A 57,671-nucleotide genomic window follows, 5' to 3' on the forward strand; every position below is an offset into this window, starting at 1 on the left:
ACCCCCCAGCCCCCTAAAGGGGGAGCCGTCCGCGCCGAATGGGCTCCCCCTTTAGGGGGCTGGGGGGCGAAACGGTAGCCATTCGAGTTAGTAGAATGCACCTAAATTTCTCCCCCAAACAACCCGTTGCGACCCCTTGCTGTCCGGACAGGGGGGGCGGCCGTTGCCTAACTCAGGAGGGCAGGTCGATAACTGTATGGGCTCCGGGAGAGTATATCATTATAGTTTATAAATACTATAGACTAAACTGATATAACGTTATGAATACAACGGATAGAACGCCTGAAGAGGTGCAGACAGACCCACTCACCAAACACCCTCAACCTCCCTTTCCCGATCAGAAACAGGACGTACCCGGTGTAGAAGCCGACATGCAGCCCAAAGCCGATCATGGTGAGACATCATACAAGGGGTCGGGAAAACTAACCGGCCGCAAAGCCCTGATTACGGGTGGTGACTCCGGCATCGGTCGGGCCGTGGCTATTGCGTTTGCCCGCGAAGGGGCTGATGTCCTGATCTCATACCTGAACGAAGAGGAAGATGCCCGCGAAACAGCCCGCTACGTGGAAGACGCCGGCCGGAAAGCGGTGCTGGTACCGGGCGATATCAGTGACGAAGCCCACTGCCAGGAACTGGTCAGCCGGGCGGTTGCGGAGTTAGGTGGTCTGGACATCCTGGTCAACAACGCGGCCTATCAGATGGCCCACGAATCGTTGCAGGACATCACCGCCGAAGAGCTGGACCATACGTTCCGTACCAACATATTTTCGATGTTCCACCTCTGCAAAGCGGTCGAAGAGCATCTGAAGCCGGGCAGCACAGTTGTCAACACCACGTCGGTCAATGCCTATAAGCCGAGCCCGATACTGCTGGCCTATGCAGCTACGAAGGCGGCTATCCAGAACTTCACGGCCAACCTCGGTCAGGTATGGGCGGAGAAAGGCATACGGGTCAACTGCGTAGCACCGGGCCCGATCTGGACTCCCCTGATTCCGGCAACGATGCCCCCCGAAAAGGTAAAAACGTTCGGACAGGATGTACCACTCAAGCGCGCCGGTCAGCCCGCTGAACTGGCTCCGATCTATGTTTTGCTGGCTTCCGAAGACTCTAGCTACATGACCGGGAGTACCGTACAGGTAACCGGTGGGTCGCCTACCATCTAACAGCGCCATTCGTTGAGAATAGTCATACACCTGCCGACTGCGGCCAATCGCCACGGTCTCTCGGGCCTATGAAATAAAGCGGGCCGGTCTTGTGCCTGCCTGGCCATCACAAATAGAAAGGAAGAATTTATGTTAGCTATGAATTATCGTGGCCCCCGGCGGGTCCGTATTGACCAGAAACCGTTTCCGGAAATAAAGCATCCCGAAGACGCCATCGTTCGGGTTACGCGCTCCTGCATTTGCGGGTCCGACCTGCACCTGTACAACGGAAACGTGCCCGATACGCGCGTGGGAATGACGTTTGGCCACGAGTTCGTGGGCGTTATTGAAGAAATTGGGCCAGATGTTCACAACGTAAAAGTGGGCGACAATGTGCTGGTACCGTTCAATATTGCCTGCGGGAAATGTGCTTTCTGCAAGCAGGGGCTGTACGGCAACTGCCACGAGTCCAACACGCAGGCCACGGCGGTGGGAGGTATTTTCGGTTATTCGCATACGGCCGGTGGCTACGATGGCGGACAGGCCGAGTACGTTCGGGTTCCCTACGCCAACGTGGGTCCCACGGTGATTCCGCCCGATATGGACCCCGACGATGCGGTGTTGCTGACCGATGTGCTGCCCACGGGCTATCAGGCCGCCGAGATGGGTGGTATTCAGCCCGGCGATACGGTGGTAATTTTCGGGGCGGGTCCGGTTGGTATTATGGCGGCCAAATCCGCCTGGCTGTTCGGGGCGGGCCGGGTCATCGTCTTCGACCATGTCGAGTACCGACTGGAATTTGTGCGTAACTACGCTCAGTGCGAGGTATATAATTTTCGGGAGGTCGACGATGTGGTTGTGTTTGTCAAGAAGCTGACCGACTGGCTGGGCGCCGACGTCTGTATCGACGCCGTAGGAGCCGAGGCTGCCGGTAATGCCATGCAAACCATAACGGGCCGGAAAACGCTGCTGCAGGCTGGTTCGGCCACCGCGCTGCACTGGGCCATCAACTCGGTAAAGAAAGGCGGTATCGTTTCGATCGTTGGGGTATACGGGCCTACGGATAACCTGGTGCCGATCGGTAACGTGGTCAATAAAGGCCTTACGATCCGGGCTAATCAGACCTCGGTGAAGCGCTTACTACCCCGGCTGATCGATCATATCCAGCAGGGACGGATCAACCCAAAAGCGATTATTACCCATCGCGTACCGCTGGAGGAGGTTGCCGAAGCATACCATATTTTCTCGGCCAAGCTCGACAACTGCATCAAACCGGTTCTTATTCCACCCTCAGCCCGATCATAATCCAGAACGACCATGGAGAACTTAGCAGCCAAATACACACACATACCCGGATGGGGAATCGACGCGGACCCGAAGAACGATCCGACCTACCCCATGAAGCACCGCACCGACGAGGAGCAGAAGGGCTATACCTGGGAGCGGCCCGCGCAGCAACCGGAAGATATCGAAATACTGCGCTCGATCGAGCGCCCCAACGTAAGCGCTGTTTTCGGAACCTCGGTTCCGCCCCAGGGACTTAGTGGTCAGATACGGCGGTTCGCGTTCCGATACAGTGAGTCGAGCTACGGTCACTGGCTGCCCTTGCTGGTGGCTGACCGCGTCAACGTGGTAGAAGGTATTCTGGATGACTTCAAACGGGGCCACGTACCGAATATCTTCGCCGAAAAAGGCATGAAAGCCGACTGGAAGTACAATCAGAAAGCCCTGGTGCAGACGGTCGTGGTGGGTGCTTTGATTACTACGGCGGTTGTCGTGCTGTTCAGAAATCGTAAAAACGCGCTATCGTAATTGACAGCCCAGTAGCTGGGCCGTCAGCGATCGAAGCGTAGAAGGTATTTCCAGGAATAGAGGGCCAGCCTGTATAAAGATGGAATCCGGTCGATTCGTTTTTATGGAGACTGGCCCTGCTGGTTAGACGAAAGCCGTTAAACAACCTCGCTGTCGAGGTAAACCAGCAGGCCGCTCAACGTTGACAACTATTATCTGTCGAGCCAGCCGGCGGTTGCTGCCTGGCTCGACAAACTTTAATCAGGGTATGGCACTGACCGCTCACGCCAGTTCATGGGGAAACAGGCAGTCGTTATCTGCAACACTGTCGTCCATCATGTTTGGGGTGAATCCGAAAATGACTATACCACCACAATGTATGAATCAGTCAATAAATTCAGCCGTGTCGGTACGTGTTGGTCCGCGTACCAAAGATGCGCGGCATCTGTACCCGCTAACAACAAAACGTCGCTTACTGGGCGTTAGCTTTCCCGCCGATGGTGAGGCCGACGTGCTGGTATGGGCACCCCTGGCTACGCAGGTATCCATTTGTATTGAGCAACAACCGGATCCCGTTCCTTTGAACAAAGAAGCGTATGGCTACTGGCATCTGCGTACTGATCAGATCCGGCCGGGCGATCGATACACCTTTCGGCTGCGGAATACCGACCCCCAAAAAGAGCCCGATCTGGATGGATCGGCGCTGGAAATGCCGGACCAGAGCGAGCAGGACCTCGACCGGCCTGACCCGGCCTCACTAGCCCAGCCCGACGGGGTGCATGGGCCTTCGCAGGCGGTAGATACCGGCTCCTTTTACTGGGAAGACCAGAGCTGGGTGAACCCTCCGCTGTCGAGTTATATACTTTACGAAATCCATACCGGCTCCTTTACCCCCGAGGGTACCTTTGCCGCGCTGGAGGAGAAGCTCGATTACCTGAAGTCGCTTGGCATAAACGCCATCGAGATCATGCCGGTGGCCCAGTTTTCGGGGGAGCGCAACTGGGGCTATGACGGCGTGTACAGCTACGCCGTACATAACGCCTACGGGGGCGCCCGGGCGCTGCAGCACCTGGTCGATGCCTGCCATTACCGGGGCATGGCGGTGGTACTGGATGTGGTCTACAACCACTTTGGTCCCGAAGGTAACTACCTGACCGATTTTGGACCTTATCTGACCAGCCTGTATCACACGCCCTGGGGCAAGGCCGTCAATTTCGATGACACCTGGTGCGACGGCGTCCGCCGGTACGTGATCGAAAATGCGCTGATGTGGTTCCGGGATTTTCACATCGATGCCCTGCGGCTGGATGCCGTTCACGCCATCAAGGACTTTAGCCCTACGCATATCCTGAGTGAGCTTCGGCAACAGGTCGATGCGCTGTCGGCCCGGACCGGGCGCACCCATTACCTGATCGTGGAGAGTGACCTCAACGACCCGCGGGTGATCAGTCCGCTAACTGAGCAGGGTTATGGGATGGATGCCCAATGGGTCGATGAGTTTCACCACTCCCTGCGAGTGAGCGTGGGCGAAGAGCGAACGGGGTATTATGCCGATTTTGACCGGATCTATCACCTGGCCAAGTCCTACGTAGACGCCTATGCGTACGACGGGCAGTTTTCCAGTGTTCGGCAGAAGCGCTTCGGCCGTAAGCTCGGGCAGCACCCTGGCTATCAGTTTATTGTTTTTTCCCAAAACCACGACCAGGTGGGCAACCGGAAAGGGGGGGAGCGATCGAGTCAGCTGTTTAGCTTCGACAGGCTTAAACTGATGGCCGGGGCCGTTTTGGTCAGTCCGTTTATCCCGATGCTGTTTATGGGCGAAGAGTGGGGCGAAACCAATCCGTTCTTCTACTTTGTCCATCACTCGGATCCTGAGCTGATCGAGTCCGTCCGGGCGGGCCGACGGGAGGAGTTCGCTTCGTTCTACACCGGAAACGACATGCCGGACCCGCAGAGCGGAAAAACCTTCCGGCAAACCAAACTGCAATGGCACCTGCTGGAACACGAACCCCACCAAACGTTACTGCGGTACTACCAGCACCTGATTGCGTTGCGTCAACAGCTTCCGGCCCTGCATACTCTGAGTCGGAGACAGGTGGCTGTCATTCCTGACGAAGACAACTATACCCTGGTGCTGCACCGCTGGCATGGCGATCAGCAGGTACTTTGCCTGATGAATTTTGCCGACAAGCCGCGAATGATCCGGATGCCGGGCGAGGGCGAATGGCAAAAACTGTTCGACTCGGCCGATCAATCATGGCAGGGTCCCGATGCGCAGAAAATCAGCAAGGCACCTGCCACTGTCTTCAGCGATAGTGGGATAGAGGTGCCGGGCGAGTCGATGGTACTCTACGGTCAGGGACATGAAGCTTATCATCTGGCCAACCCTGCCCCCATGTCGGCCCGGCTGGTTAGCATCCCTGGAGGTACTGCCGAAATCATTATGAAAAAATAAGCGATTCACCTCGCCGACTGGGAGCGGATTGTGTTTGGATTAGCTCCTGGCGAGTTCATGCTCGAAGTGCTGATCCGGTTGTTGATCATCTATCCGGTTTTGCCGCTAGTTGGTCATGCAACTGGATGTTATGGCGTTCCTGACCGGCCTTCGTTATCACAACAGCTCCTCTTATTTTGTGTGCTCCGCTAGTCGGCCGTTCTGCCGCAATCGTTAGGTCAGGCCATTACGGAGAGCATCCGTAGAATCGGGGTGCCCAGGGTCTGATCGCCGGATACGGATAGATAGGGCCGTGCGTCATCGGCCAACAAGCCCTTGGTGAACAACCGCCAGGCTATAGCTCCGTCCAGCTTCACGGCTGCCGCGGGTTGCAGACTGCCAGCCCCCTGAACGAGTGCCCACTGCGTATCCTGGCGAAGCAAATACCAGGTATCCCCGCCGGGTCCGGTAACCGTAACGGTAACGAGGGTGCCCGGCTGGGCGCTGACGTGGCGGAAGGTATGGGGCAAGGCCCGCATGAACGTGTCCAGCAGCGGATGATGGAGTTCGGCCGACATCAGTACATCTGTCTGATCGAGGGCCAGCCTGATCTGCTGCTGATGGTGCCACAGCTCGGTATATTCCCGGGCTATGTGAAACCAGTTCAGGGAAGTTTCTTCGCCTGCCCAGGCTACCGGGAAAGGGGCGGCTTCGAAAGGGGGCTGCTGTTTGAACAGCTCATACACAACCGGGCCCGTCTGGGCCAGCCAGTCAATCAGGATGGCAGGACTCAGCCGCCGGGTCGCTACGACCCAGTCCTGGTTCAATTGATTCAGGTACTTGACCAGGCTCTCGTACGAGTCGATCACCGGTAGTTCAGGCGACTGATAGTGATCCCGATACAGGGTGATCCGGCGCCAGTTGCCATCGACAATGTGTGACACAATGTCTTTTACCGTCCAGCCTTTGCATACGGTGGGTCGCTGCCAGTCGTCGGGAGCCAGCCTTCGGAGCAGATCGAGCAAATGATCGTTGAGGATGGGAAATAAGTCAACGGTCTCGATGGGAGGAAGGGGTTGCATATTGCGGGAAGTGGCAGAAAATAAAGGAATCGAACGAATCGGTCAGCGACCAGATCAGTGCCGGGCTGCAGCATGTTTCTCCAGCAGACGAAGGGTATGCTCGAGTGATTGGGTGTCGCCCCAACTGTCGTGCCCCGGTACAACGATTCGGGCTGATCCAAATCGATTCATGACGTTGCGGACGGACGAGGCCCAGGCGTTCAGGTTCGCGTCGGCTACATTCCCCATACCGAAGGCGGCCACACTTTTAACAAAGCAGCCCCCGTGCAGAATCTGCTGGTTGGGTAGCCAGACCACAATATTATCGCTGGTGTGCCCCTCGCCCGGAAAATAGCAGTGGATGGGTTCCTGCCCGATATTCAGGGTCGTGTCATTAGACAAAACCGCTTCGGGGGCTTCGTAACCCAGCTTGACGGATTTTTGGGCTGTGAGCGGAGTACTGACTACCCGAATTCCGGCTTTGCGGAGTGCACTGATGCCGCCCACCCGATCCTCATGCGCGTGAGTGACTATACATAGCCGGATTGGCTGGTGCAGACTATCGGCCACCCACCGCAGCAGATCCTCGGTATTATCCGTATTTCCATCGCTATCCCAGCCCGTATCGACCAGCACGACACCATCGTTCGTTTTGATGATCAGTCCGTTTGAGGGGACAACGCTGTTCTGGTAGACATTGTAGGTAACATGAACGTATACCCGCTCATTCAGGGGCGTAACGGTCAGTCTGGGCTTCGGAACCGCTTGGGCCTGCACGAGGGCGTAGCCGATAAAACAGCAGAGAAAAGAGAGTAAGGTGCGCATCATGGGGTTGTATTCCGTGTAGTCCCTAAAAATACGATAAAACCGCTTCGGGCCGTAGCACTAGCCTGGCATAAACTACCAGACCAGGTTCGGAAAAGGGAAGAAAATGTATTTGTTTTTATCATTAATGGGTTGATAGTCAATTGTATAGAGCGGAGTCTAGGCGAACCAATAAACTCCTCTGTACGTTTTGTTTATAGACACTCAACGACCCTTTTATGCCTGATTTCAATCCTAGTCTGATCCTGTATACTGCCGACGCGCTCAACGCGCAGGGCGAGTCAGTTGTGGCTCGCTATCCCGACGCCGAAACGCTCGAAGTCAAGCAGCACAACCGGTTGCCGGAGTTGGGCATGAACCACTTCAAGGTAAAGTCCGACGTGCTGGTGCTGGGAAAGCTAAAGTCGCAGGAGATTAAGTGGAGTGGCCGGAGTTCCGATTATATCGCGCCCAGTTTAGCGAACGGCTGCTTCGGTGGCTGCGCTTACTGCTATGTGGACCGCCACAAGAAAGTCAATCCCATCACGCTCTTTACGAACGTTGATGAAATCATGGCGTCGGTCGATACCCACGTCCAGGCGCTGGCGTGGCCCAAACCGATCAACCAGACCGACAGCACTTTCTGGACGTACGATATTGGTTGTAATTCGGATATCTCGGTCGACTACAGCCTGTCCGACGGCATTCGGCAGGTGTTTGCGTTTTATCGCGATCACCCGCGGGCCAAAGCAACGTTCGCCACCAAGTTTGTCAATACTGACCTGCTCGATTTCGATCCGCAGCGAAAAGTGAGGATTCGGTTCAGCCTGATGCCGGGTCACGTGAGTAAACTGGTCGATGTGCGGACCGATAGCATCGAGAAACGCATAGCATCGATCAACGATTTTTATGAGGCCGGCTACGAAGTGCACGTTAATTTTTCGCCCGTCATCGTGTATAGCGGTCCCGATGGTGATCGAAAGGCCTGGCGCAACGATTACCGCGATCTGTTCCGCCAGCTCGATGCCGCCCTGCGCCCTGAAGTGAAGGCGCAGCTAAAATGCGAAGTGATTTTTCTGACTCACAATCAGTGGCAGCACCAGGCCAATCTGGCCATCAATCCGAAAGCGGAAGAACTGCTGTGGGTGCCCGAATTGCAGGAGAGCAAGGTAAGCCAGTACGGCGGCTGGAACATCCGGTATGACCACCAGCTGAAGAGTAAAATGGTGGCGGTGTTCGAGCGGCTCATTGCCGACGAGATTCCGTGGTGTACCATCCGGTACATATTTTAGCGGGTCAGGGACCATCGCTGACAGGATCCATTCGGTTAAATGTCCTTCAGTTCTGGTCCCTGACCCGTTGCTAAACGTGCGTTAATCGACGCTGTTGGCGTTCTTCTTCGTTGTCTCAACCTGGTCAGCATCAACCTTCTCGGTCGTCTTTTTGGTCGAGCGCTGGTTGGCACCGTCTTTTCCGGCTTTGCCTTTCTCCAGCTGATTGATGTGGCTGTTGCCACCGCCCGACTGGAGCTAGTAATACCTGACGAACAGCTTCCTACTAAGGCTCGTTTGGTCAGATGCGCGGGTGGTTACCTAACTGCTGTGCCCACCTTTGTTACCCGACGATTTACCGGCGCTGCTGTGACTGCTCTTCGAGTGTTTGGCACTTTTGTGGGCCGTTGAACTGCGGCCGTTGCCTTTCTCGCCGTGTTGGGTACCGTTGTCCTGGTTACCCGTGACCCGCTGGTCGTTATACGACTCCTCTACTTTTTCCAGGGTTTTGTCTGCCATGATTTCTATCGTTGAGTGATAGCAGACTAACCTGTCAACGGGCGTTTTGTTTGACATAGGCGTCCATCGAAAAACGCCCTGAGCCGATCACCAGAAACAGTAATAACAGCATCAGAACGACCAGCGAGAGCCAGAGTTCGGAGTTCAGGGCCGAGAAACCGCGGGATATATTGACGAAGAAAACGGCCCCCACCAGGATTGGCAGTTGGAGGATGACCATGAGCCGGGTCAAGCAACCCACCGCAATCAGAAATCCGCCCATGAGATGCGCGAAGGCCACGTAATGAACGATCATGACCGACCACAGATCGAAATGCAGCCCACCTACGAGCTGGCTCAGATAGGTCGTATCGCTGATAAAACTGATGCCTTTCAGCACCAGGATAAAGCCCAGCATGATCCGCAGGGCATCGGTCCAGGCGGGGTGATGCGTATCGCCCCAGTGTTCGACTCGGTGTAAAAGATTCATTGCGGTAAGCGGTTTAGTGAATATGTACCGAACTTACAGCAATGGATGAGTAAAAACAAGTTGATTGTCAGTTATTTACTGCGTAGCCAATGGGCCCATATGCACCGGTGGCAGCTGCTCGTACTCGGCCATCTCGAACAGCCGAGACCGGATCAGAAACCGAACCCCCAACGGAATTTCGAGCGAGAAACTGGCGCCCCGGCCCGGCGTCACATCAATGGTCAGGTGCGTGTGTTTCCAGTACTCGAACTGATCTTCCGACATCCAGAAGTCGCAGCCGTCGATCTGACCCAGCAGCACATCCGACTCACCAATGATGAAATCACCCTTCGCGAAACACATCGGTGATGAGCCGTCGCAACAGCCTCCGCTCTGGTGAAACATCAGGGGGCCATGCTCAGCCTTGAGCTGGCTCAGTATATCGGCAGCAGCCGGGGTAAGATCAACACGACTCATAACTTATAGCTGGGAGAAACGAAGAGATTAGATGAACGAAAGAGGGGGAAGTCCGGACTTCCCGGCGACACCCACGTGCGCCAGCTGTCCCGGTCTTCCCCCTATAGCTGTCTTCCTTATTCTCAGAAGAAACCTAGTTTATTCTTGCTGTACGAGATCAGCAGGTTTTTGACCTGGCGATAATGATTCAGCATCATCAGGTGGTTTTCGCGGCCAAAGCCCGACTTCTTGTAGCCACCAAACGGCGCGTGAGCCGGGTAGTCGTGGTAGCAGTTGACCCACACCCGACCGGCCTGAATCTGACGCGGAATGGTATAGAGTTCATGCGCATCGCGCGACCAGAACCCGGCACCCAGCCCGTATAAGGTGTCGTTGGCGATGGAAACGGCTTCTTCCGGCGTTTTGAAGGTCGTCACCGACAGCACCGGTCCGAAAATTTCTTCCTGGAAGATGCGCATCTTGTTGTGGCCCTTAAAAATGGTCGGCTGGATGTAGTAGCCACCTTCCACGCTGTCGGCCGGTCCGCCACCGGTCAGCACTTCGGCGCCTTCCTGTTTACCAATATCGATGTATGACAGAATTTTCTCGTACTGGTCGTTACTGGCCTGCGCCCCCATCATCGTGTCCGGATCGAGCGGGTGGCCCAGCTTGATGGCTTTGGTCCGGGCTATAACCCGCTCCATAAACCGGTCATAAATATCCTCGTGAACCAGCAGGCGCGACGGGCAGGTGCAGATTTCGCCCTGGTTGAGTGCAAACATAACGGCGCCCTCCACGCACTTGTCGAAGAACTCATCGTCGGCATCGGCCACCGATTTCATGAAGATATTGGGCGACTTACCCCCCAGCTCCATCGTTACCGGGACGAGGTTTTCGGATGCGTACTGCATGATGAGCCGGCCGGTGGTGGTTTCGCCGGTGAAGGCTACCTTATTGACCCGCTTGTGCTGGGCCAGCGGTTTACCCGCTTCCGGACCGAAGCCATGCACGATGTTAACCACGCCGGCCGGAACGATACCCTCGAGCAGTTCGAACAGAACGGCAATGGACGTAGGGGTCTGCTCGGCGGGTTTGATTACGACGCAGCAGCCGGCTGCCAGGGCCGGGGCCAGTTTCCAGGTGGCCATCAGCAAGGGGAAGTTCCACGGAATGATCTGGCCCACCACGCCGACGGGCTCTTTGATAATCAGCGAGAGGGTATCGGCGTTGAGCTCGGTGGCAGATCCTTCTTCGGCGCGGATAACCCCGGCAAAATACCGGAAGTGATCTACACAAAGTGGCAAGTCGGCCGCCATCGTCTCGCGCAGGGCTTTCCCGTTCTCGACGGTTTCTACCCGGGCCAGAAACTCCAGGTTTTTTTCAATGACATCGGCGATCTGCAACAGTATTTTGCTGCGTTCGGTGGCCGATGTTTTTCCCCAGGTTTCGAACGCCTTTTGGGCCGCATCGACGGCCATATCTACATCTGCCGCTTTGGAGCGGGGCATTTTAGCAATCAGGCTACCGTCGACCGGCGATTGGTTATCAAAGTATTCGCCCCCGACTGGTGGTACCCATTTGCCGCCAATATAGTTATCATAATGAGACCGGAATTTGGGCCGATTAACGTGGGTTTCTACGAGTTCGAGCGTTTCCATACAGATGGTAAAAGATAATAGTTGACAGGTAAATTGGAATCGTCACAAATTTTGAGAGAATCAGTCAATAAAATGTGTCCGATCATATCGACTGCTTGCACTATCCTATCATTGTACCAGTGGCCTCTAGTTGTGGAGGTACGAGCCGTTTAATGGCTAACCCGTCGATTTTATACTATTCTTACCCGAAATAATTATGAATTTGTGTAGCTTAGACGACCGTTTCGACTAATTCTGTCCGTTTCCTCTCTGGTTATCGCCAAACGCATTTATTATGAAATCAACCCCGGCACAACCTTTCGACATAGGGCGCCACCTACACACGCGACGTTTGGAACAGGAAGTTGAAAACAGAACTGCCTACACCATCGACTCGGCCGAACTGAACATTTATGAAACGCAGCATGTGGCCGAAAAAGTAGAGCTGACCTTTACCAATCCGGTGCTGGCCAGCATGATTCGGGGTAAGAAAGTGATGCATCTGCCCGGTACCCCTTCGTTCGATTTCCTGCCCGGCGAATCGGTAATCGTGCCCAGCGACGAAACCATGTGTATTGACTTCCCGGAAGCGCAGATCCTGAACCCGACCCAATGTCTGGCTCTGGCTATCGCCCCGGATAAGGTTCGGCAGGTAACCGACACCCTCAACGACCGGGCTCCGCTCGTTGACAGCGCCCAGGGGTGGCAGTTTGGGCAGCATAATTTTTTCCTGACCAACGATGAGCCTATTCATCAGCTGATTGGCCGACTGATTTATATCTTTACGGAAAACAACCGGGCCAAAGAGGTCTTTGCCAATCTGGTTATTCAGGAACTGGTAGTTCGACTCATGCAAACGCAGGCCCGCGCCCTGCTGCTAAACCCGAAGACCAGCTTCGCCAACGTGAATCGCCTGGCGCACGTAGCGCAGTACATCAACAAACACCTGAGCCGGAGCCTGCACATTAAGGAACTGGCGGACGAGGCCTGCATGAGCGAACCTAATTTCTACCGGACGTTCAAGAATACGTTTGGCATGACTCCTGTAGATTATATCAATCAGCAACGGATTTCGCTGGCCTCCCAGCTGCTGCGCACCACCAACCGGTGCCTGGCCGATATCAGCATAGAATGTGGTTTCAACAACCTGACCTATTTCATGAAGTTGTTCCGGCGTGAGATCGGTATTTCTCCTACGCAGTATCGGAAACAGATTATGCCGGCCTGACGAATTCGGTGACGAGAAAAGGCCGGAAAACGTACCAGATAAAACCGCGTTTGTTTATCTTTGGTCAATTATGGCAACAAAGGGCGTCCAGAAGTCAGCTTTCACCAGCCAGACCTTTGAATTTTTACAGGATCTGGTTCAACATAACAATCGGGAATGGTTTCAGGCCAATCGCGCCCGATACGATGCGGCCAAAGCCGAGCTCTGTGGCGTTGTGGAGCGGGTTCTGACGGGCATGAGTGCGTTCGAGCCACTCGCCAACACCGCCGTCAAAGACTGTATATTCCGGATCAACCGCGACATTCGATTTTCGAAAGACAAAGCGCCTTACAAATCCCACCTGGCTTTTGCCATCGGTCCGGGTGGCCGGCACTCTGGCCGAATCGATTATTACGTACAGATTCAGCCGGGCAAACAGTCGTTTCTGGGAGCGGGTATGTGGCAGCCTACGCCAGCCAATCTGGCCAAGTTCCGGCAGGAAATCGACTACAATGCCGGGGAGCTGAAGCAGATTATTGAGGCAGAGGAGTTCCGGACGTATTTTCCCGAAGCGCATGGCGAAAGCACCAAAACCGCGCCAAAAGGATATCCGGCCGACCATCCGGAGCTGGACTTACTTCGCCGGAAGGAGCTGTTCTTCGTCCACCGGTTTTCTGACAAAGACGTGCTCAAAGCCGGATTTGCCGACGAGATCGTGAAAGGCAGCCGCCTGCTCAAACCCTACTGCGATTTTCTGAATTACCTCTTCTTCGACGAAAAAGAAGAATCGATTACGCTTTAATAACCATTTTGCTTTATCCCATGAAAAAACTCTTTATTCTTCTGGCGGGTGTGCTGATGAGCTACGGCGCTCAGGCGCAGGCTCCCACCACGCCCCAGCCCGGCTACATCTACAAGGTAGAACCGGGCCTGCCCGGTAAGCAGGTGTACGTCAGCGGTCAGCGGCCTTTCGATGGAAAAGGTCGACTGGTTGGTGCCGGAGATCTTGGCGTTCAGACCCGGCAGATATTCGAAAACCTGAAAGCTGCGCTAGGTACTGTGGGCATGTCGCTGGACAATGTAACCCAGGTTACCTACCATGTAAAAGATCAGGCGGGTCAGGTCAGTAACCTGGCCAACCAGCAGATTTCAGCAGTAGGGGCCAGCTTCTTCACCGCAGGGTTACCCAAAATTTCGGATGTGAAGGCCATTCCTCAGATCGTCAGCGACGATGTGCTAATTGAGGTCGAGGTCATAGCCATCAAGTAAGCTGTTTTATTGCGGGCTTACGGACGGAGGGTATCCTTTCGGGATTTCCCCACCGGAATGCCCACCCCAAACGCCCGTGGATCGCTGGGTGGCGCTGTTTTTCGGCGCTTCCCGGATCCGGTTTCGGGCTGCACGTTGGGCTGCGGGGATGACTGCATGAGCGTTCCCGGCGACGAAATCGGCGAGTCGACCCCCGGTACCAGCACTTGCTTCTGGGGCGATGCATTGGACTGGGTAGACCGGCGGGTGGTATCATTTTGAGCGGTACAGACCGTAAGGCTTCCGCTGAGCAGTAGGCTGAGTAAGAGCAGACGCATGATGTAGTTCGTTGAGTAAATGACAGACTAGTCATTCAACCAGCCGTAGCGTCCTGTAGTTTAAAGAAGACAAAAATAAAGCCGCTGTTCCGGGAACAGCGGCTTTTTGCATAAGGATGATAGGCGGGCTATGCTGTTTCCAGCAGGGATACTGCTTTCGCTTCGAGCAGGGTTTCGCCCATGAGGTAGCAGTCGGCAGCCCGAGCGGCTTCGCGCCCTTCTGAGATCGCCCACACGACCAGCGACTGACCGCGTCGCATGTCGCCAGCGGCAAACACTTTCGGGTTGGTCGTGGTCTGATAGTTCGTTGCTTTCACGTTACCCCGTTCGTCGTATTCAAGGCCAAGGTCGTCGAGCAGCCCGTTGTGCTGAGGATGCAGGAAGCCGGCTGCCAGCAGAGCCAGCTCGCAGGGAATGTCGCGCTCGGTGTCGGGTTGCTCGACCATCTGCATCCGGCCGTCCTTATTTTCCCAGTTCAGCTCAACGATTCGCAGGGCTTTCAGGTTGCCATTCTCGTCGCCAATAAATGCTTTCGTGTTGATGCTCCAGTGGCGTTCGCAGCCTTCTTCGTGGCTGGTGCTGGTGCGAAGCATCATGGGCCAGTTAGGCCAGGGCGTGTTGGCGGCCCGCTCTTTCGGCGGCATCGGCATCAGCTCAATCTGGGTGACGCTGGTGGCGCCGTGGCGGTTCGAGGTACCAACGCAGTCAGAACCCGTGTCGCCACCGCCAATAACCACGACATTTTTTCTGGTAGCCAGCAGTTCGCCCTGACCGTATGGAACACCCCGGTGGTCTACTTCAACAGGTCGGTTAGCCACACGTTTGTTCTGCTGACTCAAAAATTCCATAGCCGGGTAAACGCCTTTCAGATCACGACCGGGTATGGGCAAATCGCGCGGAACGGTTGAGCCGCCCGTCAGCATAATCAGGTCAAAGTCGGCCAGCAGGTCGTTCGCCTTGACGTCGACGCCCACGTTGACGTTCGTTTTAAAGGTGATTCCCTCCGCTTCCATAACGGCCAGTCGCCGGTCGATGGTCCATTTCTCCAGTTTGAAGTCAGGAATGCCGTACCGCAGCAACCCGCCAATCTGATCGGCCCGCTCAAAAACGGTAACGGTATGCCCGGCCTTGTTGAGCTGAGCCGCTGCTGCCAGCCCCGCCGGTCCTGAACCAACGACGGCAACGGTTTTGCCGGTGCGCACTTTGGGAGGCTTCGGGCTAACATATCCGCGTTCGAAAGCGACTTCGGCAATTGATTTTTCAATGAATTCAATCGCAACGGGTGGTTTGTTGATGCCGAGTACGCAGGAGGCTTCGCAGGGCGCCGGGCAGATACGGCCGGTGAACTCCGGGAAGTTATTGGTCGTTGCCAGGATCTCGTAAGCGTAGCCCCAGTTCTGCTCATAGACGGCGTCGTTGAACTCCGGGATGATGTTACCCAGCGGACAGCCGCTATGGCAAAAGGGGGTACCACAGTCCATACAGCGGGCTGCCTGCCGTTGGGAATCCTGCTCCGAAAACGGCATTTCAATCTCCTTGTAATCGTGAATCCGCTGTTGCGGGTCGCGCTTCTTGGGCAGTTCGCGCGTGAATTCTAAAAATCCGGTAGGTTTTCCCATTCTTGTAAAGCGTCTACGGCTTATCTGATCTGTCTGGCAGGCTGTTCCGGAGAACAGCCTGCTCCGTTTATAGCTGCGGGCAGGGGCTGCTTATCCCTGCGTCACGTCGACTGTGATATCCTGGTAAACAACGTTTTTGTCCCGAATCTGCTCGGCCAGTGAGATACCGCGGCCGGCGAGCGCCTGCCGGAAGTCGGACGGCATCACCTTCACAAACTGCCCGATCTGGTCGGTCCAGTTCTGAATCAGCGCCAGGGCTACGTTGCTGGTCGTATACTGGAAATGCTTATCGACAAACTCGCGTACTATGCTCTGATCTTCGTCGTTGAGCGGTTCCAGACTGACCATTTCGGGGTTGACTTTGCTGGCAAACGTGCCATCCTGGTCCCAGACATAGGCAACGCCCCCTGACATACCCGCTGCGAAGTTGCGGCCCGTCTGGCCCAGGATGATAGCCAGGCCACCGGTCATGTACTCCAGCCCGTGATCGCCAACGCCTTCTACCACCACTTTGGCCCCGGAGTTACGAACGCAGAACCGCTCGCCCGCCATGCCACGGATAAAGGCTTCGCCCGAGGTAGCGCCGTAGAACGACACGTTGCCGACAATGCTGTTCTCTTCGGGCTTGAACGTAGCGGCCCGGTCGGGATACACAATCAGCTGAGCGCCACAGAGTCCTTTGCCGAAATAGTCGTTGGCATCGCCTTCCAGCTCCAGTTTAATCCCGCTGGTGGCAAAGGCACCCAGGCTCTGGCCCGCCGTACCCCGCAGCTTGATGTGAATGGTGCTTTCGGGTAGGCCCGGCCCGCCATACTGCTTGGAAATTTCGTTCGAGAGCATGGTGCCGATGCTCCGGTCAATATTCTGTACCGGAAATTCAGCGTATACGGGCTCGGCCGACTCCAGCGCTGGTTTGGCTACGGCCATCAGCTTACGATCGAGAACGTCGTCGAGGTAATGGTTCTGCTCCTCCTGTTTGAAGAGCGCCACATCGAGGTTCGTCGGCTCTTTGTACAGCAGCGCGTCGAGATTGATGTGCTTGTATTTCCAGTGGGGGAGGTCGCTGCGTAGTTCGAGCATCTGCGCCTGACCAACCATTTCGTTCACCGTGCGGAAGCCCAGCTCAGCCATGATTTCCCGCAACTCCATAGCCAGGAAGGTGAACATGTTTACTACGTGTTCGGGCTTTCCGGTAAAGAGGGCCCGCAGCTCCTTATTCTGGGTCGCAACTCCTACCGGACAGGTATTCAGGTGGCATTTCCGCATCATGATGCAACCCGCCGTAACCAGAGCCGCGGTAGCTACGCCGAACTCTTCAGCGCCGAGCAGAGCTGCAATCGCCAGGTCCCGACCCGTACGCATCTGGCCGTCTGTCTGAACCGTGACGCGGCCGCGCAGTTTGTTCCGAACCAGGGTCTGGTGAGCTTCGGCCAGGCCAAGTTCCCAGGGCAAACCCGCATGCCGGATACTGGACAGGGGAGAGGCTCCCGTTCCGCCGTCGTGGCCCGAGATCAGAATATGGTCGGCATGGGCTTTGGCTACCCCGGCGGCAATGGTACCCACTCCGGCCTCTGACACCAGCTTGACGCTGATGCGGGCGGCCCGGTTGGCATTTTTCAGATCGGAAATCAGCTGAGCCAGATCTTCTATCGAATAAATATCGTGGTGGGGTGGGGGCGAAATAAGCCCGACGCCCGGCGTACTGTGGCGCGTGCGGCCAATCCAGTCGTCGACTTTAAAGCCGGGTAGCTGACCGCCTTCGCCCGGTTTGGCACCCTGCGCCATCTTGATCTGTAATTCCTGGGCGTTGGTCAGGTAGTAGCTCGTTACCCCAAACCGGCCCGAAGCCACCTGCTTGATGGCTGAGTTCATGCTGTCGCCATTAGCCAGTGGGGTATAGCGCAGTTCGTCTTCGCCCCCCTCGCCGGAGTTGCTCTTGCCGCCGATGCGGTTCATGGCGATGGCCAGGGTGGTATGAGCTTCCCAGGAGATCGAACCGAAGGACATGGCACCGGTAGCAAACCGCTTGAAAATGGTCTCGATCGGCTCAACCTCGTCGATGGGAACGGGCGTCCCTTTTCTGAACTTCAACAGACCGCGCAGGGTAATGGCCTTCTGCGTCTGGTCGTCGATCAGCTTCGAGTACTTCTTGAATAATGTATAGTCGTTCCGTTGGGTCGACTGTTGCAGCAGGTGAATGGTATCCGGGTTGAAAATGTGTTTCTCCCCCCGTTGTTTCCATTGGTAGATACCGCCCACTTCCAGCCGCGGGTTGGCCACCGGAGCCGGCGGGTAGGCAATGCAGTGGCGAACCAGGATTTCGCGGGCAATTTCGTCCAGGCTCATGCCGCCAATGCGCGAAACGGTGCCGGTGAAGTAGCGGTTGACAACATCCTGGTTCAGTCCCAGACACTCGAAGATCATAGCGCCCTGGTACGACTGCAGGGTAGAGATGCCCATCTTCGAGAAGATCTTCAGCAACTCACCATTAACGGCTTTGATGTAATTCTTGTAGAGCTTATCCAGATCGTAATCGACTTGTAAAAGCCCTTTCTCTTTCATGCTGGCAATGGTCTCAAAAGCCATGTACGGGTTAACCCCTGATGCGCCGTACCCGATGAGGGTGGCCACGTGGTGGGTTTCCCAGACGTCGCCTGCTTCGACCAGTATACCGACCTTACCGCGAAGCCCCTGCCGGATCAGGTAATGGTGAATGGCCGAGGTAGCCAGCAGCGATGGGATCGGGGCGTGACTCGAGTCGATCGCGCGATCGGACAGCACAAGAATAGAATAACCATCCTGAATGGCGTCTTCGGCGTAGCGGCAGATGCGATCGAGGGCGCGCTCCAGCGATTTGCCCTGGCCATCGGCCGTAAACAGACAGTTGATGGTTTTGGCCTGGAATTTAGGCCGGTCAATGAACCGGAGTTTGTCAAATTCAGGGGTGGTCAGAACGGGCTGGTCCAGTTCGACCTGATGACAATGTTCGGGCGATTCGCTGAGCAGGTTGTAGGTGGCGCCAACAAACGAAATCAGCGACATGATTGCCCGCTCCCGGATCGAGTCGATCGGCGGGTTGGTCACCTGCGCAAACAACTGCTTGAAGTAGTGGCTCATATGCTGGCTCTGCTCCGAAAGAACGGCCAGCGGCACATCGGTGCCCATGGAGCCGAGCGCTTCCTTGCCCGTCTCGACCATCGGTGCCAGAATCATGCGCAGATCTTCGGAGGTGAAACCGAAGGCCTGCTGCATCCGCAGCAGCTTGGCCGGATCGTAGGGGTTGTACGACCGGATGGGCGCTTCCAGATCCGAAATCCTGATTTTGTTCTCGTTAAGCCACTGCTGGTAGGGCTGACGGGTACTGATCTGTTCCTTGATCTCTTCGTCGGCAACGATGCGGCCCTGCTCCATATCGACCAGGAACATCTTGCCGGGTTGCAGACGGCCTTTGCGAACCACTTTGGCCGGATCGATATCCAGTACACCCACCTCCGAGGCCATGATGACGACGTCTTCGTTGGTAACCCAGAAGCGGGACGGACGCAGCCCATTCCGGTCGAGAGTGGCTCCCACAATACGGCCATCGGTGAACGATATGGACGCGGGGCCATCCCAGGGCTCGATCAGCGCAGCGTGGTATTCGTAAAAAGCTTTACGGACGGGGTCCATGTGTTCGTTACCATCCCAGGCTTCCGGGATGAGCATCATCATGACATGGGGCAGGGAACGACCGCTCATGACGAGCAATTCGATCGCATTGTCGAGGTTAGCCGAGTCGGACTGCTTCGGATCGCAGATGGGCAACAGCATGTCCATCTCATCCTTGGTAAACTTGCTGGATTCGAGCAGACCCTCGGCGGCTTTCATCCAGTTTACGTTACCCCGAACCGTGTTGATTTCGCCATTGTGTGCAATGTAGCGGAATGGCTGGGCCAGCTTCCAGGACGGAAAGGTGTTGGTCGAAAAGCGCGAGTGGACTACACCCAGTGCCGATACCACATCCTCATTTTGAAGATCGGGGAAGTACGGTTCGAGCTGCAGGGTTGTCAGCTGCCCTTTATAGGTAATCGTTCGGCAGGACAGCGAGGAAAAATAGAAGGTATCGACTCCGGCTACCGTTTCGTTGATGATTCGGGTGCTGGCATTACGAAGAATGTATAGTTTACGCTCAAAATCGTCAGGATTGGTAATATCGGCCGGGCGTTTGATAAACACCTGTTCCATCTGCGGCTCGCAGGAGCGCGACCCATGGCCCAGGTCGCTGTTGTTGACCGGTACGACCCGGTAGCAGAGCAGTTCCAGCCCCAGGCGTTTCATTTTCCGGTTCAGTACCGCGCGGCATTCTTCACGCAGCCAGACATCTTTTGGGAAATACACCATCCCGACGCCGTACTCGAGTGCTGGCGGCAGATGAACGCCGAGTTTACGGGTTTCGTCGACGAAAAACTCGTGCGGGATCTGGATAAGCAACCCCGCCCCATCGCCGGAGTTGGGTTCTGAGCCAACAGCACCCCGGTGTTCCATACGCCGAAGCATCTGGAGCGCATCCGAAACAATCTGGTGCGATTTGCGGCCCTTGATATGGGCAACAAAGCCGATACCACAGTTGTCGTGTTCAAACTCAGAACGATAAAGGCCTGTATTGGCCTGCGTGGGTTGGTCAACCTGATCAGACATGGTCGTAACAGTGTTGGGGTTACTCGTCAGTTTTCTACCCTGTATTGCGACAGTTGCAAAAAACGACTGGATGTATTACGAAATTTGAAAAAACTAATGGATTTCGGCAGGTAAATAAATCAGGAGTTGACTACCGAAATGATGGGCGTTTGCGACAAAGTCATGCAATATAATACAAAAAATATTTGGCAAAAATCGCTTTTGGCGGAATTTGTTCGTGAATAGTCTCGATTGTGAATTTGATTATAATTGTTCTTGGAAAGTGAATAAATGACAGACAGCTTGTTGCAAACCGCTGAAATAAACACAACAACCAACCCGTGTAAAACTAAAAATATAGTAGTATTTAAATCGATACTTTGGCGTTATGCAGAGCATAATGCAGCTCTTTTTGCCGGTCTATCGTTCATGAAAACCAATTTATGCGATGTTGACCCGGTAAGATTGGGGAAGAACGAGTATAAGCGGAGTGCCGGCACCTGCCTCCGCTGCTGCGGTAAAACGGAAGGCAGGCAAAGGCGTGCGCAAGGCAGTACAGCCGCCTTGCCTGCTTGCTATGCTGATAAAGCACAAAAAAAAGCCGCTCATTCGAGCGGCTTTGCATTTTCTGGTGATCCGGCTGGGATTCGAACCCAGGACCCATACATTAAAAGTGTATTGCTCTACCAGCTGAGCTACCAGATCGTTTCCCGGCTGACAAGTGGTTGTTGTCGTTTGGGAATGCAAAAGTAGAGGTTTGATCTTGTAATCGCAAGAGGAGCACTAAAAAAAAGTTAGTGGCTGCGTCAATTTTATGGCCTCTACAGCTTCCTGGACATCATGAACCCGCAGAATCGAGGCTCCGCCGAGCAGGGCTGCGGTGTTCAGCACAGTAGTCCCGTTCAGCGCCTTATCGGCCGTCGTATTCAGCGTTTTCCATATCGTTGTCTTGCGCGACAAACCCACCAGCAGGGGCTCATCGAAATAATGAAAAGCGGTAAGCTCGCGTAACAACTCAAAATTTTGAGAAATTGTCTTGGCGAACCCAAATCCGGGGTCAATGACGATATCTTTGGCGCCCAGGGCCCGCAATTCGTTCAGCCGAAGAGCCAGTTCATCAATCACCTCAGTGACCAGGTTGGTGTAGTTGGATAGCGACTGCATAGTTTGCGGGGTTCCACGCATGTGCATCAGCACGTAAGGCACTCCCAGGTCGGCAACGGTACTGAACATGTCAGCATCCAGATTACCGCCCGACACATCGTTGACCATACAAGCCCCGGCTTCAACGGCCTGCCGCGCTACCGAAGCTCGGAACGTGTCAATAGAAATAAGGGCATTCGGAACATGGCGGAGAATCGTATCAATAGCGGGTAGAACCCGGTCGGCTTCTTCAGCAGGGCTAACATCGGCCGCACCGGGCCGGGTCGAATAGCCACCGATATCCAGAAACGTAGCGCCGGCCCGAAGCATGCTTTCGGCCCGCTCCAGCACCCCGTTGGGCTGTGTCGATTCGGGCGAGACGCGGCTCCCGGCGAAGAAGGAATCGGGGGTTACGTTCAGGATGCCCATCACCACGGGGGTGTCGAGGGAAACCAGCCTGCCCCGGCAGTTCAGCGTTTTTTTCGTAACTTTCGGCATCAAAATTGTCATTTGGCGTCATTGATGGTCATTTGTGGTCAGATCAGACTGCGCAGGTGATGACGACCGTTGACGATCTACGACTACAAATGACGATGTCAGAAACCGAAACTCAATATCGGCAGGTTATCCAGCGTTGCAAGGATCTCTTCCTGAAGAAAAATAAAGATTACGGCACTGCCTGGCGAATACTGCGGCTGCCCAGCATCACCGATCAGATCTACATCAAAGCCCAGCGGATTCGCACCCTGCAGGAAACCGGTATCAGCAAAGTAGGTGAGGGCATCGAGCCGGAATTTGTCGGGATTATCAACTACTGCGTCATGGCGCTCATCCAGCTCGCCCTGCAGAATGACAGCCGAACCGACCTGCCCACCGACGAACTCGAACACCATTACGACGAACAGATTGGCCGGGTTATTGATCTGCTCTTTGCCAAGAATCACGATTACGGCGAGGCCTGGCGCGACATGCGGGTCAGCTCGATGACAGACATCATCCTGATGAAACTGCTCCGAACCAAGCAAATAGAAGATAATCAGGGAAACACCCTGGTATCGGAAGGGGTTGATGCCAATTATATGGATATGATCAATTACGCCGTTTTCTGTTTAATCAAACTGACCCATTAAGACTGACCGACGAAGGGAGTCCGCAACCGGCCTTCTTTATTCAGAAGCCTGTTGGCCTCTTCCTTGTCGATATACCTTGTTCATCACCTGCTGCTTCGTATGAACCCCACTGCCACCCCGCCTAAACTGAAGACCGGTACCCCGCCTATGTTATGGGCAGCCCGGATTGCCCGCTTCCTGGTCGGTGCGATCTTTATTTTCTCCGGACTCATCAAACTCAACGACCCGGTTGGCACCCAGATCAAGTTTGAGGAATATTTCGAAGTCTTTGCCCAGGACGTGCCGCTACTGCATGACTTTTTCATGGCGCTGGTGCCGTTTACGCTGGCGATGTCGGTGTTGTTCTGCGCGGCCGAAATCATTCTTGGGGTTGCCCTGCTGGCTTCGTATAAGCCCAAGCTGACGACCTGGCTGCTGTTTTTCCTGATTGCCTTCTTTACATTCCTGACTTTCTATTCGGCCTATTTTAATCGGGTAACCGACTGCGGTTGTTTCGGGGATGCGATCAAACTAAAACCCTGGACCTCGTTCGGGAAAGATGTGGTCCTGACCATACTGATCCTGTTTATCATCGGCCACCGGAATCGGATCAAGCCACGAAAAACAGGCTGGCTGGTCGCACTTACTACCCTGCTGACTCTGGGACTGGGGATTTACGCCATTCAGTTCTTGCCACCCCTCGATCTGCTGCCGTATGCCGTCGGTAAAAGCATTCCAGCTCAGATGAAGCCGTCGGAGCCGCTACGGTACCGGTACATCATGGAAAAAGAAGGCAAAACGGCCGAATTTGACCAATACCCTACCGATCCGAGCTACAAATTCAAAGAAATGGTGCTGGTGAATGAAAACGCCAAGCCCAAAATCACCGACTATCGGGTCTGGAACGACGAGGGTGACTTTACGCAGCAGACATTTGAGGGGAACCGGTTGTTCGTCATCGTGAAGAATACGAACGACATTGACGCCGGTAGCATCCCGGCCATTCGGTCGCTGGTAGAAGGGCTGAAAGGGTCGGGGGTTACGCCCGCGCTGCTGACGTCGGTGAGCGACGGGGAGATCAACGCTTTCCTGAATGAATACCAGCTGACAGGTTTACCCTATTACAAAGTAGATGGCACCGTGCTGAAAACAATCATGCGGTCGAACCCCGGCACCTGGCTCCTCAAAGACGGCGTGGTTCGCGGCAAATGGCACTTCAACACCACCCCCGACGCAGCCGTTGTTAAGCAGTTAGTGAATGGGTGAATGAGTGATTGAGTGAAACCTTCGGTACTACCACTCAATCACCCATTCACTCATTGTCATCCTGAGACATGAAGAATATTTTCCTGATTGGTATGCCATCGTCGGGCAAGAGTACGGTGGGGAAGCGTATGGCCGATGCGTTGCGCTGTCGTTTCGTCGACACCGATAAAATGATTGTTCGGGAGGAGGGCCGGTCAATTGCTGACATTTTTGCAACCGATGGCGAAGCGTACTTTCGGGAGGCTGAACGGCGGGTATTGCGCACCATCCGCCCGGGGCAGAGCCTGGTTGTGTCGACGGGGGGCGGTATGCCCTGCTTTCACGATAATATGGCGTATATCAACGCTACTGGTTTGTCTGTGTTTCTGGATGTGCCCGTAGAGACGCTGGTACGGCGGATGCTGGCCCATAACACCGATGACCGGCCATTGTATCGCTCCAACGATCCCGAGCTGCTGGCAACCCTGCAGCAGCGTTATCAGGATCGGCTGCCCTTTTACCGGCAGGCCACGCTCACTGTGCCCGGCGAGACCACGGCCGAAAAAGTATTGCTGCAGGTGGGAGCCTGGCTGTAAGCAAACTTTTCCGGGCCTAAAAAAGGAGTCAGACCAGATCTGACTCCTTTTTTTAGTACTCGTGCGAAACGGATTAGAAGAACGTGCCGACCGATAAGGTCACGTTGGTATTGTTGTTCGTAATCTGGGCGGAACCGTAATCGGCTGAGTTGGGCAGGGTATAGGGGGTGAAGGCCGACTTGAAGGTGTTGTAAGTGCCCGAAACATCGGCAAAGAAACGCTCGTTGCGAAGACCCACGCCACCCGAGAGCAGCAGCCGGCTCCGGTCGATGTTGTCCAGCCGGGAGATGTACGGATCAGGTAGGTAAGCGGCCCCACCCCGAATCCGGAACTGACCCGCGCGGAACTCTGCTCCGCCCCGGAAGTTAATCACATTCTGATAGGTGGTCTGTACCGAGTTGCGTACATCGTTCCGGAAATCGCTGTTGGCCTGCGCATTGCTGTTGTCAGTCGTGTTGGCGCGAATGCCACCGTAGCCGACGTATTCGGCCGATGCGGTCAGGAAACCAATCTTACCTTTCCCCAAAAACACCGTCGCTCCACCCGACGCCCGGAATGGCGAAGTAATGCTATAGTTGAAATCATTGGGATATACATCGACCGCATTGCCGATCAACGGCAGAGCCGGGTCGCGGGCTACCACGCTCAGGCCCTGGTTGAACGTTTCCCGGATGCTCATGAACGTAGGGGTAGCTACGGTAGCTCCCAGTTGCAGCTCGGGAGTCAGTTTATAGATAGCCCCTACCGATAGGTTGAAGCCATTACCCCGAACTGTTAGCCGATCCCGCTGGGAATAGTTATCAAACGTTTGACCATTTACGATGAACTCCGTCAGCACATTCTCCGAGTTGTACCGCACGCTCGACAGGCCGACGTTAACGCCCAGGTAGAGTTTATCGTCCAGGTTACCGGCATAGGCGAACGTCCACTGCGACTGCGACCCGGTTGACTCGAAGGTGTTGCGTTGATCGCGGGGACGGTTGGCATCGAACCGGGAGAATGGAGCACCGCTGTCATTCTGGCCAATCGGGCTGCCATTGACCAGGAATAACTGGTAGGCAGCTGCCAGCAGGTCGGTGGCCTGATTCGTGTTCGGATCATACTCGGCGTCGATCTGGCTACCCGTAACATTGCGGGCGTTGGCATCCAGAATAATAGGATCTACGAAGGAAGAGCGGTTATTACGCCCCTGAAACGTAAATCGGTTGAAGTAATTGATATTCTGGTGGTACCCTACGCCAAACGTTGTCCGGCGCCACCGCCGGTTACCGTTGTCGCCCCCGGCAAAAATCAACCCCAGCTGACCCACCGAAAACTTGGCTCCATTTTCGGACAGGGAACTGCCCAGAAACGACGCCTGGCTGCTGTTTAGGTTGAGCGTTGGGCTGATGCTGATCTCGGAGCGGTTGTAGAATCCCAGGCCGGCCGGGTTGCCAAACAAAGAGCTGGCATCGCCACCGAGGGCGGCCTGGTTGCCACCTAATCCGCGAAAACGGGCAGTACCGGTCTGCTGAATCTCGGAGAAGCGAAAGGCCTCTCCGGAATAGATATCGCCGGTCTGGCCAAAGGAGGCTCCTGCGCCGAGGAGCATTCCTGAGAGTAGTAAGAGCTTATTCTTCATGGAAGTGGTTGTCGTGAATCCGTTTTTTGCCCTTTGACAGGGGTCGCCCGGCAATGTTTAACGGTAGTACTGCTAATAACGAAAAAACCCGCCGTTTGTCGCAAACGGCGGGTTTTTTTATGGGTAAACGAAGCGGTTGTTAGCGTGGGCCGCGCGAACCGCCACCACCACCGCCGGAGTATCCACCGCCACCGCTGCTGCTACCGCCCCGCGAACCTCCGCTGTAGGAGGGAGCAGGAGCTGAATAGCTGGGTTGGCTTGGCTGGCTGTAGGTACGTGACTGATTCTGATAGCTCGGCGCGCTATACGTGCGCTGTGGCTGGCTTGGCTGGCTGTAGCTGCTGCGGCCACTGCTGTAGCTGCCCGAACCCGAACTGCTGGGGGGCGTATAGCTACCCCGGCTGTTCTGACGGGGGGCTGCATAGTAGTCACTGCTCGACCCGCTACCGCTATACGAAGGCGTAGGCCGGTTGCTATAGGTCGGCGTTGTCGTGCTGCTGGCCCGGCCACCGCTGACCGACGAGCCGTTGTCGTAGTAGTAGGCGCCCCGGCTGTTACGACGCGGAGCGGCATAGGTACCCGAACCGGTGTTGTTGCTGTATACTGGACTGCTGCCCGAGCCACTGTAGCTACCCGACCGACCGCCGTTGTTGGCATTAGCCGAGCGCGGGGTGTTTACGAAGCCGTTGTTGTACCGACCCGATGAGCCGCCTGTACGGGCACCGTAGGTCCGGTTGACGCGGTACGGATCTGCGCCGACCACGGTTACGTTGTTGACGTACACCGGACGACCCCATCCACCGCCCCAGCCTCCTCCGTAGAAGGAGTTGAAACCACCGAAACCATACGGGCTGAAGAACGGATCGTAGAAGCCGCCACCGTAACCGAAGGGCGAGTAGAACGGGCTGTACGCCATCGAACTGCCCCAGAACGGATCGTAAAAGCCGCCGTAGCCAAACCGGTTGAAGCCCCAGGGCGAATAGCCGAAAGCGCCGACACCCAACCCGATGTTGAAGCCGTTAAAGAAGCCCATGTTGTTGAAGCCCCAGCGATTCCAGCTCAGAGCTGACGTTTGCGCTGCGTTGTAGCCATTGACAAAGCCGGAGTTATAGGCGTTCGTGCCGCTGTCGTTCCAGCCCGGATCCGGCGAAAGACCCCGATTCAATTTGCGGGTGCTCAGCTCCGAGTAATACTCGTCCGCATTGGCATTGTAGCCCTGCTGTTCGTCGTTGAGGGCGTAGTCCGGATTGTCGTTGCGGCCCAACCGCTGTTGCCGCTGCTGCCGACTGGGGCGTTGCGCTACCGACGACGCGTCGGACGAATTGTCGGCGTACACTACTGCGTTGGCAGAATTGCCGTACAAGTCATCCACTTCGCCGGTGTTCTGGGCTGTCTGGCGGCTGGATGAACAGCTCCAGAAACCCATCAGCACGGCCAGCGTGAGATAGCTGTATATGCGTTGTTTGTTCATTTGGCAAGGGAATTTTCGTAGTAAAACCTGTCGGACCAACCGCCGTATGCACATAACACGGATGTGGATCGTTTGATTACAAAAATAGGATAAAAACCTATCTTTGCAACTTTTCATTCATTAGATTCTAATTAGAATCGAAGGGTTTAAACCGTATTCAAAAAAAGTATTAAGGTTTCGGTACGGGTCTTCGATCAGCAGCGTTCAGCCACCCGGTTCTGAACAGCGGTTGGTCGAGAATCGGCGGCCGAAATCCCCTCCCGTCATGGCAAAAGCAATTCCTTCCCGTAGTGAGAATTATTCCGAGTGGTACAATGAACTGATCAAGAAGGCCGATCTGGCCGAAAACTCAGCCGTACGGGGCTGTATGGTGATCAAACCCTATGGCTTTTCCATCTGGGAAAAAATGCAGCGGGCGCTGGATGATATGTTCAAGGAAACCGGCCACCAGAATGCATACTTCCCGTTGTTCATCCCAAAGTCCTACCTGAGCAAAGAAGCCAGTCACGTTGAAGGGTTCGCCAAAGAATGCGCGGTGGTGACCCACTACCGGCTGAAGAACGCTGAAGACGGCTCGGGCGTAATCGTCGATCCGGAGGCAAAACTGGAAGAGGAACTGATCGTACGGCCCACCTCGGAAACGGTCATCTGGAGTACCTACAAAAACTGGATCCAGAGTTACCGGGATCTGCCCCTGCTCATCAACCAGTGGGCCAATGTCGTGCGGTGGGAAATGCGCACGCGGATCTTTCTGCGCACGTCCGAATTTCTCTGGCAGGAAGGGCACACTGCCCACGCCACTGCCGACGAAGCCCAGGCCGAAACCCATCAGATGCTTGAGGTATATGCCCGGTTTGCTGAAGAGTGGATGGCAATGCCGGTGGTGAAAGGACATAAAACCCCAAACGAGCGATTTGCCGGCGCCGAAGACACCCTGTGTATCGAGGCTATGATGCAGGATGGCAAAGCCCTGCAGGCGGGCACCTCGCACTTCCTGGGGCAGAACTTTGCCAAGGCCTTCGACGTGCAGTTCCTGAGCAAACAGAATCAGCTGGATTATGTGTGGGGTACGTCATGGGGGGTGTCGACCCGCCTGATGGGGGCCCTGATCATGGCCCATTCCGATGACGACGGCCTGGTTCTGCCGCCCAAACTCGCGCCCATTCAGGTAGTTATTGTGCCGATCTATCGCAACGACGAGCAGCTGGACGCCCTGTCGGCCAAGCTGAAACCGCTGGTTGCTGAGCTGCGTAAGGCGGGCATATCGGTCAAATACGACGACTCAGATGCCAACAAGCCCGGCTGGAAATTTGCCGAGTATGAACTCCGTGGCGTACCGATTCGGTTGGCCATGGGTGGCCGCGATCTGGAAAACGGAACCATAGAAATGGCTCGCCGGGATCTTAAAACCAAGGAAACAGTTCCCTTCGAAGGACTGACCGAACGCATTCAGGCGCTGCTGGAGGATATTCAGCAGACGATCTACAACAAAGCCAGCCGCTTCCGGCAGGAAAACACCTTCCGGGTCGATACGTTTGCTGACTTTCAGGAGCAAATTGAGAAAGGTGGCTTTATCCTGGCGCACTGGGATGGCACATCGGAGACCGAGGAAGCCATCAAGGAGGCTACCAAAGCCACGATTCGCTGTATTCCCTTCGATCAGGAAGCTGAAGAAGGCGTATGTATCTTCTCCGGCAAACCATCGGCCGGCCGGGTCGTGTTTGCCCGCGCGTACTAACAAACAGCCCGTTAGCGGTTTGTCTGCATGGGTCGGTGGCTGTCGGTCGCCGGCCCATGCTGCGTTTTTGAACGGCTCGCAGCCACTGCCAAGGCCAGGAGGACTCCCGTCGATTGTTGACCCCATCGATAATCCTGAACGAAACCAGGTCACCCGGCTGTTGCTGTGGAAAACACATCCGTTGATCATATGCAAATCGCTTCTCCGCTCATTACGTCCGAACTGATCGCGTCAGCACTGACGTATGAGCAGTATGTCCAGCTTTCGACCGACCTGTTTGCCCAGGGGCTAACCACCTCCGATGACCCGCACTACAACACCCCCGAAATCCTCGGCTATACCAAGCTGAATCTGCACCGCATGAGTCGCCTGAACAGACTGACGGTGGTGTCCGATGATCTGAAAAACGCGTTGGCCCAGCTTTCCGAACCGTGGATATGGCTGGTCCTGACCGAGTCATGGTGTGGGGATGCCGCTCAACTGATTCCCGTACTACACCGGATCGCGGGGGAGACAGATCGGATACGTCTTCGGTTTCTGTTGCGGGATAAAAACCCCGGCCTGATGAATGATTACCTGACCAACGGGGGGCGCTCGATTCCCAAGTTGATCTGCCTGCGCGAAATACCAATCACCCGGCCCGCGTACGAAGAAATTGGTACCTGGGGGCCACGGCCAGCCGGACTCCAGGCCCGTATGCAAACCTGGAAAACCGAGCAGTTACCCCTTTCAGAAGCCGTTGAGCGGGCCCAGCGGTGGTATAACGAAGACCATACTCAATCTACCCAGGCTGAACTTTTGGCCGCCATAACGAGTTGGTCAAAAATTAGCGTATAGCTAACGGCTTGCCGGAAGTTTCGGTAGGTTTGCGGCTGCTTTTACAAAACCAACCCAATTATGGCACAAGCAAAATCCGGCGACACCGTTCAGGTGCATTATACCGGCACCCTGACCGATGGTACGATTTTCGATTCGTCGGCCGGCCGCACCCCCCTTGAATTTACGGTCGGTAGCGGCCAGGTCATCAAAGGCTTCGATGATGGCGTGGCGGGCATGAGCCAGGGCGAAAAGAAAACCATCAATATCCCGGTGGAAGACGCCTACGGCCCGGCCAATGAAGACATGATTTTTACGCTGAATCGCTCCGATATTCCCGATGATATCCCGCTCGAGTTAGGCATGACCCTGAATATGCACGAAGACGGTAATCCACGTCCCATTCCTGTTATCGTACGCGATTTGACGGATACCAGTGTGACGCTTGATGCGAACCACCCGCTGGCAGGCCAGGATCTCGTATTCGAGGTTGAACTGGTCGGGGTGAAATCGGCTTCGGGTCTGATTCTGTAACGCGTCAGTACCAGTGGCAGCGGCCTGTTACCGGAGTTCTTTGATCTCCGGTAACAGGCCGCTCCGTTGTCAGGTCGTTTCTTCGCTCATGCTCAACAGATCGCCCAGCTCGCGCAGTGCCGTCTGGATGCCCCGCAGATTGGCCCGGGCAATGTAGGAGGCCAAAGCCACCGTAATGGCCCCAATGTTCAGGGCAATGGTCAGGTTACGAATACGCTTCAGGCTGTCCTGTGCATCGGTGGTAGCCTGCTGAATGCGGGCAATCAGCTCAGCAGCGTCCCGAAAAGCCGGGCGAACGGCCAGGGTCTGCAAATCCTGAGCCCGGTTTAATAAACTACTTTGATAGGCGTTCAGATCCAGGTGTTGCTCGACCGTCAGGTCGGGCCAGTGGCTAACCTGAAACTCGTTCAACGACCGGGCCAGGCTCCGGTATCCGTTGGCGAGCTCGACGATTTGTTCAGGGGACAAGTCTTCCATAAGCGGGCCTAAGTTGCTCTAGATCAGTATGAAGTTGTTGGAGAGTGGCAACGTAACCACCCAGGCTTGAGACGAGGTCTTTCCGGGTCAGGTGGTTACGACTGGCGTAAAGTTGGTCATAGCCGGCCCGGATGGTGCTGAGCGTTTTCACGTGCGTTTGAACGGCCTGCCTGTTGAGCTCGGTCTCCTGGCTGGTGCGTAGCCATTGCTGAGCGAGTTCACGCTTCTGGGTATACGACAGGGCCGGGTCCCGAATCAGTCCGTTCTTATACGTGTTATACTGCTGCTCCCGACTGATGGCCACGACATCGGCCAGTCGCTCGTGGGCGAAGATCAGTACGCCGAGTACCTGCCTGACATCCGGATAGCTTTGATTCAGCAGGGCTTTGAGGGTACGTTGCCGGTAGCCACTCGTGGCCAGGGTGCCGACTACCGACAGCACCCGGTTAAACGCAACGGTTTCTTCGGGGGTTAGTTTGACCACCGATCCCTGCATGAACGCATCGAATGAAGCCGATTTCAGCTGAACCGGTTTAAACGAACTGCCCGTGGCCGATAAAGCCGCTATTCCCTTGAAATAGTTGACCAGCAACGTTGTTCCGGCCAGCATCAGACTATCGGCCCGGCGGTACGACGCCAGCGAGTCGCGACCGACCTCACTGTCAAAATCGAGTCCGATAACAGGAATCCGGTTGAATGGATGTCGACTGAGCGAATCGGTCAGGGTTCGGTACCGGTAGATTCGTTCAAACGTTACGGGCAGGGCAGGACTGGGTTGCAGACCCGCCTGGGTGGCCGTGCTGAACGTGTTTACTGATTTTATGTTCAGGCAACTCGTTAGCAGCAATGCACACGATCCTACCCAGAAAGGGTATAGTTTTTTCATCGGAATAGACTCCGTTAGGTTGGAAAAATAAGCGGTTGTAACCGAATGTGGGCAGGTTTTCGGGACTTTTGAACGAACGGTCAGTAAACCAGGATGCCTCTGTTCCGGTTTTACCCTTATGATCGATTCATCACCTACTGTTGGTTACGCCTGTATCAACCTCAATTTACAGGCTAACAAAATCATGACCAACCGGGGCATGATCAAAAAAACGTTCCAGAGCCGCGGCCTGGCCTATGCCTCGGAACTGGCTCTGAAAAACGTACAGGACCTGCTTACAATCGTTGACTGGAACCTGGAGCACGGATTTCGGCTGTTTCGGGTGTCGTCGGATCTGTTTCCCTGGGCCTCGGAATATAAGATTGCCGAGTTACCCGACTTCATGGAGATTCGGGCCACGCTGGAAGAGATTGGTAGTCGCCCCATTCGGCTAACGGTACATCCCGGGCCGTTTAATCATCTTGCGGGGCAGGGAAGCGTGCTGACCAACACGATCAAGGACCTGGAATACCATGCCGATGTATTCGACCTGATGGGACTGACGCCATCGCACTGGAACAAAATCAACATTCACCTGGGCGGCACCTACGGCGATAAAATGGCCACTATAGATCGGTTTTGCGCCAATTTCAACCGCCTGTCAGAAAACCTGCGTGCCCGGCTAACGGTCGAGAATGACGATCGCCCCAGTCTGTACTCGGTTCGGGATCTGGTGCCGGTTCATGAGCGGATCGGAACCCCCATCGTCTTCGATTATTTTCACCACTCACTTCACCCCGACGGACTCACCGAGCAGGAAGCCTTCCTGATGGCCTACGATACCTGGGATGTTCGGCCGGTGGTTCATTATTCCAACTCGCGCCGGGATTACGAAGACCCTAAAGCCCGCGCCGAAGCGCATGCGGACTGGCTCTACACGCCCGCCAATACGTACGGTCGCGAAGTCGATATCGTATTCGAGTCTAAAATGAAAGAACTCTCCATTATGCGGCTGCGTGGCGACGAACCCGACCTGACTCCCCAACTCGAACGGCTCATCAACCAGCAGAAAAAGAAGGACCCCGAGAATCCGCCGGCCGAAGTGGTAGGATGATCGGGACGCTCACAGTGGGAAAGTGACGCCAAAAAAATCCCGCTGCTCTCGGGAGAAAGCAGCGGGAGGTTCTGGTAGTGGGTGAGCCGTCCTGTCCGAAAAGACGGCTCATCAAGTCGTGAAATGGTACTGGGAAACTAGATACTGGATGACTCGCTGAAACGAACTAGCGAACGTCGATCCGCGAGGTAAACTGCTTTTGATCAGGACCTACCACAAACGTGTACGAACCGGCGGGCAGTGACGACAGGTCGAACCGACGAACCGACCCTTTGAACGTATCGGTATATACCGGGTTGCTCTGCGCATCGTAGATGACTACGTTGGCGTGATCGACGTTTGTAGCCGGCAGGCTTACTTCTATTTTATTTTTCTCGTACGCCGTCAGGGTTGGCTGCGTGAGCTGCTGCAGGTTGCGCTCGTCGATGGTCAGCGTATTCCCTTTGATGGTCAGCGCCTGCGACATCCACCAGGCGTTGTTGCCGGCCGTGATGTAGTACTGTCCATCGGGAAGGCTGTTGAGGTTAAACGACGTCATGGCCTGTTTCTGGCCTTTCGTTTCACCGCGGTAAAGCACGTTGCCGTCGGCGTCGATGATAGCGACATCTACGGGCAGACTTGCCTGTGTATACAAACGAACTTTTTTGCTTTCGGACTTCACGACTTTCACCCCACTAACTCCCGAACCTGTGTCAGCTTTTGCACCTCCCATGCCAGCCAGACTCCATACTGATAGCAGTACAGCAATTGATAAACGGAACTGTTTCATTGTGGTTTGAAATTTGGTTTTACCGTGACAAAGGTGTGGCTGTCAGCCGGCTAAATGCAAGTGTCGAACCCGTCAGAAAGTCCTGTTTTTCAAAGATTCCTCTTAAAAGTCAATTCGTTATAAACAGAATAGTGCGATTATCGGAAAAGTACAACAAGTCCCTATAAATGGCATGTGATTTGTATTTTTCCAATAATTTGAAAAGATTGGACTTCGCCGTTACCGCACGCTATTTTTCATGGTAAGAATCCAATTTTATAAAAATGATGATAAACCGGAACCTGTGCTGCAGTCCGTCGGGGGGGCCTTACATCAGGATATTATTGACGGCCTGAACCCGTTTCGGGAGTTCGGTTTCACCCAGCATGTCGCGCAGATCGATCTCGATATTGCGGCATATGGCAGTCATGGGTATATCATTAATGCTGTTTTCGAAAGGGTTCTCGCTGGTATCTCCCACAATCTCCATGGTATTGAAAATCCAGGCGATGACGGTGAAGAAGGGTACGGTCAGCCAGATGTGCCAGCCGCTGAATTTGGCCATTTCGCTGAGCAGGCCGTAGGGGAGGACCAGAATAAACAGCCAGGTGAAGAGGTAGCTGAAGAACGCATACTGCCTGGGAAACGGAAACGACTTAATCCGTTCGCAGGCACCCTGCTGGTTGTAAAATTCAACCAGCATCCGCTCCAGATCGACGTGGTAGAAATCGCTCAGGTAACCCCGATCGCGCAGGTCGCGCAGTTGAGCCGACTGCTGCCGAAGCAGGTAAGTGGCCGGGTTGGGGTGTTTGATAATGGCCTCAACTTCATCGTCGGACAGGAATCGGCTCAGTTCCTTATCCAGGCTGCATTGTTTGAACTCTTTGATGCGCTCAATGACCTCATGAGCCGGGTCGTGATGAAGATCCCAGACGGGTTTTTGCCGCAGCTGTACCCGAATAGCGGTCAGGTAAGCCAAATGCCTATATACCAGGTCGCGATGGGCCAGGCGGGGTAGTGGGTCATCGGCATCGGCCGCTGTTACGTAGTCGAGCACCATGATACCCCAGGAGCGGCTCGCGTTGGTCAGGCTTCCCCAAATCCGGCGAGCCTCCCACAGACGGTCGTACGACGAATTGTTCTTGAAGCCGACGTAAAAGGCAACGGCCGTACCGATGGTCGCTACGGGTACAAACGGAATGGCCAGAAACGTGCAGTCAGCAAAGGTGTAGAGGGTGCAGATCAGCGTTGAATAAACAAAAAACAGCAAGACGGCGCGCCAGGCGAACGGAAACACGATGGCGAATGGAACACGTTTTGTAGTGAACATGGGCAGAAGGAGGTCCTGAATTGTAAGAAAGCGATACGTAGACAGAGGCCAGCGTGGCTGATAAAGAACCGCTTTGGCGCTTGATTACAATAATCGGAGCCAAACGGATCGAAAACAAAATCTGTCCGATTGTCTTACTAAGAATATAACAAGCTGGTAAAGTATGCAGGACGTATTAAAAGGACAGATTGCTGTCGTTACAGGAGCAAGCAGCGGCATCGGAACGGGAGTGGCCAAATCCCTGGCGCAGGCCGGCGCTACGGTTGTTGTCAACTATTCATCATCGAAAAGCCAGCTGGCCGCCCAGGCGGTGCTGGACGAAATTACCAGTGCCGGGGGCAGCGGTATGATCGCCCAGTGTGACGTCAGTAAAGAAGCCGAGGTAGAGGCTATGTTCGCGGAGGTCATCGCGCGATATGGTACGGTCGACATCCTGGTCAACAACGCCGGTCTGCAGCGGGATGCCGCCTTTCACGAGCTTACCCTGGAGCAGTGGAATACCGTAATCGACGTGAACCTGACGGGGCAGTTCCTGTGTGCCCGCGCGGCCATCCGGGAGTTTCTGCGTCGCGGTCCCCGGCCGGAGGTATCGGCCGCTACGGGAAAAATCATCTGTATGAGTTCGGTGCACGAGCTGATTCCCTGGGCCGGTCATGTCAACTATGCCGCATCGAAAGGAGCCATTAAGATGTTGATGCAGTCACTGGCGCAGGAATACGGCGACCGCCAGATTCGGGTGAACAGCATCTGCCCGGGGGCCATACAGACCCCCATCAACCGCGATGCCTGGTCTACTCCGCAGGCGTACAACTCCCTGATGGGGCTTATTCCGTATAACCGGATTGGGCAACCGCAGGATATCGGTAATCTGGCCGTTTTTCTGGCTTCGGATCTGTCAGATTACATTACGGGAGCCAGTATTTTCATTGATGGAGGCATGACCGTATTTGAAAGTTTTGCCTCGGGTGGCTAGGCAAAGCCCGTAAACGTAACCCGACGAAGGGGGTTGTTGGGCCGATCGGGAAAACCAGCCGCGGATGCCGTAGAATAAATAAAAAAAAGTGGGTGGGGCCAGTAACTGAACACCAACCGCTTACGACGTCCCCCCGATTTTTTTCCGGTTGTGATCCACCCAATCCCCCTTTTTTGTCGTACCTTTATATCCCGTAACGACCAAACAAGGTTTCAATCATGGCGGCTACGGGACCCAAATCCGCAAAATATATTTTCGTCACAGGCGGGGTGACGTCATCGCTCGGCAAGGGCATTATTGCTTCTTCACTTGCCAAACTGCTGCAATCGCGCGGGCTTACAGTAACCATCCAGAAGTTCGATCCGTATATCAATATTGATCCGGGTACGCTTAATCCGTACGAACATGGAGAATGCTACGTAACCGACGACGGGGCTGAAACGGACCTCGACCTCGGCCACTACGAGCGGTTCCTGAACCGACCCACGTCGCAGGCCAACAACATCACCACCGGCCGGATCTACAACAACGTGATCACCCGCGAACGCCGGGGCGATTTTCTGGGCAAGACCGTGCAGGTCGTTCCCCACATCACCGACGAAATCAAGCGCAACATCCGGTTGCTGGGCGACACGGGCGAGTACGACATCATCATCACCGAAATTGGCGGCTGCGTGGGCGATATTGAGTCGCTACCGTTCGTGGAGGCCGTTCGCCAGCTGAAGTTCGAGCTGGGTGAGCACGATACGCTCGTTATTCACCTGACGCTGGTGCCGTATCTGCAGTCGGCGGGCGAGCTAAAGACCAAACCGACCCAGCATTCGGTCCGGATGCTGCTCGAGAATGGGGTTCAGCCTGACATCATCGTCTGCCGTACGGAGCACCCGCTGCCGCAGGACATCCGGCGGAAGATTGCGCTCTTCTGTAACGTACAGGTCAATTCGGTCATTGAAGCCATCGACGCCGAGACGATTTACGACGTCCCCCTGCTGATGCAGAAAGAACGGCTCGACCAGCGGGCGCTCTACATGCTCGATCTGTATAACGACAAAGATGCGGATCTGGATGCCTGGAAGAGTTTTCTGGGGCGGCTCAAGAACCCCGGCGACGAAGTTCGGATCGGTCTGGTGGGGAAGTACATCGAGCTGAAAGACGCCTATAAATCAATCGCCGAATCCTTCATTCATGCCGGTGCGCAGAACGAATGCAAGGTAAAGCTGGAGTGGATTCAGTCAGAAACCCTGGTCGATGAACACCACTGCGCCGACGCGCTGCGCGAGCTGGATGCGGTGCTGGTAGCCCCCGGCTTTGGCGAGCGCGGTATCGAAGGCAAGATCAATGCCGTTCGTTACGTACGGGAAAACGGGATTCCGTTCCTGGGTATATGCCTGGGTATGCAGATGGCCGTTATCGAGTATGCCCGCAACGTAATGGGTTTGGAAGACGCGCATTCTACGGAGATGGAGCCGCATACGGCCACCCCGGTTATCAGCATGATGGCCGAGCAGAAAGAAATTACCGACAAAGGCGGTACCATGCGGCTGGGGGCTTACACCTGTAAGCTCAAGCGCGATTCGCTGGCCCACCAGATTTACGGAAAAACCCAGATCAGCGAACGGCATCGGCATCGGTACGAGTTCAACAACGATTATCTGGATCAGTTTGAACGGGCCGGGCTGCGGCCAACGGGTATCAACCCGGATACGGGGCTGGTCGAAATTGTTGAACTGGCCAGTCATCCGTGGTTCGTTGGGGTTCAGTTTCACCCCGAGTTAAAAAGTACGGTCATGAATCCGCACCCGCTGTTTGTCCATTTTGTACGGGCCGCCCTGACCTACAGTCAGCAAAAACGTACCGCTGGTACGGCCGATTCTACCGCTGCTGAATCGAGGGCTGTAGAAACCGTCGACGCGGTTGATTAAGCGGGTAGATTGGCGTATTTTTGCGCAAAATAGTTTTTGGTTTGTGGTTTACAGTTGATCGATCAGTCCGGTATGCCGGGCGGGTAGTTTTCGACTGTAAACCGCAATCCGAAAGCGGAAAACTTCTAAAATGGATCGCAATCAACTTATTGGTATCGTTCTGATAATGGCCATGCTGGTCGGTTATCAGCTGCTGGTGCCAAAACCCGCACCCGATGCGGCTCAGTCCGGCAAAAAACCGGCTCAGACAACACAAACCACCCCGCCTACCACTGCCTCCGGCACCTCATCAACGGCCGCATCCACGGCCCGCCCTTCGCTTGACTCCGCCACGGCCCGCGCCCGTTTCGGCGATTTCGCCACCGTAGCCACGGGAGAAACCCGCGATGTCGTTGTGGAGAATAAAGACATGAAAGTTACCTTCAGCACGGTTGGTGGCCGGGTGAAGGAGGTAATACTGAAAAACTACAAGACCTTTGATCAGAAACCGCTGGTCCTGGTCGACGGCCGTAACAGCCAGACGCGGCTCGAACTGCCTACCAACCGCGGACCGGTAGACCTGCACCGTCTGTATTTCAAGACGTCGACCCAGAATAGCAGCGTTGGCGGTCAGGCTCAGACCATCCGTTTCACGGCCGAGGTGGCTCCGGGCCAATCCGTTGAACAGGTATATACCGTGCCGGCCGAAGGCTACGTAATCTCGTATGACCTGAAACTGAATGGGCTGGGCAATTCGGTAACCAACGATAACATCCGGTTTTACTGGCAGGACCGGATGCAGCAGTACGAAAACGATCTGGCTAACAACGTCCAGTCGGCCACGATCAACTACCTGACGGCGGACGAAAGCTTCGAGAAGCTGGCAGAAGGCACCAGTAATCAGGACGTAACGGCCGATCAGCCCGTTCAGTGGTTTACGATCAAGCACAAGTACTTCCTGGCTGGTTTTGTGGCCCGCAACGCGCCCATGCCTAAAGCCAGTTTCCAGACGCTCGTCAATCCTGACGATAAGAGCGTGGTGAAAACGGCGGTGGCTGACGTAACCCTACCCATGGCCGATGTAAAAGCCGGTAAAGGGCAATACTCATTCTACTACGGTCCCAACGATTTCCAGCTGCTGGGTACGGTAGCCCCCGAATTCGACCAGAACGTCTATCTGGGGTACTCCGTGCTGAAGCCCATCAACAAGTATTTCTTCGTGCCGGTATTCAACCTGCTGGAGAAATTTATTTCCAACTACGGCTTGCTGATTATTGCCCTGGTGGTGTTTGTAAAACTCATTCTAACACCGTTAACCTACCGTTCATACGTCAGTATGGCCAAAATGCGGGTGCTGGCGCCCGAGATCGAGGCCATCAAGGAACGGGTGGGTGACGATATGGCCAAACAGCAATCCGAGCAGATGAAGCTGTACCAAGAGGTGGGTGTCAGCCCGCTGAGCGGGTGTGTACCGGTGCTGGCTACGATGCCAATTCTGTTTGCGTTGTTCATGCTGTTTCCGAACCTGATCGAACTGCGTCAGAAGCCGTTTCTATGGGCGGGTGACCTCTCTACCTACGACGCATTCGTTACGTTCCCGGCCATTCCGTTTATCGGCAGTCACCTGAGTCTGTTCACGGTGCTGATGACAGCCTCATCGATCGCCTACGCCTACTACAACAACCAGACAACGCCTACCCAGCCGGGCCCGGTAAACATGAAGGCGCTTAGCTACGTGTTCCCGCTGATGTTCATGTTTGTGCTGAATTCGTATCCGGCGGGTCTGACGTTCTACTATTTTGTATCGAACGTAGTGACCATTGCCCAGCAGCAGCTCATTCGTCGGTTTGTTGACGAAACGAAAATCAAGGCGGTGCTGGACGACAACCGGAAGAAGAATGCCGCTGGGCAGGGCAAGAAACCGGGCGGTTTCCAGGCGCTGCTTCAGAAACAGCTGGCCGCTGCCGAAGAGGCCCGGAAACAGGCTGAAGAGGCTCAGCGCAAAGCAAAACAGAAAAAGTAAACGTCGAGATCGGCAGAATACGGTCGGATGATTTTGGCGTAAGCCCCTTCATTCGACCGTATTCCGTTGATAGCTGCCACGACTATGAACCCAAAACTCCGTTGGCTTATACTAGGGCTGATTGGCCTGATCGGGCTGCTTCCCGGCTGGACGGCCATGGCGCAGGTGCCTGCCGACTTGCAGAAGCGCTACAAAGCGGCCGTTAGCCAACTACAGCGGAGCGAGTACAACCAGGCTAAATCGGAGCTGAGCGCGATCATACAGCGGGGAGGCCCCCTGGCGCCCTATGCTCATTACTACTGGTCGATAGCCGCGTTTCGACAGCGCGACTTCAGCCAAAGCCGGCTGATGCTGAAGCAACTCACGAGCCGCTTTCCTGATTGGCGCAAGATCGATGACGCCCAGTATCTGCTGGCCGCTATCGCTATGGAAACTGGTCAGTATGAAGAAGGGCTGACCAACCTGCAGCGGATTGGTGATCCCGGTCTGCGGGCCGATGCCAGTAAACTGGAACAGTATTTTCTGAGTCGGATAACCGACCTGAACCGATTAAAGCAGATGCATCGGGAGTTTCCGGAAAACAGGGCCATTGCCCTAAACCTGATTGACCTGATCCAGCGAACCTCTACCGATAAAGACGATCTGGAGTTGTCGGACCGGCTGACAAACCGCTTTGGTCTACCGGCAACCACGTCCGCCCAGCCCGCAGCGCCTGTTGCCAACCGACCAGCCTCGTCGGCTACGCCCCCCGCCACGACCCGTCCGACGCGGCCCAAAGGCTATTATAACGTAGCCGTAATGCTGCCTTTCCGACTCGATGAGTTCGATGCGGGCAAGCGACTACGCTCCAATCAGTACGTTTTCGATCTGTACAATGGCATCAAGCTGGCGAAGGAGAAACTGCAGGAAGAAGGCATAACGGTTAATCTCTTTGCCTACGATATTGAGAACGACGCCAACAAAACGCTAGAACTGGTGAACAGTCCGGCCTTCTCCCAAACGGATCTGATCGTTGGCCCTCTCTATGCCGAGCCGAACCGGATTGCATCAGCTTACGCCAATCAGAACAACATCGTACTGCTCAATCCCATTGCGACCAGTAGTGAGTTGATTGCCAACCAGCCTATGTCATTTCTAGTGCAGCCGTCGCTGGCGCGCCAGGCCCAGCAGGTGGCCGACTTCATCCGTCAGCCCGGCCGGCCGGCTACTGAAACGGGGACCCGCCGGGTGGCCATCTATTTCGGTTCTGCCCGAAAAGATTCGTTGCTGGCAGCTTCGTACCGGGATGAACTGAAACGGCAGAACTATCAGGTGGTCGATTTTCAACGGGTAGCTGGTTCGGCGCAGACAATGGCCAGCCTGATGCTGTCGGCCAATGCGTCGGTGTCGGCCCGCCCCTCGTCCAGCTCGGTCAGCACACCTGCCAGTCTGCCGACTGTATCGCTGAATCACGTGTTTTTGGCCAGCAGCAACGATGAAGATGGGCCGAAGCTGCTTGATGCGCTATCCCGCCGACGGGTATCCGGCTCTCTAATTGCCACATCTGCAGCATTCGATTATTACCGCAACACCCTCTCTACCTTTACCCGCCGGAGCCTGTACCTGCTGTATCCAGATTTTATCGATACCAGCCGCGACATCGTGACCAATTTCGGCGCCGACTATCTGGCCAGCCGGAATACCATTCCCTCAGTATTTGCCAGCCAGGGGTATGACATGATGTTATTTTTTGGGCGTCACCTAGCCCGCAATGGCGGGCAGATCCGGAACCGGTCTGCCCTGCGCTCGGATACGGATGATTATCTGCTATCGGGTTTCGATTATAGCAGAAGCAATGACAATCAGATCGTTCCGATCGTGCGGTACGAGGGCGGGCGGTTCGTGAAAATTAATTAGTAGCAGCCTCCGCTCAGGATACGCCTGAGCGGCTGGCCGGCTACCCGCGTTTACCTAGCTAGTGATATGACAACGAGTCAACAACTGTTCGAGAAAGCTAAAGAATTGATACCTGGTGGGGTAAACTCGCCCGTTCGCGCGTTTCGGGCGGTGGGCGGAAGTCCCCTCTTCATTAAGTCGGCTAAAGGCCCTTACATCTATGATGAGGACGGTCGGTCGTACATCGAGCTGATCAACTCCTGGGGACCTATGATACTTGGCCACGCGTTTGAGCCCGTCGAACAGGCCGTTCGTGATGCCATACAACACTCATTCTCGTTTGGGGCACCTACCCGGAAAGAGGTAGAAATGGCCGAACTGATCATCAGTATGGTTCCGTCGGTCGAGAAAGTAAGAATGGTCAACTCCGGAACGGAAGCGACCATGGCTGCCATTCGGGTGGCGCGTGGTTTTACCGGCCGCGACAAGATCATCAAGTTTGAAGGCTGTTACCACGGCCACGGCGACTCGTTTCTGATCGCTGCCGGCAGTGGCGCCATGACCATGGGCGTGCCTGATTCGCCGGGGGTGACCAAAGCCACAGCCGCCGACACGCTGACCGCTCCTTATAATGATCTGGCCGCTGTTGAGGTCCTGCTGGAGAATAACCACAACCAGGTAGCGGCCCTGATTCTGGAGCCCGTGGTCGGCAATATGGGTTGTGTGCTGCCCGAACCCGGGTTTCTGGAAGGTATCCGCTCGCTTTGCGACAAGCACGGGGTCGTGCTGATTTTCGATGAGGTGATGACGGGATTCCGGCTCGCCAGGGGCGGAGCCCAGGAGCGATTTGGTATAACCCCTGACCTGACAACGATGGGTAAAATCATTGGGGGGGGGATGCCGGTAGGCGCCTACGGAGGCCGACGGGACATCATGGATATGGTATCGCCCGCCGGACCGGTCTACCAGGCCGGTACCCTATCCGGCAACCCGATTGCCATGTCGGCCGGGTTGGCCATGCTGCGTCATCTGAACGACAACCCGGGGGTCTATTCGCGGCTGGAGGAGATCGGTACCAAACTCCATACCGGTTTCAGCAACAGCCTGGCCAAGCTCGGGTTGCCGTTTACCATCAACCAGATCGGCTCCATGTTCACCCTGTTTATGACTGAGCGGTCGGTGTCTAACTTCGCCGATGCCAAAACGTGTGACCTGCCGCTGTTTGGCCGGTATTTTCACGCTATGCTCGAACGGGGAGTTTATCTGGCCCCATCGCAGTTCGAAAGCCTGTTTGTGTCGGTGGCGCTGACCGACGAGCTGATCGATCAGGTGATCCAGGCCAACGAAGAAAGTCTGACCGTCGCCCTGACGAACGCTTAATGGGGGACTGAGTGGCCCCCAACCGGTGGGTCACTCAGCCGCGCACCAGCCTGAACCGACATGTATTTTTCCGTTATCATCCCCATCTTCAACCGCCCCGATGAGTTGCGGGAGCTGCTAGAAAGCTTAACGAAGCAGACATATACCCACTTTGAGGTGCTGGTCATTGAAGACGGTTCGGTATCCAAAGCCGATGGGGTGGTAGCCGATTTTGCCGACCGGCTGAACGTGCGGTATTACTCTAAACCAAATTCCGGGCAGGGCTTTACCCGAAACTACGGGTTTGAGCGGGCCACCGGAGACTATTTCATTATATTCGATTCCGATGCGCTGATTCCTCCCCATTATTTCTCGGTGGTGAATGAGCGTTTACAGGCCGGCCAGACCCAGCCGGGACGGCCTTCACTGGATGCCTACGGTGGTCCGGATGCGGCTCACCCGGATTTCACCCCGATCCAGAAGGCGATCAGTTACTCGATGACCTCCCCGTTTACCACCGGAGGCATCCGGGGAAGCAAAAAAAATCTGGGAGGTACCTTTCACCCCCGCAGTTTCAACATGGGTCTGTCGCGGCAGGTCTGGGAGAAGACCGGGGGGTATCGCCTGAGCCGGATGGGGGAGGACATCGAATTCGCCATTCGGATCATTGAATCGGGCTTCACGACCGGTCTGATCCCTGAGGCATTTATTTATCACAAACGGCGTACGAGTTTCGGACAGTTTTTTCGGCAACTTCGGTTTTTTGGCCGCGCCCGGATCAATATCTCCCGCTATTACCCGGCCGAGCTGAAGCTGGTTCACACGTTTCCGGCTTTGTTTACCCTGTTTCTGGCGTCAATACCAGTATGGGCCCTGATCAGCCCGGTCCCGTTCGGGCTGGCGGTTGGGGTGCTGGTACTGTTCTCCCTGCTTGTTTTCATAGACGGGACCCGGCAGCAGAAAAGCATCCAGGTAGGCGCCTTGAGTGTTCTGGCGGCTTTTGTCCAGTTGACCGGTTATGGCATCGGGTTCCTGAGCGAAGGCTGGAAGCGACTTCGGGAACCCAGAGAATTCAGGGAGACCGGCGCATCGATCGACTACCCATCCTAAGATGTTAAGCCAATGTTAACAAAATAAACGGCTCTCCGTTGTAGATTTACCCCTCCGATAGAGACGTATATACATGGCTAAAATCCCCCCACCACCGGGTCGTCGGTTAGTCAACCGGATGACCACCCGAACCAAATGGTTACTGCTGGCTCCTATTAGTCTGGCGTTGATCGGGGCCGGGCTGTGTGTGGTCAGCGAAGCCGGTTATGCCAAACATACCGGTGCGCCCTTCAGACAGTGGTTTCTGTGGGGCGCCTATGGGCTTATCCTAGTCAACGGTGGGTTGTCGTTGTTTGGGCAGGCGGTCCGCTTTCGGGTGCAGCTCGACTATCGCCGGTTTGTGCGCCGTGAACTGAAAAAGCGGGATCAGCGGGGGGGGAGCAAAAAACGAAAAACCTCATCCGGTCGGGATGAGGTCTGATTCCGTACTGCGAAAAGAACCTTAGGCTTTCTTCTCAGCAAACGATGCCTTGATGGCTTCGATGTCAACGTTCTTGATCGTTGGCTTACGCAGCAGTTGTTTGATGGCGTTGGTTTTGTTATTGGCAATAGCCCGGTTCTTCCGGCCTTTGCGCTTCAGTTCTGTAATTGCCATGACGGTATACCTGTATTTTTTAGTCAGTTCCTGAATTCAGACCGCAAAAGTAAGGAATTTTACGACAGCAAAACAGGTTTCGGCTGTATTTATTGGCCTGTTTGGCAAGTAATACCCGGTATGGCTTATCATGCCGTATCGCCATCGGCCAGCTTGTTTCCACGCATCTCCTCCAGGTATTCAATAGATGTACCTTTTGTCAGCCTGGTCCGGTGGCCGAAAATACGCCGGGGGCGCGTATAGACATGACCGGAGCGGGTGATGGTTATGGCCGACCAGGATAGACTGGTTGGAACGGCTGTTGTACCTTTGCGGTATGAAACCATCCCTCGTTAAAGGAACACGTGACTTTGGGCCGGAGCAGATGAGCAAACGGCTGTTTATATTCGATACAATCCGGGCAACCTTCAAGCGGTTTGGATTTCTGCCGCTCGAAACGCCCGCCATGGAAAACCTGTCTACGCTCACCGGCAAATACGGCGATGAAGGTGACCAACTCTTATTCAAGATTCTGAACTCAGGCGATTTTGCGGCCGGCCTGACCGCTGACGGAGCCGATCAGCTGCCCCTCCATTCAAAAGCCCTGTTACCCCGAATAGCCGAAAAAGGCCTGCGGTACGATCTGACCGTTCCCTTTGCCCGTTACGTGGTCATGAACCGGCACGCGCTGGCCCTCCCGTTTAAGCGGTACCAAATGCAGCCGGTTTGGCGCGCCGATCGTCCCCAGAAAGGCCGGTACCGGGAGTTTTACCAGTGCGATGCCGATGTGGTCGGTACCGATTCGCTGCTGTGCGAAGCCGAAATTGTGCTGATGGTGCACGAAGTGATGCGTAACCTCGGCATCGAGCAGTTTGCCTTGAAAGTCAACAACCGGAAAATTCTGACCGGAATTGCCGAGATGATCGGTATGCCGGGGCAGGAGGGAGCGCTGGCCGTCGCGATCGATAAGCTGGATAAGATCGGTCAGGAGAAGGTGCTGGACGAACTTCGTGGACGGGGCTTTTCGGAGGAGTCCCTGACTGCACTCATGCCCATCTTTTCGGTGGAGGGGAGCACGGACGCGGTGCTGGCCAGGCTGAAAGAATGGCTTGCCTCGTCCGAAACCGCGCAGCGGGGCATTGCCGAGTTACAGGAAACGCTGCAACTGGTCAGTCAGTATGGTCTCGACCAGTCGAAAACCGAACTCGACGTCACCCTGGCGCGTGGCCTATCCTACTATACCGGGGCTATTTTTGAAGTTAAAGCGCTGGGCGTTTCGATTGGCAGCATCAGCGGAGGGGGACGGTACGATAACCTGACCAGCGCATTCGGCACCTCGGAACGGCTGTCGGGGGTGGGTATCTCCTTTGGCGTCGATCGGATCTACGATGTCATGGAAGAGCTTAGCCTGTTCCCGGCCGATGCGGGGCAGGGTACGGCCGTGCTGCTGGTTCCGTTCGACGCCGATGGCCGCGCTGTAGCCTTACCGCTATTAAATCAACTTCGGCAAGCCGACACGTCGGCCGAGATGTACCCCGATCTGGCCAAGGTTAAGAAGATGCTCGATTACGCCAACGCCAAGCGGATTCCGCTGGTCGTTCTGATCGGCTCAGAAGAAGTGCAGACGGGGCAGCTTACGCTAAAAAACATGCTGACCGGCGTCCAGGAGAAACTGACCGCCGATGAGCTGATTGCGTTCGTAACCAGGAGCTAAGCTGGATAGACAGAATCTCCCTGGTAAACGGCAGCCTGAACGGGCTCGTTCAGGAGGGGAAGCAGGACGGTGAAATAGCCGTCTCTATCCTGAACGATAATATCGGTCTGGGTCAGCATCCGGTATTTAGCCGCGATATTGGTCAGGCCGATGCCCGTGCTGCTGACCCATCGGTTTTTGCGTTGCAGGTTGTTCCGGACCCGAAGCTGCCCCGCGTCCGTGGTGCTGATCTCAATGAACAGGGGCTGGTCGGGCAGAACGATGTTATGCTTTACGGCATTTTCGACCAGTAGCTGTAAGGTGAGCGGGGGGAGTGAACTGGACAGGTACGGATCGGCTACGGCTATACGTACGTCGATGCCTGTGCCATGGCGCGTCCTGAGCAGGTTCGTATACGACTCGATAAACGTTAGCTCGGTGCCGAGGGTAATCAGCTCTCGGTCGTTGGCCTGTAGCAGATACCGGTAGATGGAAGATAATTCGTCGACAAACCGGCTGGCCTGAGCGGGTGACTCGTCAATCAATACCGACAGGGTATTGAGAGAATTAAACAGAAAATGGGGGTTGACCTGGCTTTTGAGTGAGTTGAAGCGGCTTTGCCACTGGGATTTAATCAGGTCTTCTTTCTCAATACAGGTTTCCCGCCATTGGCGAACAACATACAGGCCTTCGTAGATACTGAAATACACGACATGGTAAAAGAGCTGGATCCCCAGCGACGTGGTGTAGTCCACCAGACCGAGCCAGAGCGTGGTGCGGGAGCCCAGCAGCAGGTGGACACCAAACCGAAAAAAAACGGCCGCGTTAACCAGTATGGGAGCTATCAACAGCAGCATAATCAGCCTTTGCCGGGTCTGTTCCAGCCCTGGAAACTCCTGTTGCATCCGTAAAACGACCCAACGGCTGATCTGCCAGAACAGGTAACCCGCTGCCAGACCTACCAGCGTAGCGTGGAGGAGCAACGATGAAGAGGCTTCCAGCCAAAAAGAAAGCCTAAAAAAGACAGTGCCAAATAAAAATAACAGCGCAGGGCCTAACCAACGGAGGTAGGCGTCATGAATGCGTATCATACCAGAGAGTCTCCGGAAATGAGTTCAGGATTAGGTATAAAAAAGAGTAGTTGGCTCAGCGTCAGCTTGTATTGCGGCTAAAGGTACTAATATGTCTACAATTCTACTAGTGTAAAAACTGAAGAAGTATACCAACGGTTAACCTACTGTGTCAACGGTAAAAAAAAGCCGTATGGTTTCGAAACCATACGGCTTTTTACTTGTATTTATGGCGGTTACGCCTGAGTAGGCAGCGCCAGCTCATGAACCTGTTTGTGCCAGCCGGCTACTGGCAAACCTGCTACCTCGCCCAGTACAATGACGGCCGGATTGCCGATTCCTTCCGTTTGTACCTGCTCCTGAATGGTCGATACCCGACCCGCTACCATCCGTTCATCAGGGGTCGTGCCATTCTGGATGATGACGACCGGTAGTTCCGCTTTGCCGATTGACTCGTACAGCGCTACTATTTTGGCAAGCTGGTGCATACCCATCAGTACGATTACGGTAGCCGACGACTGGGCCGCCAGCTGCATATCGCGGGAAAGCTGGCCATCTTTTGTAGTGCCGGTAACAACCCAGAAGCTTTCCGATACGCCCCGGTTCGTCAGCGGTACCCCGGCCGAGGCTGGAACTGAATAACTACTCGAGATGCCGGGCACGATGGCGACGTCAAGCCCGTGCTGGCTGGCGTAATCGGCTTCTTCATAACCCCGCCCAAACACGAATGGATCTCCGCCTTTCAGTCGGACAACATGCCCATACTGGCGGGCATAATGAACGATCAGCGGATTGATGTCTTCCTGCATACAACTGTAGGCCCCTTTCCGCTTGCCTACGTATACCTTGAGGGCAGCCGGTTTGCAGTAGTCGAGCAACTCCGGAGCAACCAGCGCATCGTACATGACTACGTCGGCCGCCTGTAGGGCCTTGATGGCTTTCAGGGTAATCAGATCGGGATCGCCGGGACCCGCGCCAACCAGGGTAAGTTTCATATCAATAAGGGACAAGTCGTGTAAAGAATCGACTGATGAAGCGGGCTCATCCCCCTGCTTCTTCGCGCGCACGTTGATTTAGCTGTCTTTAGCCTGAACCAGTTCCTGAAGTTCGGGCATTCCTTCCCGCTCAATCTGGACGTCGCGGTAGGCTTGTACCGCCTTCAGGAAGATGTCGGCATCCGTCATAAACTGGGTGGCAAAGGCCTCGGAAGGCTCCTGCTTGTTAATGCTGAACACCCGACTTTTGAAATCGCCTTCGGCTGGGTGAAAGCCAGGTTCACCCGCAAACGTTTTGTCGAAGTCGCTGACAATACCGTGCTGGGTATTCGTGGGGATATCCCGGCTCATCAAGGCTGCTTTGGCACCGGTGATGAACACGTTATAAGCATGATATACGGCGTCGGCCCATCGGCTGTCGTGGTACGCTTCCCGAGCCCATTCCATTTTTTCAGCCGCTTCGGTCAGCGTGGTAGCAACCAGGTCAATAAGCACACTGGCACACTCGCCTACGCCAACTTCGGTAACGTACTGTTCCGTATGGTCCCAGTCAATGTAATCGGTATCGACCAGGGTTTTCAGATCGGCCAGGGGCTTGAGCAACTGATAAAAATAGTTTTTACCCTGACGCGCGTAATAATCGCTATAGTACTCGCCGTCGAAACCATTGGCTTCATAGTCGCGCAGAAGCAGCCGGAGGGAGTCAGGTCCGCGTTTGGAAGGAATCTTGATGACTTTATCCCCAATCAGTCCTTCGCCCTTGCCGTTGAAGCCACCACCCAGCAATACCTGCAGGGCTGGCAACACGTACGCTCCATTTTTCAGCGATGAGCCGTGGTACCCGATATTGGCGACCGAGTGCTGTCCACAGCCGTTCATACAGCCCGAAATCTTGATCTTGATATCGTCATTGAAGACCAGATCCGGGAATTCGTCGTGCATCATCTGCTCCAGAGCGCGGGTAATGCCGTAGCTGCTCGAGATGGCCAGGTTACAGGTGTCGGTGCCGGGGCAGGTCGTAATATCGGCCGTGGTGTCAAAACCGGGCGTGGCCAGTCCCAGCGTGCTAAGGGCCGTGAACACCGCGGGCAGGTCGGTGGGGCGGATATACCGAAGCAGATACCCCTGGTTTACAGTAACCCGAATGTCATCGGCTGCATACTGCCTGACCACACTGGCCAGCGCACGGGCCGTGTCTGAATTCATATCCCCCAGCAGTACCCGGAGCTGTACGGCATACCAGCCAGCCTGCTTCTGTTCAAAGACGTTGGTCTTGAACCAGGTGGCATAGGCCGGATTAGAAGCAAGTATCGCTTCGTGTGCCGACAAATCAGGAGCGGGGAGGTCCTCGGGTAGTACGGGTGACTGCTCAGTGGCATCAATGGTGTAGACCTTGTTGCGGAGGGCTGGTGTTTCTTCATCCACCCGCCGAAGCAGCTCGTCCAGGCCAATGTCGTTGAGGAGGTACTTCATACGGGCTTTGTGGCGTTTGACACGCTCTCCATACCGGTCGAATACCCGGATAACCCCTTCGATGAAGGGAATGGTCCGGTCCTCTTCCAGGAACTCATAGGCGGTCTGAGCCGGAAAGGGCTGAGCCCCCAGGCCACCGCCCAGCATCACTTTAAACCCTCGTTTGCCGTCCTGAAGGCGGGGAATGAGTCCCACATCATGCATGTAGCCGTAAGCCGAATCCTTTTCACTCGACGACAGGGATATCTTAAACTTACGACCCATATCCTGACAGATCGGATTCCGCAGAAAGTAGTCGAAAATAGCGTAGGCGTAGGGAGTTATGTCGAACGGCTCGTCGGGGTCGATGCCGGCGCGGGCCGACCCGGTCACGTTGCGTACCGTATTGCCACAGGCTTCTTTCAGGGTAATACTAGCGTCTTCGAGGTCGGCCCACAGCTGGGGCGAGTCGGCCAGTTTGACGAAGTGGAGCTGGATATCCTGACGGGTTGTAGCGTGCAGATTACCGGTCGCATACTGATCCGACAGATCAGCGATCCGAACCAGCTGATTAGCGGTAATGCGGCCATGGGGCAGTTTGATCCGGATCATCTGCACGCCGGGCTGACGCTGACCGTATACGCCCCGCGTCAGTCGAAACTTCCGGAAGGCTTCGTCGGCAATATCCCCCGATTGGAACGAACGGATTCTCCGGTCCAGATCGAGTATGTCGCGCCGGGCGGCAGAACTAACGTTGTCGGTGAGCTGAATAGACATAAGGTATATTGTCTATAGAATTAAAAGACTATTTAAGTAAAACGAAACGCCGGTGATCATCGGCGTGTGTCGGGTGAATGGGATCTACAATACTAAATAAAATAGGGAAGGGTATGGTTCAGAATTCGCCCAACTATTGGTTATGGTCTATAAAAACAGGTTATCAGTGTCGTGATACCGTCGCGTCGCTGTACAGGTAGATATGAGAAGACTACCTGTGTCCGCTCACAGAGAGGGCGGGGCAATCGACCCGGGCCGAGTGGCTGATCGTCAGGTTAAAACACCTCATTCCGTTCGCCGGTAGCCTGCCAGTCGGTGTCCATGTCGGCAAAACGTTGAGTCACCCGATTCAGAAAGTCCGTATCCAGCATCTGAAGCACATCGGCACTGTCGGCAACGTCCATTTCGCTTACCTTGTATGTTTGTTCATAAGGTCCTGCCTCTATTTTGAGGATATATTTGCCATTCCAGGCGTAGAGGCCTATTCGAAACTGCGGGTGGGGAATGTCCTGAACGAAACGCATGTTGAGGGCTAATAAGCGTACTGTTTACGTAACATCAACCAATGACGACGCAAATCAGTTTACCAACCGATTCATCAATTCAAGAGGGGCAGACGGCAAAAGAACAGACAGGACGCCCGGCCCGGCTGCAATATGCACGATATACACTGTTCCTGTTGCTGCTCGTACTAGCTGTCGGTTCGGGCTGCTCGGACAGTAACGCCGACGAAGCGGCTCAGTTTTTTCTGCGTGGAAACCTGCAACTCCAGAAGCGCGAATACCGGGAAGCCATACGCTATTATACAGAAGCGCTCGACAAAAAGCCCGATTTTGCCGATGCGTACAACAATAGAGGCCTGGCGAAATATCGGAACGGCGATCGGGAAGGGGCCCTGGCCGATTACAACCGCGCCATTGATACCGACCCTGACTTCGGCGCTACCTACCTGAACCGGGCTGAGGTGCGGCTCGAAACCGGTGATGCCGCCGGGAGCCTGGCCGATCTGCAACGGATCGAGCGGGAATACAAAGACTCTTCGTTTTACCAGGTCCGACTCGCCGATAGTTACGTTCGACTCAACAAACCGGCTCCCGCCCAGGCTGCTTACGACCGGGCCGTACAACTCGATCCAAAAAATGCGGAAGCCCTCACCAATCGGGGTGCCCTGCTGTACAGCCAGAAAGCCTATGAACAGGCCGAATCGGATATTCGTCAGGCGCTGCTGCTCAACCCTAAGCAGGATGCCGCTCTGAACAACCTGAGTCTGCTGCTGGCCAGGGCTGAGAACTATACCGATGCGCTGACGTACGTGGATCGGGCGCTGCTGGTGCAGCCTGACCAGCCCTATTACCTGAACAATAAAGCCTATCTGTTGCTGATGCTGAACCGGAGTGAGGAGGCCCTGCCGCTCGTGCAGGAATCGCTGCGGCTGGATCCCGATAATGCCTGGGCTCACCGAACCACTGGTATTTACTACCTGAACCGGCAGGAAGGCGTAAAAGCACTGGCGTCTTTTCGGCAGGCCGAGCGACTGGATGCATCGGTTGATGACCTGTATTATTACCTCGGTCAGGCCGAGCAGGCGAGTGGTAACCGGCAAGCGGCCTGCGAAGCGTGGCAACGGGGCGAATCGGCCGGGGATCTGCGGGCGGGTGCGGAACGTAGAAAACAATGTATTTGATCTTTTTCAGTACCAATTGGCTGGTCCTCAAACGGCTATGTAAAAACATGGGCTCATCCCATAAAACTAGCTGCGTACAGCGTTTTCTGTGCTGTGTTTGTCTTGAAATAGAATTGTATTTGATCTGGAATAGGAGAGGGGCCGTCGAGGGGTTGGTCAGCTGTTTCGCATCGGGTTCATATGGGGCTTTTACCGTCGTTTTTGGCCGTTTTGCCGGTATTGTTTCCTTTTGATGCGAAAAATTTGTATATTTGTCTATACAGCGGCTCATGCGCAGGGTGTGGGCCGGAATAGTAATTTTCTGCGAAATATACTGAACACATGGCGGAAGAAAATCCCGACCTCGAATCACCCAGTAACATCATTCCCATTAACATTGAGGACGAAATGCGTGGTGCCTACATCGACTATTCGATGTCGGTTATCATTTCGCGTGCTCTGCCCGACGTTCGTGACGGTCTGAAACCGGTGCATCGCCGGGTTCTGTTTGGTATGGCGGAACTGGGAGTCAATTACAACAAGCCACACAAGAAATCGGCCCGTATCGTTGGAGAGGTACTTGGTAAATACCATCCGCATGGTGACTCGTCGGTTTATGATACCATGGTCCGGATGGCCCAGGACTGGTCGCTGCGGTATCCGCTCGTCGACGGTCAGGGAAACTTCGGTTCCATCGACGGCGATTCGCCGGCCGCCATGCGGTATACGGAGGCCCGGCTGAAGCGAATTGCCGACGAGATCCTGTCGGACATATACAAGGAAACGGTCGATTTTCAGCCCAACTTTGACGACTCGCTGGAAGAACCGAGCGTTATGCCCGCCAAACTCCCCAACCTGCTGTTGAACGGTTCGTCGGGGATTGCTGTCGGGATGGCCACAAACATGGCTCCGCACAACCTGACCGAAGTGGTAGACGGAATCATTGCGTATCTGGACGATCAGGATATTTCGATCGAAGACCTGATGCAGCACGTGAAAGCCCCTGACTTCCCGACGGGAGCTACCATTTACGGCATGGAAGGGGTGAAGTCGGCCTATAAAACCGGGCGGGGCCGCGTAGTGATGCGGGCCAATGCAACGATTGAAGAGAATCGGGGCAAAACCCAGATCATCGTTTCCGATGTACCCTACATGGTCAATAAGGCGGTTATGCTCGAGAAAACCGCTGAGTTGATCAACGATAAAAAAATCGAAGGGATCAGCGCCTTCCGTGACGAGTCGGACCGGGATGGCCTTCGGGTGGTCTATGACCTGCGGAAAGATGCTATTCCCAACGTAGTACTCAACAACCTCTATAAGCATACGGCCCTTCAGTCGTCGTTCAGCATCAACAACGTAGCCCTCGTAAAAGGACGGCCTATGCTGCTGAACCTGAAGGACATGATGCGGTACTATGTCGAACACCGTTTCGAGGTGGTAACCCGCCGGACTCAGTACGAACTGCGTGAAGCCGAAAAACGGGCTCACATTCTGGAAGGCCTGCTGATTGCGCTCGACAACATCGACGCCGTGATTGAGCTGATCCGTTCCTCGCGTGATCCCGAAATTGCCCGTACGGGTCTGATGGAGCGTTTCTCGCTGAGCGATGTGCAGGCGAAGGCTATTCTGGAAATGCGGTTACAGCGTTTGACCGGTCTGGAGCGGGATAAGCTGCAGGCCGAGTACGACGAACTGATGCAGGAGATTGCCGGTCTGAAAGAGATTCTGGCCAGCGAAGATCGCAAGCGTCAGGTCATCAAAGAAGAGCTGCTCGATATCCGGGCTCGTTATGGGGATCCGCGTCGTACTGAAATCAACCCGCTGGGCGACGGAAACATCAGCGATCTGTCTTTGATTGCCGATGACGATATGGTCATCACCATTTCGCACGAAGGGTACATCAAACGGACGCCAACGACCGAGTACCGCTCGCAGAGCCGGGGTGGGGTGGGTGCCAAAGCCGCCGTGACCAAGGAAGAAGACTTTACCGAGCATCTCTTCACGGCCACGATGCACAATACCCTGCTGGCGTTTACCCAGAAAGGCAGACTGTACTGGTTACCGGTATACGAACTGCCCGAAGGATCGCGTACGTCGAAAGGACGGCCGCTGGCCAACTTTATCAATATCGAATCAGACGATAAGGTGCGCGCGGTAATCAACGTGACCGATCTGAAGAATGAGGACTACATCAACAATAACTACATTGTGATGTGTACGCGGCAGGGCACGATCAAAAAGACCATGCTCGAAGCGTATTCCCGGCCGCGCCAGAACGGTATTATTGCCATTACCATCGATGAGGATGATCAGCTGATCGGCGTCTGTATGACCAATGGCGATAACGACATCGTGATTGCGTCAAGTGCCGGCAAAGCGGTTCGTTTCCACGAGAGCCGGGTACGGCCCATGGGTCGTACGGCTACCGGTGTGCGCGGTATCTCGCTCGACGATGAGGATACGACTGATCACGTGGTCGGTATGGTTTGCATCGGTTCTACCGAGGCCCAGCTGTTGGTGGTTTCGGAAAAAGGTTACGGAAAGCGCTCTGAAATCGATGAGTACCGGATTACCAACCGGGGCGCCAAAGGAGTAGGAACTCTGAAGGTGACCGAGAAAGTAGGCCGGCTGGTAGCGATCCTCGATGTGGCAGATAACGACGATTTGATGATCATCAACAAATCAGGTATCGCTATTCGTACCCCAGTGTCTGACATTAGTGTGATCGGGCGGAACACCCAGGGGGTGCGGCTGATTAGCCTGCGTGACGGCGATGCCATTTCGTCTGTCACCAAAATCAAACAGGAAGATGGCGAGGAGGAACCGGCCGTACAGGTAGCGGAAGCCTCTGAATAATTGTATAATTTCCCGGTATACGTTTGTTTGAGCCGCTGGTGCTGGTTGTAATCAATCAGGACCAGCGGCTCAAACAATTCCTGCCCGTCTATGCTTATACGGATTGATTCCGTAATTTCGTTTCTGAAACAAAAACAATCCCAATTAACACATGAAATCAATCTATTTCGTGCTGATGGTTTGCTTTCTCGCTCTTGGTACGCGGGTGCAGGCTCAGCAACAAGGACAGGGCGCTGCATCGGTACTCGATCAGGCTGCTATGGATGCCGTGAAGAAGGATAAGGAAAAGAGTGATAAAGACATCACGGATGCTAAGGCCTCGGCTAAAGCATCAACCTGGATGGACCGGGCCAAAACTTACCAGAGCATAGCTGGCCAGTATATCCGGTTAGATTCTATGGCGGCAACCAAAGCTCAGGAAGCTTACACCAAGGTAGTTGAACTCGATAAGGACAAAAAAGGTGGTCCGGGTCGGCTGGCCAAGGAAGCTCAGGAGGCCATGAAGAGCCAGGCTATGTATGGCGCTTTCATGCAGCAGGGGGTAGCCAAGTTTCAGAATAAGAATTATGCTGAAGCGATGAAGTCGATGCTGATTGCCGGAGAAATCACGCCAACGGATACGCTGGCTCCGCTCTACACGGCTATTGCTGCTCAGCAGATCAAAGACAATGCTACCGCCAAAACGCAGCTGGAAAAATACATGACCGCCGGCGGTAAGGATGCTACCATTTATGGCTCGCTGGCTATGCTGTACCGCGCCGATAACGAGATTGACAAAGCACTGGCTACCCTGGATAAAGGTATTGCCATGGCACCTACCAACAAGGACCTGTCAAACGAGCGGATCAACATCATGCTGGCGACGAACCGGATCGACGAAGCTATTGAAGGCTACAAGCAACTGGTACAACGGGAGCCAAACAATGCGCAGAACATCGCTAACCTGGGTATTCTGTACGATAATGCAGCCAACGGCATGCAGACCGAAATCCGGAAACTGTCGGAAGAGACCAAAAAAGGGGGTGATATAACCAAGAAACTGGCGGCTCAGAAAGACGCACTTGACGCGATCAACGGCGAGATTACCCGGCTTACGGCTAAGGTAAAGAAAGAGCCCAAGAACGCCGATGCCAAGCGTCAGCTGGCCGACGTAACTAAGCGTCAAGCTGATACGAAAGCTGCTTTGGCGCAACTGGAAACCCAGGCTAAAGAAGAGGCTGCCAAAAGCTCAAGCACCGCCGGCAACGAAGCGAAGCTGGCCGACCTGATTAAGAAAAACGCCGATCAGCGGGCGCTGGCCAAAGAGAGCTACATGAAAGCGCTCGCCATCGATCCGGCTAACTACGACGCTAATTTCAACCTGGGCGTGGCTTATTTCAACGACGGGGTTGAAATGAAGAAAGCTGTTGACGGTATGGATATGGCTGAGTACAATAAACGTGGTAAAGAAGTTGACGGCCGTGTTTGCGGTAAATTCAAACAGGCGCTTCCATATTTCCAGAAAGCTAAAAGCGTGAAGGAAGAAGCGGATCTGGTCGAAAACCTGACCAACCTGGAGAATATCCTGAAACAGTATGAAGAGCGCAAGATCGTTTGCGTAGAAAGCAAATAAGCTGAAATAGGTAAGGGCTGGCCATAGACCAGCCCTTATTTAGAAATCATTACTTAACATAATATAAATTATACAACAAATTGAGAGACCGTAATCCACAGCCTGTCCACAAGTTATCCACGTGGAACGTTAATGTACTGCTTTACAAAGACTTAGGCTTTTTTTAGTCAAAATTGCCCTTGAAAGGCAGTAGAGGGCGTTTTTGAGTCTAAAATAAAGGGTTACTTCAAGCCGAAGCACTGGACTAATCTAAGCGGGTGTGTATTCCCGAAATGATCCATCGCTGTAAAAAATCAAAAT

At 54.8% G+C, this 57,671-nt stretch carries 49 protein-coding genes and 1 tRNA gene (1 of these 50 running past the window's edge); 26 read left to right on the forward strand and 24 right to left on the reverse strand.

All coding sequences use genetic code 11. The features are described from left to right. Positions 1–260: 260 nt before the first annotated feature. The 4 genes from B1C80_RS22795 (at position 261) to treZ (ending at position 5,388) form a co-directional block, all read left to right on the forward strand. On the forward strand, positions 261–1,163 hold the full coding sequence (locus tag B1C80_RS22795; protein ID WP_077923536.1) for an SDR family oxidoreductase: 903 nt from the start codon (positions 261–263) through the stop codon (positions 1,161–1,163). Between the two features lie 129 nt (positions 1,164–1,292). Then, on the forward strand, positions 1,293–2,447 hold the full coding sequence (locus B1C80_RS22800) for a zinc-dependent alcohol dehydrogenase (RefSeq protein ID WP_077923537.1): 1,155 nt from the start codon (positions 1,293–1,295) through the stop codon (positions 2,445–2,447). 12 nt (positions 2,448–2,459) lie between these two features. Next, complete coding sequence (locus B1C80_RS22805) at positions 2,460–2,954, forward strand: hypothetical protein (protein ID WP_077923538.1); 495 nt, start codon at positions 2,460–2,462, stop codon at positions 2,952–2,954. A 358-nt stretch (positions 2,955–3,312) separates the two neighbouring features. Beyond that, the gene (treZ, locus tag B1C80_RS22810) at positions 3,313–5,388 is read left to right on the forward strand and encodes a malto-oligosyltrehalose trehalohydrolase (RefSeq protein ID WP_077923539.1); all 2,076 of its coding nucleotides are present in this window, start codon (positions 3,313–3,315) and stop codon (positions 5,386–5,388) included. Between the two features lie 218 nt (positions 5,389–5,606). Here treZ and B1C80_RS22815 read toward each other — a convergent pair whose 3' ends face one another. Further along, entirely contained in the window at positions 5,607–6,449 is an 843-nt protein-coding gene (locus tag B1C80_RS22815; RefSeq protein WP_077923540.1) for a maleylpyruvate isomerase N-terminal domain-containing protein, read from the reverse strand. 54 nt (positions 6,450–6,503) lie between these two features. Beyond that, positions 6,504–7,256 (reverse strand): subclass B1 metallo-beta-lactamase, encoded by a 753-nt coding sequence (gene bla / locus B1C80_RS22820; protein WP_236648899.1) that lies wholly within the window; start codon positions 7,254–7,256, stop codon positions 6,504–6,506. 215 nt (positions 7,257–7,471) lie between these two features. Between bla and B1C80_RS22825 the strand changes: the two genes are divergently transcribed. Next, complete coding sequence (locus B1C80_RS22825; protein ID WP_077923542.1) at positions 7,472–8,524, forward strand: spore photoproduct lyase family protein; 1,053 nt, start codon at positions 7,472–7,474, stop codon at positions 8,522–8,524. Positions 8,525–8,824: 300 nt separating this feature from the next. On the opposite strand, the gene B1C80_RS22830 is transcribed toward B1C80_RS22825, so the two are convergent. The 4 genes from B1C80_RS22830 to B1C80_RS22845 form a co-directional block, all read right to left on the reverse strand. Further along, positions 8,825–9,022, reverse strand: coding sequence for a hypothetical protein (locus B1C80_RS22830; RefSeq protein WP_077923543.1), 198 nt, complete (start codon positions 9,020–9,022; stop codon positions 8,825–8,827). A gap of 34 nt (positions 9,023–9,056) precedes the next feature. After that, positions 9,057–9,491: a DoxX family protein gene (locus B1C80_RS22835; protein WP_077923544.1), complete on the reverse strand. Its 435-nt coding sequence runs from the start codon at positions 9,489–9,491 to the stop codon at positions 9,057–9,059. Positions 9,492–9,566: 75 nt separating this feature from the next. Continuing rightward, positions 9,567–9,947, reverse strand: a complete 381-nt coding sequence (locus tag B1C80_RS22840) for a DUF779 domain-containing protein (RefSeq protein WP_077923545.1) — start codon at positions 9,945–9,947, stop codon at positions 9,567–9,569. Between the two features lie 122 nt (positions 9,948–10,069). Further along, positions 10,070–11,584 carry an aldehyde dehydrogenase family protein gene (locus B1C80_RS22845; protein WP_077923546.1) on the reverse strand — a complete coding sequence of 505 codons (1,515 nt, stop codon included), beginning with the start codon at positions 11,582–11,584 and terminating at the stop codon, positions 10,070–10,072. Positions 11,585–11,915: 331 nt separating this feature from the next. Between B1C80_RS22845 and B1C80_RS22850 the strand changes: the two genes are divergently transcribed. The 3 genes from B1C80_RS22850 to B1C80_RS22860 all read left to right on the forward strand — a co-directional run bounded on the left by B1C80_RS22850 (position 11,916) and on the right by B1C80_RS22860 (position 14,039). Continuing rightward, on the forward strand, positions 11,916–12,791 hold the full coding sequence (locus tag B1C80_RS22850; RefSeq protein ID WP_369822732.1) for an AraC family transcriptional regulator: 876 nt from the start codon (positions 11,916–11,918) through the stop codon (positions 12,789–12,791). Positions 12,792–12,861: 70 nt separating this feature from the next. Next, a complete protein-coding gene (locus B1C80_RS22855) occupies positions 12,862–13,572 on the forward strand; it encodes a DUF2461 domain-containing protein (RefSeq protein ID WP_077923548.1) in 711 nt (236 codons plus the stop codon). 20 nt (positions 13,573–13,592) lie between these two features. Continuing rightward, the gene (locus B1C80_RS22860; protein ID WP_077923549.1) at positions 13,593–14,039 is read left to right on the forward strand and encodes a RidA family protein; all 447 of its coding nucleotides are present in this window, start codon (positions 13,593–13,595) and stop codon (positions 14,037–14,039) included. A 17-nt stretch (positions 14,040–14,056) separates the two neighbouring features. Here the strand turns inward: B1C80_RS22860 and B1C80_RS22865 are convergent, their stop codons facing one another. The 5 genes from B1C80_RS22865 to folP all read right to left on the reverse strand — a co-directional run bounded on the left by B1C80_RS22865 (position 14,057) and on the right by folP (position 22,272). After that, on the reverse strand, positions 14,057–14,356 hold the full coding sequence (locus B1C80_RS22865) for a hypothetical protein (protein WP_077923550.1): 300 nt from the start codon (positions 14,354–14,356) through the stop codon (positions 14,057–14,059). A 128-nt stretch (positions 14,357–14,484) separates the two neighbouring features. Next, the gene (locus tag B1C80_RS22870) at positions 14,485–15,975 is read right to left on the reverse strand and encodes a glutamate synthase subunit beta (protein ID WP_077923551.1); all 1,491 of its coding nucleotides are present in this window, start codon (positions 15,973–15,975) and stop codon (positions 14,485–14,487) included. Positions 15,976–16,065: 90 nt separating this feature from the next. Beyond that, complete coding sequence (gene gltB / locus B1C80_RS22875; RefSeq protein WP_077923552.1) at positions 16,066–20,652, reverse strand: glutamate synthase large subunit; 4,587 nt, start codon at positions 20,650–20,652, stop codon at positions 16,066–16,068. A 608-nt stretch (positions 20,653–21,260) separates the two neighbouring features. Continuing rightward, a tRNA-Lys gene (locus tag B1C80_RS22880) sits at positions 21,261–21,336 on the reverse strand. Positions 21,337–21,414: 78 nt separating this feature from the next. Beyond that, positions 21,415–22,272, reverse strand: coding sequence for a dihydropteroate synthase (gene folP / locus B1C80_RS22885; RefSeq protein ID WP_077923553.1), 858 nt, complete (start codon positions 22,270–22,272; stop codon positions 21,415–21,417). Positions 22,273–22,367: 95 nt separating this feature from the next. Here folP and B1C80_RS22890 point away from each other — a divergent pair, with 95 nt between their 5' ends. The 3 genes from B1C80_RS22890 to B1C80_RS22900 all read left to right on the forward strand — a co-directional run bounded on the left by B1C80_RS22890 (position 22,368) and on the right by B1C80_RS22900 (position 24,724). Continuing rightward, on the forward strand, positions 22,368–22,904 hold the full coding sequence (locus B1C80_RS22890; protein ID WP_077923610.1) for a DUF1599 domain-containing protein: 537 nt from the start codon (positions 22,368–22,370) through the stop codon (positions 22,902–22,904). 99 nt (positions 22,905–23,003) lie between these two features. Then, positions 23,004–24,149: a BT_3928 family protein gene (locus B1C80_RS22895; protein WP_077923554.1), complete on the forward strand. Its 1,146-nt coding sequence runs from the start codon at positions 23,004–23,006 to the stop codon at positions 24,147–24,149. Positions 24,150–24,217: 68 nt separating this feature from the next. Continuing rightward, positions 24,218–24,724 carry a shikimate kinase gene (locus tag B1C80_RS22900; RefSeq protein WP_077923555.1) on the forward strand — a complete coding sequence of 169 codons (507 nt, stop codon included), beginning with the start codon at positions 24,218–24,220 and terminating at the stop codon, positions 24,722–24,724. A 73-nt stretch (positions 24,725–24,797) separates the two neighbouring features. Here the strand turns inward: B1C80_RS22900 and B1C80_RS22905 are convergent, their stop codons facing one another. Together B1C80_RS22905 and B1C80_RS22910 are read right to left on the reverse strand one after the other, a co-directional pair. Next, positions 24,798–26,345 (reverse strand): hypothetical protein, encoded by a 1,548-nt coding sequence (locus B1C80_RS22905; RefSeq protein ID WP_077923556.1) that lies wholly within the window; start codon positions 26,343–26,345, stop codon positions 24,798–24,800. A 139-nt stretch (positions 26,346–26,484) separates the two neighbouring features. Beyond that, positions 26,485–27,816 carry a hypothetical protein gene (locus B1C80_RS22910; RefSeq protein WP_077923557.1) on the reverse strand — a complete coding sequence of 444 codons (1,332 nt, stop codon included), beginning with the start codon at positions 27,814–27,816 and terminating at the stop codon, positions 26,485–26,487. A 265-nt stretch (positions 27,817–28,081) separates the two neighbouring features. On the opposite strand from B1C80_RS22910, the gene proS reads away from it, so the two are divergent. The 3 genes from proS (at position 28,082) to B1C80_RS22925 (ending at position 30,904) form a co-directional block, all read left to right on the forward strand. Continuing rightward, positions 28,082–29,554 (forward strand): proline--tRNA ligase, encoded by a 1,473-nt coding sequence (proS, locus tag B1C80_RS22915; RefSeq protein ID WP_077923558.1) that lies wholly within the window; start codon positions 28,082–28,084, stop codon positions 29,552–29,554. Between the two features lie 189 nt (positions 29,555–29,743). After that, positions 29,744–30,391 carry a thioredoxin family protein gene (locus B1C80_RS22920; protein WP_077923559.1) on the forward strand — a complete coding sequence of 216 codons (648 nt, stop codon included), beginning with the start codon at positions 29,744–29,746 and terminating at the stop codon, positions 30,389–30,391. Between the two features lie 60 nt (positions 30,392–30,451). Further along, entirely contained in the window at positions 30,452–30,904 is a 453-nt protein-coding gene (locus tag B1C80_RS22925; protein WP_077923560.1) for a peptidylprolyl isomerase, read from the forward strand. Between the two features lie 69 nt (positions 30,905–30,973). Here the strand turns inward: B1C80_RS22925 and B1C80_RS22930 are convergent, their stop codons facing one another. Further along, positions 30,974–31,381 carry a hypothetical protein gene (locus B1C80_RS22930; RefSeq protein WP_077923561.1) on the reverse strand — a complete coding sequence of 136 codons (408 nt, stop codon included), beginning with the start codon at positions 31,379–31,381 and terminating at the stop codon, positions 30,974–30,976. Beyond that, on the reverse strand, positions 31,362–32,267 hold the full coding sequence (locus B1C80_RS22935) for a hypothetical protein (protein ID WP_139361716.1): 906 nt from the start codon (positions 32,265–32,267) through the stop codon (positions 31,362–31,364). Before B1C80_RS22935 ends, B1C80_RS22930 begins: the two co-directional genes overlap by 20 nt. 118 nt (positions 32,268–32,385) lie before the next feature. On the opposite strand from B1C80_RS22935, the gene uvsE reads away from it, so the two are divergent. Continuing rightward, positions 32,386–33,360, forward strand: coding sequence for a UV DNA damage repair endonuclease UvsE (gene uvsE, locus B1C80_RS22940; RefSeq protein WP_077923563.1), 975 nt, complete (start codon positions 32,386–32,388; stop codon positions 33,358–33,360). Between the two features lie 166 nt (positions 33,361–33,526). Here uvsE and B1C80_RS22945 read toward each other — a convergent pair whose 3' ends face one another. Together B1C80_RS22945 and B1C80_RS22950 are read right to left on the reverse strand one after the other, a co-directional pair. After that, positions 33,527–34,129 (reverse strand): hypothetical protein, encoded by a 603-nt coding sequence (locus B1C80_RS22945; RefSeq protein WP_077923564.1) that lies wholly within the window; start codon positions 34,127–34,129, stop codon positions 33,527–33,529. 307 nt (positions 34,130–34,436) lie between these two features. Beyond that, positions 34,437–35,438: a bestrophin family protein gene (locus B1C80_RS22950; protein ID WP_077923565.1), complete on the reverse strand. Its 1,002-nt coding sequence runs from the start codon at positions 35,436–35,438 to the stop codon at positions 34,437–34,439. A 163-nt stretch (positions 35,439–35,601) separates the two neighbouring features. On the opposite strand from B1C80_RS22950, the gene B1C80_RS22955 reads away from it, so the two are divergent. From B1C80_RS22955 to B1C80_RS22985, 7 genes are all read left to right on the forward strand, one after another. After that, positions 35,602–36,411 (forward strand): SDR family oxidoreductase, encoded by an 810-nt coding sequence (locus B1C80_RS22955; RefSeq protein ID WP_077923566.1) that lies wholly within the window; start codon positions 35,602–35,604, stop codon positions 36,409–36,411. Positions 36,412–36,629: 218 nt separating this feature from the next. After that, positions 36,630–38,333 (forward strand): CTP synthase, encoded by a 1,704-nt coding sequence (locus B1C80_RS22960; RefSeq protein WP_077923567.1) that lies wholly within the window; start codon positions 36,630–36,632, stop codon positions 38,331–38,333. A gap of 130 nt (positions 38,334–38,463) precedes the next feature. Continuing rightward, entirely contained in the window at positions 38,464–40,335 is a 1,872-nt protein-coding gene (gene yidC / locus B1C80_RS22965) for a membrane protein insertase YidC (protein ID WP_077923568.1), read from the forward strand. A gap of 84 nt (positions 40,336–40,419) precedes the next feature. Further along, positions 40,420–42,231, forward strand: coding sequence for an ABC transporter substrate-binding protein (locus B1C80_RS22970; protein ID WP_077923569.1), 1,812 nt, complete (start codon positions 40,420–40,422; stop codon positions 42,229–42,231). A gap of 66 nt (positions 42,232–42,297) precedes the next feature. Then, positions 42,298–43,590 (forward strand): glutamate-1-semialdehyde 2,1-aminomutase, encoded by a 1,293-nt coding sequence (gene hemL / locus B1C80_RS22975; RefSeq protein ID WP_077923570.1) that lies wholly within the window; start codon positions 42,298–42,300, stop codon positions 43,588–43,590. A gap of 60 nt (positions 43,591–43,650) precedes the next feature. Continuing rightward, entirely contained in the window at positions 43,651–44,679 is a 1,029-nt protein-coding gene (locus B1C80_RS22980; RefSeq protein WP_077923571.1) for a glycosyltransferase family 2 protein, read from the forward strand. A 73-nt stretch (positions 44,680–44,752) separates the two neighbouring features. Next, positions 44,753–45,100 carry a hypothetical protein gene (locus B1C80_RS22985; protein WP_077923572.1) on the forward strand — a complete coding sequence of 116 codons (348 nt, stop codon included), beginning with the start codon at positions 44,753–44,755 and terminating at the stop codon, positions 45,098–45,100. A gap of 21 nt (positions 45,101–45,121) precedes the next feature. Here the strand turns inward: B1C80_RS22985 and B1C80_RS28565 are convergent, their stop codons facing one another. Together B1C80_RS28565 and B1C80_RS22990 are read right to left on the reverse strand one after the other, a co-directional pair. After that, entirely contained in the window at positions 45,122–45,274 is a 153-nt protein-coding gene (locus B1C80_RS28565) for a hypothetical protein (RefSeq protein WP_165358882.1), read from the reverse strand. A gap of 128 nt (positions 45,275–45,402) precedes the next feature. Beyond that, positions 45,403–45,600, reverse strand: a complete 198-nt coding sequence (locus B1C80_RS22990; protein WP_077923573.1) for a hypothetical protein — start codon at positions 45,598–45,600, stop codon at positions 45,403–45,405. Here B1C80_RS22990 and hisS point away from each other — a divergent pair. Continuing rightward, a complete protein-coding gene (gene hisS / locus B1C80_RS22995) occupies positions 45,591–46,967 on the forward strand; it encodes a histidine--tRNA ligase (protein ID WP_077923574.1) in 1,377 nt (458 codons plus the stop codon). The genes B1C80_RS22990 and hisS overlap by 10 nt on opposite strands. On the opposite strand, the gene B1C80_RS23000 is transcribed toward hisS, so the two are convergent. The 4 genes from B1C80_RS23000 to B1C80_RS23015 all read right to left on the reverse strand — a co-directional run bounded on the left by B1C80_RS23000 (position 46,964) and on the right by B1C80_RS23015 (position 51,764). Beyond that, complete coding sequence (locus B1C80_RS23000) at positions 46,964–47,929, reverse strand: sensor histidine kinase (RefSeq protein ID WP_236648900.1); 966 nt, start codon at positions 47,927–47,929, stop codon at positions 46,964–46,966. The two genes, hisS and B1C80_RS23000, sit on opposite strands and share 4 nt — an antisense overlap. A gap of 323 nt (positions 47,930–48,252) precedes the next feature. Beyond that, the gene (cobA, locus tag B1C80_RS23005; RefSeq protein ID WP_077923576.1) at positions 48,253–49,011 is read right to left on the reverse strand and encodes a uroporphyrinogen-III C-methyltransferase; all 759 of its coding nucleotides are present in this window, start codon (positions 49,009–49,011) and stop codon (positions 48,253–48,255) included. Between the two features lie 78 nt (positions 49,012–49,089). Then, positions 49,090–51,240: a nitrite/sulfite reductase gene (locus B1C80_RS23010; protein ID WP_077923577.1), complete on the reverse strand. Its 2,151-nt coding sequence runs from the start codon at positions 51,238–51,240 to the stop codon at positions 49,090–49,092. Positions 51,241–51,515: 275 nt separating this feature from the next. After that, positions 51,516–51,764: a hypothetical protein gene (locus tag B1C80_RS23015; RefSeq protein ID WP_077923578.1), complete on the reverse strand. Its 249-nt coding sequence runs from the start codon at positions 51,762–51,764 to the stop codon at positions 51,516–51,518. 41 nt (positions 51,765–51,805) lie between these two features. Here B1C80_RS23015 and B1C80_RS23020 point away from each other — a divergent pair, with 41 nt between their 5' ends. From B1C80_RS23020 to B1C80_RS23030, 3 genes are all read left to right on the forward strand, one after another. Continuing rightward, complete coding sequence (locus B1C80_RS23020; protein ID WP_077923579.1) at positions 51,806–52,924, forward strand: tetratricopeptide repeat protein; 1,119 nt, start codon at positions 51,806–51,808, stop codon at positions 52,922–52,924. A 321-nt stretch (positions 52,925–53,245) separates the two neighbouring features. Then, positions 53,246–55,759: a DNA gyrase subunit A gene (gyrA, locus tag B1C80_RS23025; RefSeq protein WP_077923580.1), complete on the forward strand. Its 2,514-nt coding sequence runs from the start codon at positions 53,246–53,248 to the stop codon at positions 55,757–55,759. A 151-nt stretch (positions 55,760–55,910) separates the two neighbouring features. Beyond that, a complete protein-coding gene (locus B1C80_RS23030) occupies positions 55,911–57,371 on the forward strand; it encodes a tetratricopeptide repeat protein (RefSeq protein WP_077923581.1) in 1,461 nt (486 codons plus the stop codon). 249 nt (positions 57,372–57,620) lie between these two features. On the opposite strand, the gene B1C80_RS23035 is transcribed toward B1C80_RS23030, so the two are convergent. Next, positions 57,621–57,671 carry the 3' portion of a helix-turn-helix transcriptional regulator gene (locus B1C80_RS23035; protein ID WP_077923582.1) on the reverse strand. The gene runs 471 nt beyond the window's last position, so only the last 51 of its 522 coding nucleotides appear in the window; its start codon lies off the right edge, out of view; it ends in the stop codon at positions 57,621–57,623.

This window comes from Spirosoma sp. 209 (genome assembly GCF_002006735.1).
Taxonomy (GTDB): Bacteria; Bacteroidota; Bacteroidia; order Cytophagales; family Spirosomataceae; genus Spirosoma; species Spirosoma sordidisoli.

What these genes read in the sequence shown, in the direction of transcription:
- B1C80_RS22860 (WP_077923549.1), top strand. Translation starts at nt 13,593, where the DNA reads ATGAAAAAACTCTTTATTCTTCTGGCGGGTGTGCTGATGAGCTACGGC.
- B1C80_RS23010 (WP_077923577.1), bottom strand. Translation starts at nt 51,240, where the DNA reads ATGTCTATTCAGCTCACCGACAACGTTAGTTCTGCCGCCCGGCGCGAC.
- B1C80_RS22990 (WP_077923573.1), bottom strand. Translation starts at nt 45,600, where the DNA reads ATGGTTTCATACCGCAAAGGTACAACAGCCGTTCCAACCAGTCTATCC.
- B1C80_RS22900 (WP_077923555.1), top strand. Translation starts at nt 24,218, where the DNA reads ATGAAGAATATTTTCCTGATTGGTATGCCATCGTCGGGCAAGAGTACG.
- B1C80_RS22960 (WP_077923567.1), top strand. Translation starts at nt 36,630, where the DNA reads ATGGCGGCTACGGGACCCAAATCCGCAAAATATATTTTCGTCACAGGC.
- B1C80_RS22865 (WP_077923550.1), bottom strand. Translation starts at nt 14,356, where the DNA reads ATGCGTCTGCTCTTACTCAGCCTACTGCTCAGCGGAAGCCTTACGGTC.
- B1C80_RS22955 (WP_077923566.1), top strand. Translation starts at nt 35,602, where the DNA reads ATGCAGGACGTATTAAAAGGACAGATTGCTGTCGTTACAGGAGCAAGC.
- B1C80_RS22935 (WP_139361716.1), bottom strand. Translation starts at nt 32,267, where the DNA reads ATGAAAAAACTATACCCTTTCTGGGTAGGATCGTGTGCATTGCTGCTA.
- B1C80_RS28565 (WP_165358882.1), bottom strand. Translation starts at nt 45,274, where the DNA reads ATGGCAATTACAGAACTGAAGCGCAAAGGCCGGAAGAACCGGGCTATT.
- uvsE (WP_077923563.1), top strand. Translation starts at nt 32,386, where the DNA reads ATGATCGATTCATCACCTACTGTTGGTTACGCCTGTATCAACCTCAAT.
- B1C80_RS22925 (WP_077923560.1), top strand. Translation starts at nt 30,452, where the DNA reads ATGGCACAAGCAAAATCCGGCGACACCGTTCAGGTGCATTATACCGGC.
- yidC (WP_077923568.1), top strand. Translation starts at nt 38,464, where the DNA reads ATGGATCGCAATCAACTTATTGGTATCGTTCTGATAATGGCCATGCTG.
- B1C80_RS23020 (WP_077923579.1), top strand. Translation starts at nt 51,806, where the DNA reads ATGACGACGCAAATCAGTTTACCAACCGATTCATCAATTCAAGAGGGG.
- B1C80_RS22905 (WP_077923556.1), bottom strand. Translation starts at nt 26,345, where the DNA reads ATGAAGAATAAGCTCTTACTACTCTCAGGAATGCTCCTCGGCGCAGGA.
- B1C80_RS22895 (WP_077923554.1), top strand. Translation starts at nt 23,004, where the DNA reads ATGAACCCCACTGCCACCCCGCCTAAACTGAAGACCGGTACCCCGCCT.
- gyrA (WP_077923580.1), top strand. Translation starts at nt 53,246, where the DNA reads ATGGCGGAAGAAAATCCCGACCTCGAATCACCCAGTAACATCATTCCC.
- B1C80_RS22930 (WP_077923561.1), bottom strand. Translation starts at nt 31,381, where the DNA reads ATGGAAGACTTGTCCCCTGAACAAATCGTCGAGCTCGCCAACGGATAC.
- bla (WP_236648899.1), bottom strand. Translation starts at nt 7,256, where the DNA reads ATGATGCGCACCTTACTCTCTTTTCTCTGCTGTTTTATCGGCTACGCC.
- B1C80_RS22920 (WP_077923559.1), top strand. Translation starts at nt 29,744, where the DNA reads ATGCAAATCGCTTCTCCGCTCATTACGTCCGAACTGATCGCGTCAGCA.
- B1C80_RS22825 (WP_077923542.1), top strand. Translation starts at nt 7,472, where the DNA reads ATGCCTGATTTCAATCCTAGTCTGATCCTGTATACTGCCGACGCGCTC.
- B1C80_RS22845 (WP_077923546.1), bottom strand. Translation starts at nt 11,584, where the DNA reads ATGGAAACGCTCGAACTCGTAGAAACCCACGTTAATCGGCCCAAATTC.
- hemL (WP_077923570.1), top strand. Translation starts at nt 42,298, where the DNA reads ATGACAACGAGTCAACAACTGTTCGAGAAAGCTAAAGAATTGATACCT.
- B1C80_RS22835 (WP_077923544.1), bottom strand. Translation starts at nt 9,491, where the DNA reads ATGAATCTTTTACACCGAGTCGAACACTGGGGCGATACGCATCACCCC.
- B1C80_RS22815 (WP_077923540.1), bottom strand. Translation starts at nt 6,449, where the DNA reads ATGCAACCCCTTCCTCCCATCGAGACCGTTGACTTATTTCCCATCCTC.
- B1C80_RS22950 (WP_077923565.1), bottom strand. Translation starts at nt 35,438, where the DNA reads ATGTTCACTACAAAACGTGTTCCATTCGCCATCGTGTTTCCGTTCGCC.
- B1C80_RS22890 (WP_077923610.1), top strand. Translation starts at nt 22,368, where the DNA reads ATGTCAGAAACCGAAACTCAATATCGGCAGGTTATCCAGCGTTGCAAG.
- B1C80_RS22970 (WP_077923569.1), top strand. Translation starts at nt 40,420, where the DNA reads ATGAACCCAAAACTCCGTTGGCTTATACTAGGGCTGATTGGCCTGATC.
- B1C80_RS23015 (WP_077923578.1), bottom strand. Translation starts at nt 51,764, where the DNA reads ATGCGTTTCGTTCAGGACATTCCCCACCCGCAGTTTCGAATAGGCCTC.
- B1C80_RS22945 (WP_077923564.1), bottom strand. Translation starts at nt 34,129, where the DNA reads ATGAAACAGTTCCGTTTATCAATTGCTGTACTGCTATCAGTATGGAGT.
- folP (WP_077923553.1), bottom strand. Translation starts at nt 22,272, where the DNA reads ATGCCGAAAGTTACGAAAAAAACGCTGAACTGCCGGGGCAGGCTGGTT.
- cobA (WP_077923576.1), bottom strand. Translation starts at nt 49,011, where the DNA reads ATGAAACTTACCCTGGTTGGCGCGGGTCCCGGCGATCCCGATCTGATT.
- B1C80_RS22830 (WP_077923543.1), bottom strand. Translation starts at nt 9,022, where the DNA reads ATGGCAGACAAAACCCTGGAAAAAGTAGAGGAGTCGTATAACGACCAG.
- B1C80_RS22855 (WP_077923548.1), top strand. Translation starts at nt 12,862, where the DNA reads ATGGCAACAAAGGGCGTCCAGAAGTCAGCTTTCACCAGCCAGACCTTT.
- proS (WP_077923558.1), top strand. Translation starts at nt 28,082, where the DNA reads ATGGCAAAAGCAATTCCTTCCCGTAGTGAGAATTATTCCGAGTGGTAC.
- B1C80_RS22840 (WP_077923545.1), bottom strand. Translation starts at nt 9,947, where the DNA reads ATGAGTCGTGTTGATCTTACCCCGGCTGCTGCCGATATACTGAGCCAG.
- gltB (WP_077923552.1), bottom strand. Translation starts at nt 20,652, where the DNA reads ATGTCTGATCAGGTTGACCAACCCACGCAGGCCAATACAGGCCTTTAT.
- B1C80_RS22870 (WP_077923551.1), bottom strand. Translation starts at nt 15,975, where the DNA reads ATGGGAAAACCTACCGGATTTTTAGAATTCACGCGCGAACTGCCCAAG.
- B1C80_RS22805 (WP_077923538.1), top strand. Translation starts at nt 2,460, where the DNA reads ATGGAGAACTTAGCAGCCAAATACACACACATACCCGGATGGGGAATC.
- B1C80_RS23030 (WP_077923581.1), top strand. Translation starts at nt 55,911, where the DNA reads ATGAAATCAATCTATTTCGTGCTGATGGTTTGCTTTCTCGCTCTTGGT.
- B1C80_RS22795 (WP_077923536.1), top strand. Translation starts at nt 261, where the DNA reads ATGAATACAACGGATAGAACGCCTGAAGAGGTGCAGACAGACCCACTC.
- hisS (WP_077923574.1), top strand. Translation starts at nt 45,591, where the DNA reads ATGAAACCATCCCTCGTTAAAGGAACACGTGACTTTGGGCCGGAGCAG.
- treZ (WP_077923539.1), top strand. Translation starts at nt 3,313, where the DNA reads ATGAATCAGTCAATAAATTCAGCCGTGTCGGTACGTGTTGGTCCGCGT.
- B1C80_RS22800 (WP_077923537.1), top strand. Translation starts at nt 1,293, where the DNA reads ATGTTAGCTATGAATTATCGTGGCCCCCGGCGGGTCCGTATTGACCAG.
- B1C80_RS22910 (WP_077923557.1), bottom strand. Translation starts at nt 27,816, where the DNA reads ATGAACAAACAACGCATATACAGCTATCTCACGCTGGCCGTGCTGATG.
- B1C80_RS22980 (WP_077923571.1), top strand. Translation starts at nt 43,651, where the DNA reads ATGTATTTTTCCGTTATCATCCCCATCTTCAACCGCCCCGATGAGTTG.
- B1C80_RS22985 (WP_077923572.1), top strand. Translation starts at nt 44,753, where the DNA reads ATGGCTAAAATCCCCCCACCACCGGGTCGTCGGTTAGTCAACCGGATG.